General features: G+C 71.9%; 51 protein-coding genes and 2 pseudogenes. 33 read left to right on the forward strand and 20 right to left on the reverse strand.

Going from position 1 to position 49,243, the window contains the following annotated elements; all coding sequences use genetic code 11:
* Positions 1-130: 130 nt before the first annotated feature.
* On the reverse strand, positions 131-970 hold the full coding sequence (locus ABT078_RS33845; protein ID WP_351234638.1) for a PhzF family phenazine biosynthesis protein: 840 nt from the start codon (positions 968-970) through the stop codon (positions 131-133).
* 139 nt (positions 971-1,109) lie between these two features.
* On the opposite strand from ABT078_RS33845, the gene ABT078_RS33850 reads away from it, so the two are divergent.
* Entirely contained in the window at positions 1,110-1,697 is a 588-nt protein-coding gene (locus ABT078_RS33850) for a PadR family transcriptional regulator (RefSeq protein ID WP_351234640.1), read from the forward strand.
* A 227-nt stretch (positions 1,698-1,924) separates the two neighbouring features.
* Here ABT078_RS33850 and ABT078_RS33855 read toward each other — a convergent pair whose 3' ends face one another.
* Complete coding sequence (locus ABT078_RS33855; protein ID WP_351234642.1) at positions 1,925-2,353, reverse strand: type II toxin-antitoxin system Rv0910 family toxin; 429 nt, start codon at positions 2,351-2,353, stop codon at positions 1,925-1,927.
* 203 nt (positions 2,354-2,556) lie between these two features.
* Between ABT078_RS33855 and ABT078_RS33860 the strand changes: the two are divergent.
* The 3 genes and pseudogenes from ABT078_RS33860 to ABT078_RS33870 all read left to right on the forward strand — a co-directional run bounded on the left by ABT078_RS33860 (position 2,557) and on the right by ABT078_RS33870 (position 5,316).
* A pseudogene (locus ABT078_RS33860) lies at positions 2,557-3,085 on the forward strand (peptidase).
* Positions 3,086-3,125: 40 nt separating this feature from the next.
* Positions 3,126-4,181: an EamA family transporter gene (locus ABT078_RS33865; protein ID WP_351234644.1), complete on the forward strand. Its 1,056-nt coding sequence runs from the start codon at positions 3,126-3,128 to the stop codon at positions 4,179-4,181.
* A gap of 163 nt (positions 4,182-4,344) precedes the next feature.
* Positions 4,345-5,316 carry a DMT family transporter gene (locus tag ABT078_RS33870; RefSeq protein ID WP_351234646.1) on the forward strand — a complete coding sequence of 324 codons (972 nt, stop codon included), beginning with the start codon at positions 4,345-4,347 and terminating at the stop codon, positions 5,314-5,316.
* A gap of 94 nt (positions 5,317-5,410) precedes the next feature.
* On the opposite strand, the gene ABT078_RS33875 is transcribed toward ABT078_RS33870, so the two are convergent.
* Complete coding sequence (locus ABT078_RS33875; RefSeq protein WP_351234648.1) at positions 5,411-6,094, reverse strand: pyridoxamine 5'-phosphate oxidase family protein; 684 nt, start codon at positions 6,092-6,094, stop codon at positions 5,411-5,413.
* A gap of 23 nt (positions 6,095-6,117) precedes the next feature.
* Here ABT078_RS33875 and ABT078_RS33880 point away from each other — a divergent pair, with 23 nt between their 5' ends.
* Positions 6,118-7,449 carry an aminotransferase class I/II-fold pyridoxal phosphate-dependent enzyme gene (locus ABT078_RS33880; protein ID WP_351234650.1) on the forward strand — a complete coding sequence of 444 codons (1,332 nt, stop codon included), beginning with the start codon at positions 6,118-6,120 and terminating at the stop codon, positions 7,447-7,449.
* Positions 7,450-7,521: 72 nt separating this feature from the next.
* Here the strand turns inward: ABT078_RS33880 and ABT078_RS33885 are convergent, their stop codons facing one another.
* The gene (locus tag ABT078_RS33885; RefSeq protein WP_502981441.1) at positions 7,522-8,505 is read right to left on the reverse strand and encodes a DMT family transporter; all 984 of its coding nucleotides are present in this window, start codon (positions 8,503-8,505) and stop codon (positions 7,522-7,524) included.
* Between the two features lie 74 nt (positions 8,506-8,579).
* On the opposite strand from ABT078_RS33885, the gene ABT078_RS33890 reads away from it, so the two are divergent.
* On the forward strand, positions 8,580-9,479 hold the full coding sequence (locus ABT078_RS33890; RefSeq protein WP_351234654.1) for a LysR family transcriptional regulator: 900 nt from the start codon (positions 8,580-8,582) through the stop codon (positions 9,477-9,479).
* A gap of 134 nt (positions 9,480-9,613) precedes the next feature.
* Here ABT078_RS33890 and ABT078_RS33895 read toward each other — a convergent pair whose 3' ends face one another.
* A complete protein-coding gene (locus ABT078_RS33895; protein ID WP_351234656.1) occupies positions 9,614-10,081 on the reverse strand; it encodes a pyridoxamine 5'-phosphate oxidase family protein in 468 nt (155 codons plus the stop codon).
* Between the two features lie 139 nt (positions 10,082-10,220).
* Here ABT078_RS33895 and ABT078_RS33900 point away from each other — a divergent pair, with 139 nt between their 5' ends.
* Complete coding sequence (locus ABT078_RS33900; protein WP_351234658.1) at positions 10,221-10,877, forward strand: cysteine hydrolase family protein; 657 nt, start codon at positions 10,221-10,223, stop codon at positions 10,875-10,877.
* On the opposite strand, the gene ABT078_RS33905 is transcribed toward ABT078_RS33900, so the two are convergent.
* Positions 10,864-11,349: a Rieske (2Fe-2S) protein gene (locus tag ABT078_RS33905; RefSeq protein WP_351234660.1), complete on the reverse strand. Its 486-nt coding sequence runs from the start codon at positions 11,347-11,349 to the stop codon at positions 10,864-10,866. The genes ABT078_RS33900 and ABT078_RS33905 overlap by 14 nt on opposite strands.
* 442 nt (positions 11,350-11,791) lie before the next feature.
* Positions 11,792-12,391, reverse strand: coding sequence for a TetR/AcrR family transcriptional regulator (locus ABT078_RS33910; RefSeq protein WP_351234662.1), 600 nt, complete (start codon positions 12,389-12,391; stop codon positions 11,792-11,794).
* Positions 12,392-12,587: 196 nt separating this feature from the next.
* Here ABT078_RS33910 and ABT078_RS33915 point away from each other — a divergent pair, with 196 nt between their 5' ends.
* From ABT078_RS33915 to ABT078_RS33950, 8 genes are all read left to right on the forward strand, one after another.
* The gene (locus ABT078_RS33915; RefSeq protein WP_351234664.1) at positions 12,588-13,121 is read left to right on the forward strand and encodes an ATP-binding protein; all 534 of its coding nucleotides are present in this window, start codon (positions 12,588-12,590) and stop codon (positions 13,119-13,121) included.
* Positions 13,122-13,200: 79 nt separating this feature from the next.
* Positions 13,201-14,055 (forward strand): HipA family kinase, encoded by an 855-nt coding sequence (locus ABT078_RS33920; RefSeq protein WP_351234666.1) that lies wholly within the window; start codon positions 13,201-13,203, stop codon positions 14,053-14,055.
* Positions 14,052-14,435 (forward strand): DUF3037 domain-containing protein, encoded by a 384-nt coding sequence (locus tag ABT078_RS33925; RefSeq protein ID WP_351234668.1) that lies wholly within the window; start codon positions 14,052-14,054, stop codon positions 14,433-14,435. Before ABT078_RS33920 ends, ABT078_RS33925 begins: the two co-directional genes overlap by 4 nt.
* 184 nt (positions 14,436-14,619) lie before the next feature.
* Positions 14,620-15,381, forward strand: coding sequence for a 3-oxoacyl-ACP reductase FabG (gene fabG, locus ABT078_RS33930; protein WP_351234669.1), 762 nt, complete (start codon positions 14,620-14,622; stop codon positions 15,379-15,381).
* A 16-nt stretch (positions 15,382-15,397) separates the two neighbouring features.
* Positions 15,398-16,165, forward strand: a complete 768-nt coding sequence (locus ABT078_RS33935; protein WP_351234671.1) for an SDR family oxidoreductase — start codon at positions 15,398-15,400, stop codon at positions 16,163-16,165.
* A 118-nt stretch (positions 16,166-16,283) separates the two neighbouring features.
* Positions 16,284-17,861: an ABC transporter substrate-binding protein gene (locus ABT078_RS33940; protein WP_351234673.1), complete on the forward strand. Its 1,578-nt coding sequence runs from the start codon at positions 16,284-16,286 to the stop codon at positions 17,859-17,861.
* A 116-nt stretch (positions 17,862-17,977) separates the two neighbouring features.
* Positions 17,978-18,661: a uracil-DNA glycosylase gene (ung, locus tag ABT078_RS33945; protein WP_351234675.1), complete on the forward strand. Its 684-nt coding sequence runs from the start codon at positions 17,978-17,980 to the stop codon at positions 18,659-18,661.
* A gap of 154 nt (positions 18,662-18,815) precedes the next feature.
* Positions 18,816-19,253 carry a hypothetical protein gene (locus tag ABT078_RS33950; RefSeq protein ID WP_502981443.1) on the forward strand — a complete coding sequence of 146 codons (438 nt, stop codon included), beginning with the start codon at positions 18,816-18,818 and terminating at the stop codon, positions 19,251-19,253.
* A 23-nt stretch (positions 19,254-19,276) separates the two neighbouring features.
* Here ABT078_RS33950 and ABT078_RS33955 read toward each other — a convergent pair whose 3' ends face one another.
* Positions 19,277-19,801 carry a DinB family protein gene (locus ABT078_RS33955; protein WP_502981440.1) on the reverse strand — a complete coding sequence of 175 codons (525 nt, stop codon included), beginning with the start codon at positions 19,799-19,801 and terminating at the stop codon, positions 19,277-19,279.
* Between the two features lie 188 nt (positions 19,802-19,989).
* A pseudogene (locus ABT078_RS33960) lies at positions 19,990-20,574 on the reverse strand (TetR/AcrR family transcriptional regulator); the annotation flags it as partial.
* Positions 20,575-20,650: 76 nt separating this feature from the next.
* Between ABT078_RS33960 and ABT078_RS33965 the strand changes: the two are divergent.
* Entirely contained in the window at positions 20,651-21,868 is a 1,218-nt protein-coding gene (locus tag ABT078_RS33965; RefSeq protein WP_351234681.1) for an FAD-dependent monooxygenase, read from the forward strand.
* Between the two features lie 19 nt (positions 21,869-21,887).
* Complete coding sequence (locus tag ABT078_RS33970) at positions 21,888-22,793, forward strand: Gfo/Idh/MocA family protein (protein WP_351234683.1); 906 nt, start codon at positions 21,888-21,890, stop codon at positions 22,791-22,793.
* Here ABT078_RS33970 and lnt read toward each other — a convergent pair.
* From lnt to ABT078_RS33995, 5 genes are all read right to left on the reverse strand, one after another.
* Positions 22,717-24,372, reverse strand: coding sequence for an apolipoprotein N-acyltransferase (gene lnt / locus ABT078_RS33975; protein ID WP_351234685.1), 1,656 nt, complete (start codon positions 24,370-24,372; stop codon positions 22,717-22,719). The two genes, ABT078_RS33970 and lnt, sit on opposite strands and share 77 nt — an antisense overlap.
* Positions 24,373-24,604: 232 nt before the next feature.
* Entirely contained in the window at positions 24,605-25,066 is a 462-nt protein-coding gene (locus tag ABT078_RS33980) for a nuclear transport factor 2 family protein (RefSeq protein WP_351234687.1), read from the reverse strand.
* 56 nt (positions 25,067-25,122) lie between these two features.
* Positions 25,123-27,135, reverse strand: coding sequence for an APC family permease (locus tag ABT078_RS33985; protein WP_351234689.1), 2,013 nt, complete (start codon positions 27,133-27,135; stop codon positions 25,123-25,125).
* Positions 27,136-27,231: 96 nt separating this feature from the next.
* Positions 27,232-28,107: an undecaprenyl-diphosphate phosphatase gene (locus ABT078_RS33990; RefSeq protein WP_351234690.1), complete on the reverse strand. Its 876-nt coding sequence runs from the start codon at positions 28,105-28,107 to the stop codon at positions 27,232-27,234.
* Positions 28,108-28,415: 308 nt separating this feature from the next.
* Positions 28,416-28,871 carry a winged helix-turn-helix transcriptional regulator gene (locus ABT078_RS33995; RefSeq protein ID WP_351234692.1) on the reverse strand — a complete coding sequence of 152 codons (456 nt, stop codon included), beginning with the start codon at positions 28,869-28,871 and terminating at the stop codon, positions 28,416-28,418.
* Between the two features lie 138 nt (positions 28,872-29,009).
* Between ABT078_RS33995 and ABT078_RS34000 the strand changes: the two genes are divergently transcribed.
* Complete coding sequence (locus ABT078_RS34000) at positions 29,010-30,179, forward strand: thiolase family protein (RefSeq protein ID WP_351234694.1); 1,170 nt, start codon at positions 29,010-29,012, stop codon at positions 30,177-30,179.
* Positions 30,180-30,654: 475 nt separating this feature from the next.
* Here ABT078_RS34000 and ABT078_RS34005 read toward each other — a convergent pair whose 3' ends face one another.
* Positions 30,655-31,359, reverse strand: coding sequence for a TVP38/TMEM64 family protein (locus tag ABT078_RS34005; protein WP_351234696.1), 705 nt, complete (start codon positions 31,357-31,359; stop codon positions 30,655-30,657).
* A gap of 49 nt (positions 31,360-31,408) precedes the next feature.
* Between ABT078_RS34005 and ABT078_RS34010 the strand changes: the two genes are divergently transcribed.
* From ABT078_RS34010 to ABT078_RS34030, 5 genes are all read left to right on the forward strand, one after another.
* Positions 31,409-32,110, forward strand: coding sequence for a DNA alkylation repair protein (locus ABT078_RS34010; RefSeq protein ID WP_351234698.1), 702 nt, complete (start codon positions 31,409-31,411; stop codon positions 32,108-32,110).
* Positions 32,111-32,286: 176 nt separating this feature from the next.
* Positions 32,287-32,415: a hypothetical protein gene (locus tag ABT078_RS34015; protein WP_351234700.1), complete on the forward strand. Its 129-nt coding sequence runs from the start codon at positions 32,287-32,289 to the stop codon at positions 32,413-32,415.
* 110 nt (positions 32,416-32,525) lie between these two features.
* Positions 32,526-33,695, forward strand: coding sequence for an elongation factor Tu (gene tuf, locus ABT078_RS34020; RefSeq protein ID WP_351234702.1), 1,170 nt, complete (start codon positions 32,526-32,528; stop codon positions 33,693-33,695).
* A 76-nt stretch (positions 33,696-33,771) separates the two neighbouring features.
* Entirely contained in the window at positions 33,772-34,647 is an 876-nt protein-coding gene (locus tag ABT078_RS34025; RefSeq protein WP_351234704.1) for a patatin-like phospholipase family protein, read from the forward strand.
* Positions 34,648-34,835: 188 nt separating this feature from the next.
* The gene (locus ABT078_RS34030; RefSeq protein ID WP_351234706.1) at positions 34,836-35,681 is read left to right on the forward strand and encodes a spermidine synthase; all 846 of its coding nucleotides are present in this window, start codon (positions 34,836-34,838) and stop codon (positions 35,679-35,681) included.
* Here the strand turns inward: ABT078_RS34030 and ABT078_RS34035 are convergent.
* Positions 35,643-36,953, reverse strand: coding sequence for an MFS transporter (locus tag ABT078_RS34035; RefSeq protein WP_351234708.1), 1,311 nt, complete (start codon positions 36,951-36,953; stop codon positions 35,643-35,645). The genes ABT078_RS34030 and ABT078_RS34035 overlap by 39 nt on opposite strands.
* A 42-nt stretch (positions 36,954-36,995) precedes the next feature.
* Positions 36,996-38,042, reverse strand: coding sequence for a DUF8017 domain-containing protein (locus ABT078_RS34040; RefSeq protein WP_351234710.1), 1,047 nt, complete (start codon positions 38,040-38,042; stop codon positions 36,996-36,998).
* A 108-nt stretch (positions 38,043-38,150) separates the two neighbouring features.
* Here ABT078_RS34040 and ABT078_RS34045 point away from each other — a divergent pair, with 108 nt between their 5' ends.
* The 4 genes from ABT078_RS34045 to ABT078_RS34060 all read left to right on the forward strand — a co-directional run bounded on the left by ABT078_RS34045 (position 38,151) and on the right by ABT078_RS34060 (position 40,774).
* A complete protein-coding gene (locus ABT078_RS34045; RefSeq protein ID WP_351234733.1) occupies positions 38,151-38,588 on the forward strand; it encodes a DUF4442 domain-containing protein in 438 nt (145 codons plus the stop codon).
* Between the two features lie 353 nt (positions 38,589-38,941).
* Complete coding sequence (locus ABT078_RS34050) at positions 38,942-39,652, forward strand: DedA family protein (protein ID WP_351234712.1); 711 nt, start codon at positions 38,942-38,944, stop codon at positions 39,650-39,652.
* Between the two features lie 39 nt (positions 39,653-39,691).
* Complete coding sequence (locus ABT078_RS34055; RefSeq protein ID WP_351234714.1) at positions 39,692-40,228, forward strand: gamma carbonic anhydrase family protein; 537 nt, start codon at positions 39,692-39,694, stop codon at positions 40,226-40,228.
* 372 nt (positions 40,229-40,600) lie between these two features.
* On the forward strand, positions 40,601-40,774 hold the full coding sequence (locus ABT078_RS34060) for a CsbD family protein (RefSeq protein WP_351234716.1): 174 nt from the start codon (positions 40,601-40,603) through the stop codon (positions 40,772-40,774).
* Between the two features lie 99 nt (positions 40,775-40,873).
* On the opposite strand, the gene ABT078_RS34065 is transcribed toward ABT078_RS34060, so the two are convergent.
* The gene (locus tag ABT078_RS34065) at positions 40,874-42,100 is read right to left on the reverse strand and encodes an FUSC family protein (protein ID WP_351234718.1); all 1,227 of its coding nucleotides are present in this window, start codon (positions 42,098-42,100) and stop codon (positions 40,874-40,876) included.
* 105 nt (positions 42,101-42,205) lie between these two features.
* On the opposite strand from ABT078_RS34065, the gene ABT078_RS34070 reads away from it, so the two are divergent.
* Positions 42,206-42,949, forward strand: a complete 744-nt coding sequence (locus tag ABT078_RS34070) for an acyltransferase (protein ID WP_351234720.1) — start codon at positions 42,206-42,208, stop codon at positions 42,947-42,949.
* Between the two features lie 56 nt (positions 42,950-43,005).
* Here ABT078_RS34070 and ABT078_RS34075 read toward each other — a convergent pair whose 3' ends face one another.
* Entirely contained in the window at positions 43,006-43,878 is an 873-nt protein-coding gene (locus ABT078_RS34075) for an EamA family transporter (protein ID WP_351234735.1), read from the reverse strand.
* A 92-nt stretch (positions 43,879-43,970) separates the two neighbouring features.
* On the opposite strand from ABT078_RS34075, the gene ABT078_RS34080 reads away from it, so the two are divergent.
* Both ABT078_RS34080 and ABT078_RS34085 read left to right on the forward strand, forming a co-directional pair.
* Positions 43,971-44,543 (forward strand): helix-turn-helix domain-containing protein, encoded by a 573-nt coding sequence (locus tag ABT078_RS34080; RefSeq protein WP_351234722.1) that lies wholly within the window; start codon positions 43,971-43,973, stop codon positions 44,541-44,543.
* A 44-nt stretch (positions 44,544-44,587) separates the two neighbouring features.
* Positions 44,588-45,145 carry a YbaK/EbsC family protein gene (locus ABT078_RS34085; protein ID WP_351234724.1) on the forward strand — a complete coding sequence of 186 codons (558 nt, stop codon included), beginning with the start codon at positions 44,588-44,590 and terminating at the stop codon, positions 45,143-45,145.
* Between the two features lie 136 nt (positions 45,146-45,281).
* Here ABT078_RS34085 and ABT078_RS34090 read toward each other — a convergent pair whose 3' ends face one another.
* Positions 45,282-45,689, reverse strand: coding sequence for a CoA-binding protein (locus ABT078_RS34090; protein WP_351234725.1), 408 nt, complete (start codon positions 45,687-45,689; stop codon positions 45,282-45,284).
* Positions 45,690-45,747: 58 nt separating this feature from the next.
* Here ABT078_RS34090 and ABT078_RS34095 point away from each other — a divergent pair, with 58 nt between their 5' ends.
* The 3 genes from ABT078_RS34095 to ABT078_RS34105 all read left to right on the forward strand — a co-directional run.
* Positions 45,748-46,374 carry a YigZ family protein gene (locus ABT078_RS34095; protein ID WP_351234727.1) on the forward strand — a complete coding sequence of 209 codons (627 nt, stop codon included), beginning with the start codon at positions 45,748-45,750 and terminating at the stop codon, positions 46,372-46,374.
* A gap of 140 nt (positions 46,375-46,514) precedes the next feature.
* Positions 46,515-47,678 (forward strand): exonuclease SbcCD subunit D, encoded by a 1,164-nt coding sequence (locus ABT078_RS34100; RefSeq protein WP_351234729.1) that lies wholly within the window; start codon positions 46,515-46,517, stop codon positions 47,676-47,678.
* Positions 47,679-47,864: 186 nt separating this feature from the next.
* On the forward strand, positions 47,865-49,243 hold a 1,379-nt coding region (locus ABT078_RS34105; RefSeq protein WP_351234731.1), incomplete at its 3' end, for an AAA family ATPase.

Genomic DNA, 49,243 nt, shown 5'->3' on the forward strand with positions numbered 1-49,243 from the left:
CGAGGCCTTCCACCGCCAGCTCGAGCCCTTCATGGTTCATGACACGCTCGACCGACTGCCGGGCATCACAGCACCAACCCTTGTCCTGGCCGGCGCTGCCGCACACCCCTCACCCGTCATCGCCCGAAGTTCAGGGCCTGGCATTGAGCTCGCCGTCGATCACGGTCACCGCACGACCGGTGAGGAGAACACGGTCGCCACGCAGCGCCGTGCGCACGCGACCGGAGCGTGCCGAGCACTGGAGCCCCGTCAGCTCGGAGCGCCCCAACCGGGCCGACCAGAACGGGGCGAGCGCGGTGTGCGCACTGCCCGTGACCGGGTCCTCGTCGATACCGACGTTCGGGAAGAAACAGCGCGAGACGAAGTCGTGGCCGCCGGCCGGATCCGCGGCCGGAGCGGTGGCGATGATCCCGCGCTTCGAGTGGGCGGCCAGCGCCCGAAGGTCCGGGGCCAGGCCGAGCACCGTCGCCTCGTCCGCCAGCTCCACCAGCAGATCGCCGATGTGCTCACCGGTGTCGAGCACCGACAGGGGAACCGCCCCCAGCGCCTCGGCAACACCCTCCGGGACCTCGAGCGGGGTCAGCGGCGACACCGGGAAGTCCAGCGTGATCGTGCCGTCCTCGTGCGCCGTGGCGGAGAGGATCCCGCACCGTGCCGCAAAGCGCACCGTGCCGGTCGCCGCGCCCGTGGTGTGCAGGACATGGGCCGTGGCCAGCGTGGCATGGCCGCACATGTCCACTTCCGTGGCCGGGGTGAACCAGCGCAGCGCCCAGTCGGCCTCGCCGCCGGCGGGCAGCGGGTGGGCGAAGGCCGTCTCGGAGAGGTTGACCTCCCTCGCGACGTCCTGGAGCCAGCTGTCGTCGGGGAAGGCGTCGTAGCTGCCGGATGAGCCGGTGTCCAGGAGGAGTACCCCTGCGGGGTTGCCCGCGAAGGGCCGGTCGGTGAAGGCGTCCACGATTCGAATCCGCATGCCGCTGACCGTAGAGGTCCGGGAAAGCCGCAGGCCAAGGCCAATTCCAGGGAGCTGGACCGATCGGCGATTGTCAAGCGATGCATTCCGATATATCGTTGACGCATCGCGACAGATCAACGATGGAAGGAGCGTAGCGATGCGTTCACATGGACATGGGAACTGCGGGCCCGGCCATCAGGGTCGGGGCGACTTCGATGCGCGGCGTGCCGCCTTCGGTCCCTTCGGGCCGGGGTTCGGCGGGCCGCCGTGGGCCGGCGGACGTGGTCGGGGCGGCGGCCGGGGGAGGGCGCGGCGCGGTGACGTACGCGCTTCGATCCTGGTGCTGCTGAAGGACCGTGCGATGCACGGCTACGAGATGATCCAGGAGATCGACGAGCGCAGCGGCGGGGCATGGAAGCCCAGCCCCGGCTCGGTCTACCCGACGCTCCAACTGCTGGAGGACGAGGGGCTGATCGTCAGCGAGAGTGAGGGCGGCAAGAAGCTGTTCACGCTCACCGACGCCGGGCGCGCCGAGGCCGATTCGGTCCCGGACGCTCCGTGGGAGGAAGCGGGCCGTGGTGTCGACTGGGAGGCCATGAACGAGATCCGCCAGGCCGGGTTCGGGCTGATGGAGGCGTTCAGTCAGGTCTGGAAGACCGGCACCCATGAGCAGCGGCAGAAGGCGATCTCTGTGATCAACGAGGCACGCAAGAAGCTGTATCTGATCCTGGCCGACGAGCACTGACGGTTCAGCAGATGACAGATCATGAAATCTGTCATCTGTTAGTTGTTGGTCGTCATCTGTCCATCGCCGGCTGCCGTCGGTCAGCCGGCGGTCGGTCGATGCGGAATCGCTCTGGCGGCACGGCCAGGCGTCTCGGGCGGGCGGGCCGTATGCGGGGCCCCGCGACTATGCGGCGCGGGGCCGGGCCCCGCATACCGCCCGCCTGAGATCTGTGCCTGCCCGGCGCCTCAGGTCACGAGTCCGCCCAGCTTCCGCAGCGACTCGTTGAGCGCGGCGGTCGCCGAGTCCTTGAGCTTGCCCGCCATCAGTGACACCGCCGCGCCCGTGAACTCGCCGTCGATGCGTACCGTCGTGGCGTCGCCGTCCGGTGTGAGCGTGTAGCGGTTGCCGACGAGGACTCCCATGGGGCCCTTGCCCTTGATCGCGAAGACGCGTTCCGCTTCCAGTTCCTCGACCGTCCAGGTCACTTCGGCGGGGAAGCCCATCAGCTTCATGTTCTCGGCGAAGGTGACGCCTGCCTCGAGCATGTCGGGCCCGCCCTGGGGGAAGTTGGTGTGGGTGGCGTTCCACTCGCCGTACGAGGCGAAGTCCGTGAGCTGTGCCCAGACCTTCCCGGCGGGCGCCTCGATACGTGCCTCTGCACTGACTTCGGCCATGCGACCACCCCTTCTCGACGGGTACCGGTGTCGCGGAACGTAGCCGCGTGGCCTCGAACATTCAATACTGATGAACCGTCAGATCAAAGTGATTCTCCTCCGCAAGGAGGAGGGACGGGGCTGGTGTGCCCAACTTCGGTGGGATGCCCAAATGCTCCCGTGCGGGGATGTCCCAGGCCGGGGGAGGCTGATGAGGTGGGAGTGTGCAAGTCCCTGCCCCGCGGCTGCCGCAGCAGCCCCCACCCATGCGTGCCGAGACCCACGCCCGGCTCACCGTCGAGCTGGCGTCGGTCGTCGCGGGTGCGCGCAGGCGTGCGCTGCGGGACGGCGACCGGCAGGTCGACACCGCCCATCTGCTGCACTCCCTGATGGAAGCGGACGCCGAGGTGCGCGCGGCCTTCGACGGTGCGGGACAGGTTGCCCGCGTGCTCGGGTATCTCGTCCAGCGCAGCATCGGGTACGGGCTGCGCTGGCAGAGCTCGGTCGAGGATTCCGGCACGGTCGCGGCCGCACGGGACACCGGGGTCGCGGGCTGGTCCCCGTCGGCCTCCGCCGCCATGAACGGCGCCCTGGAGCGGGCCGCGCTGCGGCGAACCGCGTGCCACCGGCCTGGATCTGCTCGCCGCCGTCGCCGCCGACCAGGATTCCCGGGCCGTCGAGGTGCTGGTGCGCGCGGGGGTCGACCCGGCCCGGCTGGCGGGTCGCATCGGGGAGTTGTCTCAACAGGTGTGACCGATGTGACGCTCCTGACGCGGGCTGCCATGATGTGCCGATGCGTGCGTCTCAGGGAAGGAGCGCCGGCCTGGGACTCGCCCTGGCGTCGGCGTTCGCGTTCGGTGGTTCAGGAGTGGCGGCCAAGCCGCTCATCGAGGCGGGGCTCGACCCGCTGCATGTGGTGTGGCTGCGGGTGGCCGGCGCCGCCGTCGTCATGATGCCCGTCGCCTGGCGCCACCGTGACCTGCTGATACGCAAACCGGCGCTGCTCGCCGGCTTCGGCCTGCTCGCGGTGGCCGGTGTCCAGGCGTGCTACTTCGCCGCGATCTCCCGGATCCCCGTCGGCGTCGCGCTGTTGGTCGAGTACCTCGCACCCGCCCTCGTGCTCGCCTGGGTCCGCTTCGTCCAGCGCCGCCCGGTCACCCGGGCCGCGGCGCTCGGTGTGGTCCTCGCCGTCGGCGGGCTGGCGTGTGTCGTCGAGGTGTGGTCCGGGCTGAGCTTCGATGCGGTCGGGCTGCTGCTCGCCCTCGGCGCCGCATGCTGCCAGGTCGGCTACTTCGTGCTGTCCGACCATGGGGGCGAGGGCGAGGACGCCCCGGACCCGCTCGGCGTGATCGCGTACGGTCTGCTCATCGGTGCCCTCGTCCTGACCGTCGTCGCGCGCCCGTGGGGCATGGACTGGTCGGTGCTGGGCGGCAGCGCGAGCATGGGCGGCACGGCCGTGCCGGCGGTTCTGCTGCTCGGGTGGATCGTGCTGATCGCCACCGTCGTCGCGTACGTCACCGGCGTCATCTCGGTCCGCAGGCTCTCCCCGCAGGTCGCCGGTGTCGTCGCCTGCCTGGAGGCGGTCATCGCGACCGTGCTCGCGTGGGTGCTGCTGCGGGAGCATCTGTCCGCGCCCCAGATCTTCGGCGGAGCCGTGGTGCTCGTCGGGGCGTTCATCGCCCAGTCGTCCACGCCGAAGTCGCCTTCGGAACCCGTCGTCGGTGGCGGGCCGGGAGGTACTGCCGATGTGCCGGTCACCGAATCGGACGCCGAGTTGCCGGATGCAGGTGCCCCGGGGACGGAGTTGTCGGGCGCGGTTGTCGGCGGGGCCGGCCGTGACATAGGGTGACGAACGTGCATTCGACTGTTCTTCCGCCGCCCGCCGCGTAGCGCGGGCGGCCATCCGCTGACGAGGACCGGCCCGGGGTGTCGTGACCCCCGGGCGGTCCGTCGCTGCCCGTGCGTGGAGCCCAGCGGTCAACCGTCCAGTCTTCTGCACACGGAGCATCCACGTGTCGAATCCCTCCTCCATCGCTGCTTCCGGCCTGCCCGTCGGACGCAGCCTCTTCTACCTCGTCGTGGCCGGTGTCGCCTGGGGGACCGCCGGGGCGGCCGCCTCGCTGGTCTTCGTCGTCAGTGACCTCGGCCCCCTCGCCCTCTCGTTCTGGCGCTGCCTCGGCGGACTCGTCCTGCTCGCCGCCGTGCTCGCGCTGCGCCCGCGCAGGCCGGTCTCCGAGGCCGAGCCGCGCCGCCGCCGGTTGGTGCGCATCCTCGGTACGGGCACGGGTCTGACGGTCTTTCAGAGCGCCTACTTCGCCGCCGTCGAGCAGACCGGACTCGCGGTCGGGACGGTCGTCACGCTCGGCGCGGGGCCTGTCCTCATCGCCATCGGGGCGAAGCTGACGATGGGGGAGCGGCTCGGGCGCGGCGGTGTCGCCGCCGTCGCGGGCGCGCTCACCGGACTCGTGGTCCTCGTCCTGGGCGGCGAGGGCGGCACGGTGCGTCCGCTCGGGGTGGTGCTGGCCGTGGTGTCGGCCTCGGGCTATGCGGCGATCACCCTGCTGACCCGCTGGCTCGGGCGGGGTGGCAAGGGCGGCGACGCGCTCTCCACGACCACCTGGACGTTCGCGGTCGGTGCGGTCGGGCTCCTGCCGTTCGCGCTCGTCGAGGGGCTGCTGCCGCTCACCGCCGATCCCGTGCGGGTGGTCTGGCTGCTGGTGTACGTCGCCGCCGTGCCGACGGCGCTCGCGTACGCGCTCTACTTTGCGGGCGCCGCGGTCGTCAGGTCCGCCACGGTCTCCGTGATCATGCTGCTGGAGCCGGTGAGCGCGGCGGTCCTCGCGGTGACGGCGCTAGGCGAGAGGCTGACCGTTGCGACGGTGGCCGGGACGTCGTTGCTGCTGGTCGCGGTCGTCGGGCTGGCCTGGCAGGAAGCCCGGCCGGCGGCGCTCCGGCGGGATGCCGCCGGGGCCCTCGCCGGCTGACGCGCGAGGGCGAGGGCGAGGGGCGGGTTCCGCGCGACCGCCGGCCCGCGACCGCCGCCCCTCGCCCGTTCCTCCGTCGGGCCTGCGGGCGTTCCTACGGTGCGGACAGGTAGTCGGGCAGCGCGACGGCAGCGTCCAGGTCGTCCGCCGGGATCGGTGTGCCGTAGCCGTGAACCAGCGGAACGACGCCTGTCCAGTACGGCAGGGAGACGTCCTCGGGTTCGTCGCTCGGCCCGCCGGTGCGCACCTTGGCGGAGACCTCGTCGAGGTCGAGCCGGAGCACGGCGGTGGCGGCGAGCTCCTTGGCGTTCGCCGGGCGGGAGTCGTAGGAGCGGCCCGGGACGACCTGGTCGACCAGGGCGTCGAGTGCGGTGCGCTTCTCCTCCTCGTCGGCGACCTGGTGGGCGGTCCCGTGGACGACGACGGAGCGGTAGTTGATCGAGTGGTGGAAGGCCGAGCGCGCCAGGACCAGCCCGTCGACGTGGGTGACGGTCAGACAGACCTCGAGGCCCGGATCGGACTGCCCGGCCATGCGCAGCGGGCGGGAGCCGGTGGAGCCGTGGACGTACAGCGTCTCGCCGATCCGGCCGTAGAGCGTAGGCAGCACGACGGGCGCTCCGTCGCGGACGAAGCCCAGGTGGCAGACGTACGCCCCGTCGAGTATCGAGTGCACCAGCTGGCGGTCGTAGGAGGCGCGACTCCGCCCGCGGGTGGGGTGGGTGCGCTCGGTCGTCCGGTAGGCGGAGTCCGTCGGCAGCGAGGCCATTGCCATCCCCATTGCACTAGTGCATACTGTCTTTTGTGCTAGGAGACTATCGGATCGTGGGTCGTCGCGCATCGGAGATTGCCGCGAACGTGGAGCACGGTGTCGGCGCCGGGGACCTCGCTCCCGGGCAACTGCTGCCGGCCATGCGGGAGTTGGCGTCCCAGCTGGGGGTCAACCCGAACACCGTCGCGGCCGCGTATCGCACGCTGCGCGAGCGGGGTGTCATCGAGACCGCGGGGCGCAGGGGCAGCCGTGTGCGGTCGCGCCCTGCCACCACGGCGCGGGCCTCGCTGCGCGTGGACGCACCGCCCGGCGTGCGCCAGATCTCCGACGGCAATCCCGACGTCGCACTGCTGCCCCCGCTCCACGACGCCTTCGCGGCCGCCGCGCGCCGACAGGACGAGCGGCCGGTGCGGTACGGGGAGGCGTCCGTCGACCCCGAGCTGGCGAGACTCGCCCGGGCCGGGCTGGATGCCGACGGGGTACCGGACGGGCCGATCGCCGTCACCTCCGGCTCGCTCGACGCGATCGAGCGCGTGCTCGGCGCCCATCTGAGATCCGGGGACGCCGTCGCCGTCGAGGACCCCGGCTGGGGCAGTCTGCTGGACCTGATCCCCGCGCTGGGGCTGCGGCCGGTCCCGGTCGCCCTCGACGAGGACGGGCCCCGCCCCGACGAGGTGGAGCGTGCCCTGACCGCGGGAGCCCGGGCGCTCATCGTCACGTGCCGCGCCCAGAACCCCACCGGAGCCGTGATCACCGAGGCGCGCGCCAAGGAGTTGCGCGGAGTTCTTGCCCGCCATCCGCGGGTCCTGCTCATCGAGGACGACCACGGCCACGCCATTGTCGATCAGCCGCTGTACCCGCTCGCCGGGCCGACGGACCGCTGGGTGCTCGTGCGTTCGACGGCCAAGGCGTACGGGCCGGATCTGCGGCTCGCCGTACTGACCGGCGACGCCCTGACCGTCGACCGGGTCCTCGGACGGCAGCGGCTCGGCCCCGGCTGGGTCAGCCGGCTGGTGCAGCGCGCGGTCGTGGAACTGTGGACGGCGGGTGTCGTCGACCCGCTCGTGGTCGCCCGCGCGTACGGCGAACGGCGGGACGCGATGCTGAGCGCACTGGCCGAGCGCGGGCTCGAGGCGCACGGACGCAGCGGGATGAACGTGTGGGTGCCCGTGGCCGACGAGACCGGTGCCGTGGCGCGGCTGCTGCACGCCGGGTGGGCGGTGGCTCCGGGTGCCCGCTTCCGGCTGTCGGCACCGCCAGGGATCCGGCTCACGGTCTCCGGGCTGGCCATGGCCGACATCGAGGCACTGGCCGACGCGGTGGCCTCGGCCGCAGGGCCGCTGCCGGCGCGCAGTTACGGCTGAGGCCCTCAGGGTCGGGCTGCTGCCGACGCGGCTTTGCGGCCGACGCCGGCCGCCGGGCCGCCGCCGGCGAAGCTACCGCTGTCGCCTGCTCTGTGTCAGCGCCGCGCCCGCGAGCACGACGATCGCGCCGACCGGCGTGTTCCAGCCGAGCCGTTCGTTCAGCAGCAACACGCCGGCCGCCGTGGCGATGACGGGGATGAAGTACGTGACCATCGTCGCCGTCGTGGGGCCGACCTCGGCGACCAGCCCGTACTGCAGGAGCATCGCGAAGCCCGTCCCGAGTGCGCCCAGGGCGGCCACCGCGAGCAACGGCACCACCGGGAAGGACGTGGGAAGCGTGGTGAACAGCGGAGTCACCACCGCCAGTTGGAGTGTCGCGAGCAGGAGCTGTGCGCCCGTGAGCGAGAGATCGGAGTGGGCGGAGTCGGCGAGCGTACGCCGGACGTAGATCCAGCCGACCGGGTAGCTCAGCGAGGCGAGCAGCGCCATCGCGGTCCCGGTCACATCCAGCCCGGAGAATCCCTGCCACACGCCGAGGACGGTCAGGACGCCGAGGAACCCGATGCCGAGGCCGGCGACGCGGCGGCGGGTCGGCCGGTCCTCCGAGAGCGCCACGAGGGAGAGGGCCATGCCCCAGAGCGGCGACGTGGCGTTGCAGATACCGGCGAGCGTCGAAGGGATCGTCAGCTCCGCGTAGGCGAAGAGCGAGAACGGCAGTGCGTTGAGGAAGAATGCCGCGACCATGAGGTGGCCCCAGGTGCGCAGCCCTCGTGGGAGCCGCTCGCGCCTGACCGCCATGGTCACCGCGAGGACGGCGGTGCCGAACAGCAGCCGGCCGAAGGTGACCTGGAACGGTGCGTAGGCCTCCGTCCCGAGCTTGATCAGCAGGAAACTGAAGCCCCAGATCAGGGCGAGCACCGCGAACCTGATGCGCCAGTCGAGTGCCGGACGGCGCGCGATGGCGGAGGGAGCCGAGGGCGGCGGGGTGGAGGCCCGCGACGCGGCCTTCGAGGCGGCGGGGGCGGAGGTGCGCGACGTCGGCGCGGCGGTGCTCATGACGTCCAGCTTCGCCGTCCTGATCTCGTAGGACAAGCGAGACTTCTTTGAGAGCTTGGCTTAGCATTGCTTACATGTTGAACCTGGAGCGCCTACGGACCCTGGACGCGCTGGCCCGGCACGGCTCGGTGAGCGGCGCCGCCGACGGGCTGCATGTGACGACATCGGCCGTGTCGCAGCAGATGGCGAAGCTGGAGCGGGAGGTCGGGCAGCAGCTGCTCGCCAAGAACGGACGGGGTGTGCGGCTCACGGACGCCGGGCGGCTGCTCGCCGATCACGCCGCGCGGATCCTGTCCCAGGTGGAGATCGCGCAGGCCGACATCGAGGCGCAGCGCGGGCAGGTCGTCGGCGAGGTGCGTATTGGCGCCTTCCCGACGGCGGCGCGCGGGTTGTTCCCGGCCGCCGTCGGGACGCTGCGCACCGCCCATCCCGAACTGCGTGTGCGCACCAGCGAGCTGGAGCCCGAGGACGCGGTACGGCAGGTGATGCGCGGTGACCTCGACCTGGCCGTCGTGCTCGACTGGAGCAACAAGCGACTGCCGGTGCCGGGCGGGCTGGCCCGGGCGCAGCTGCTGGACGACGCGGCGGATGTCGCGATGCCGGCGGACCACCCGCTCGCGGGGCGTGCGGAGGTGGACCTGGAGGACTTCGCGGACGACGACTGGGTGTCCTGGCCGGAGGGTGAATTCTGTTACGAGTGGCTCGTCTTCACCCTCCGCGCCAAGGGCGTCGAGCCCCGGATCGCGCACATGGCGGGCGAGCACCACACCCAGCTGGCGCTGATCGCGGCGGGCCTCGGGGTGTGCGTGACGCCGAGACTGGGGCGAGGGTCGGTGCCGGAGGGGGTGCGGCTCGTGCCCGTACGGCAGAAGATGCTCCGGCACATCTACGCAACCTGGCGCTCCGACGCGGAGAGGCGGCCGTCGATCCGGGCGGTGGTGCAGGCGCTGCAGTCGGCCGGGGCGGCGGTCTGACCGCGGGGCCTGGTCCCTCCCCGGTTCGCCCTGGTGGCGGGCTCCGCAGCCGGTCGGTGCTGCCCGGGCGGCCCGGGTGGCCGTCCTCGGACGCCGGACGGACCGGGCGCGGCCGGCATCGGCGCGGCCCCGCGTCAGAGCCCGCCGATCTTGCGGAAGTCCCACGACGCGATGGCGTCCGGTGTCAGCCGTGCCCAGGCGTGGCGGCCGTCGTGCGGCATCGTGTCCAGGCCGAAGTTCTTGCGGGCGAAGAGGCGCTCGGGAGCCTCCAGTTCGGGGCAGGGCTCGCCGGTTCGCGGGGACTCGCCGACGAAGACGGCCGTGCCCGAGAGCTCCACGCCGCGCAGGTCGCCGTACTCCTCGCCGGAGTCCACGACCACGGCGATCCGGGGATCGCCGCGAAGGTCCGTCCAGCGGCGGCTGCGGGTGATCGAGTAGAGCCACAGGGATGTTCCGTCCCAGGCGAACCAGAGGGCGCTGACGTGCGGCCGCCCGTCGGCCGACACCGTTGCCACCCGGCAGGTGCGCTGTTCGGCGAGGAATGCGTCCAGCTCGGCCGGTGTCATCATGATCCGGCGGCCACGGCGCTGCGTCACGGCCATCCCAGGCCCCTCCCGATAGCTGACTCCCGAAAACTGACTAGGTGTCAGGAATCATGGACGCTCTTCCCTCATGGCGCAATGCCGGTTACCGTCGCGCGCCCGGCGAACCGCCGGACGCGTCGACGAGGAGGGCGCAGACATGCCGTCGTTCGAACAACTGCTGGAGCAGCTCGACCCGGCCGGGACGGTGCTGCTGACCGTCGAGTGCCAGAACGGTGTCGTCGGGAAGGACGGCGCCCTGCCCGAACTCGCCGCCGCGGCCCGTTCATCGGGCGCCCTGACCCAGGTCGCGCGGCTCGTCGCGGCCGCGCACGACGCCGGGGTGCAGGTCCTCCACGCGGTCGCGGAACGGCGTCCCGACGGGCGTGGTTCGAACCGCAACGCGCGCCTCTTCCGGGCCGCCGAGCGTCTGCCCGTACAGCAGCTGTCGGGCAGCAGAGCGGTCCGGATCGCCGAGCCGATCGAGGTCGCGGACGAGGACATCGTCGTCCGCAGGCTGCACGGGCTGTCCCCGATCGCCGGGACGGACGTCGACGCGCTGCTGCGCAACCTCGGCTGCCGCACCCTCGTCGTGACGGGCGTCTCGGCCAATGTGGCGATCCCGAACGCCGTCTTCGACGCCGTCAATCTCGGCTACACGGCGGTCGTCCCGGGGGACGCCATCGCGGGGGTGCCCCCCGAGTACACCCCCGCGATGATCCGCAACACCCTGTCGCTCGTCGCCACGGTCACCACCACCGACGACGTGCTCGCCTGCTGGAAGCGTCCCCGGCGTACGCCCGTCACGCGAGCTTGATCGAGTCCCCGTCGACCACGATCGACGCAGCCGGCAGGCCCGTGGTGGCGGGTCCGCTCTTCACGCTGCCGTCCTTCGCGTCGAACTTGCTGTTGTGACAGGGGCAGATGATCTCGCCGTCGGTGACGTCCTTCACCGCGCAGCCCTGGTGGGTGCACTTGGACGAGAAGGCCTTGAACTCGCCCGCCGTCGGCTGGGTCACCACGACATCGTCGACGACCACACCGCCGCCCTCCGGGATGTCCGCGGTCTTGGCCAGGACCTTGCCCCCGCCGCCACCCCCCGTCGAACCTCCCGTGCTGCCACCGGAATCGCCGGTCGTGCCGCCGCTGTCGGCGGGCTGCTCGCCCACGCTGCCCGAGTCGTTCGAGCCACCGCACGCCGTCAGCGCCGCGGCGAGCCCTGCTCCGCCGGCCGCTGCCACGACGGTGCGTCGTGCCACCTTCAGTGCCGGTCCCTGCGTTCCAGTCATGTGCCGGACTCCCCTTTCACGGTCGGCCCCCGGTTCGGGCCGCTCTTGATGTTGTACGGGACCAGGGGGCACCCCGTTCAACGGGCCACGCCGGAAAACCGTGCAGGAGTCGTGCGCAATGCTCTACGAAGACTCCTGAGACTCCCAAGTCACCGCGACCCGCGGTGTCACGCTACTGCGTGAGGGCGCTTCCCTCCCCGGCATTGTCGCCGCCGACGACTTCGGCACCTACGTCACGTACACCCCGGGGAGGGACGTCGACCTGGTCCGTGGGCCGGATCGGGTGCCGGTCCGCGGACCAGGACCGGCGCCGGCGTCGTCGTTCCCGCACGAGCGCGGTCGGGCGGTGATCGTGCGGTGATCGTGCGGGATCAGGCCGAGCGCCGAGCGCGGGCCGGGGATCAGCTGACGAAGAGGATGCCGGACTCCGCCCCCGGCGGTTTCACTCCGCTGTCCGCCAGCCGGGCTCGAGACGGTCGAGCAAGGTGCGGAAGGCCGCGTCCGCCCGGTCCCAGTCACCGCGAGCCAGCGGTGCGTGGAGCAGGCCGAAGGTGGCGTCGACCAGAAGGGTGGCCTCGTCGCGGGCTCGTTCGCCCGGGATGCCCAGGTCGACGAAGAGGCGAGTGAGCAGGTCCGTCCACTCGGTGAGGACGTCGCGCATGACCGGGCCGTACCGGTCGGGGTTGAGCAGGCTGGCGGTCATGACCTCGAAGGTGACGGGGAGCATGGCGAGGCGGTCCGGAGCGGTGAGCTGCTGCCACATCTGCTCCACGAAGCGCCGCATGCCCGCGGCGTCCTCGGGTGCGCCGAAGGTGTCGAGCGCATCGCCGAAGCGCAGCAGCGGACGCGTCTCGTCCATGGCCAGCGCCTGGGCGACCAGTCGCTCCTTGCTGCCGAAGTAGTAGAGGAGCATGCGGTCGCTGGTGCCCAGCGCTTGTGCCAGCGGTCGCAACGAGAGGTCCACCAGCCCATTGCGGGTCACGTACTCGCGGACCCGGCTCAGCAGATCTGCGCGTTTGTCCAGGTCAGCCGCTCGCGGCATGAAGACTCGCTCCGATCGGGAATGCCTGAAATCGCCTAGATGATTCCCCTCTTTACTGTAGCACCCGCTACATGTATATTTGATGATGTAGCGACTGCTACATGAATGCCGGGTTCAGGGGCATGCCCCGGCCCAACCCGGCCGGATCCTCGTCATGCCGAGGTGACCGGCCCTGCCCGGAAAGGGGACTGACAGCATGGCCGCCCACGATGCCCCGATGTCCTGGCTCGCCCGGCACCTGGCGCTCTGGTCGCGAACCGTGGGGCCCCTGCGGCCGCTGAGCGCGCCCGCCGCCTGCGCGCAGGGCTGGAATGCGTCCTGGCCCGTGGCTCGTGAACTGGCCTCGGTCGGCCGCACCCGGCGGATGGTGACCTCCCAACTGGGCGACTGGGGCATGGGCGACCTGGCCGACACCGCCGAACTGCTGGTCAGCGAGCTGGTGACCAATGCCCTGCGCCACACGCACGGCCCTGTGCGACTTCATCTGCGTACACGCGGGCTTCGTCTCCTGTGCGAAGTGGAGGATGCGGACTCCGCCGTCCCGGTGCGCCGCATCGCCGACGCCGACGCGGAAGGCGGGCGCGGTCTGGAACTCGTCGACATGCTCGCCGAGGACTGGGGCAGCTCCGGCACGGGCACGGGAAAGATCACGTGGTTCGAACTGCCGATGCCGAACCCCGCCCGCACCGACGCGCACACGGCCCGTCCGGCGGCAGATCCCCTCCGCTGACGGCCCCTGATCCCCTTCATGCCGGAGGCGGCCGGACCGCTCTGGATCACCGGTCCATCTCGGCGGATAGCCTGGGAAAATGCTTACCGAAGTCACAGCGACCCGCTACGTCACGCCCCTGCGTGAGGGCGGTTCGCTCCCGGGCATCGTCGAGGCCGACGATCTCGGTACGTACGTCATGAAGTTCACCGGAGCCGGACAAGGGCGCAAGACCCTGGTCGCCGAGGTCATCTGCGGACGGCTCGGGCGGCGGCTCGGACTGAGGGTCCCGGAGCTCGTGCAGATCCAGCTCGACCCGGTCATCGGCCTGTCCGAGCCGGACCAGGAGGTGCAGGAGCTGCTCAAGGCCAGCGGCGGCCTCAACCTCGGGATGGACTTCCTGCCGGGCTCGCTCGGCTTCGACCCGCTCGCGTACGAGGTGAGCGCCGAGGAGGCGGGCCGGGTCGTCTGGTTCGACGCGCTGATCAACAACGTCGACCGGTCCTGGCGCAACCCCAACATGCTCGTCTGGCACGGCGACCTGTGGCTCATCGACCACGGCGCCACCATGATCTGGCACCACAACTGGCCTGGCGCGCAGGCCTCCGCCGCCAAGCCGTACGACGCCTCCGACCACGCCCTCGCGCCCTTCGCGCCGGACATCGCGGCAGCGGCCGCCGAGCTGGCCCCGCGCGTCACCGAGGAGCTGCTGACCGAGGCGGCCGCGGACGTCCCCGACGAATGGCTGGTCGACGAGCCCGGCTTCGACTCCACCGACGCGCTGCGCCGCGCCTATGTGGAGGCCCTCCTGTCGCGGGCCGCGACCATCCATGAGCGGATCACCCTGAGCGCACCCTCCAAGCCCCGCCCCTCGCAGGCGCCCGGTTGGCTGACCGACCATCTCGCCGCATGGCCGCACACGAGCAACACGAGCAAGAAGGGCGGGGACAAGTGAGCGACCGCGATGTCTTCGAGTACGCGCTGCTGCGCGTCGTGCCGCGCGTCGAGCGGGGCGAGTGCTTCAACGCCGGCGTGGTGGTCTACTGCCGCGCGCGGTCCTATGTGGCTGCCCGTACGCACCTGGACGAGGCCAAGCTGAGGGTGCTGGACCCGCAGGCGGACGTCATGGGCGTACGGGCCGCGCTGCACGCCGTCGAGGGTGTCTGCACGGGGGGCGAGGACGCGGGTCAGGCGGCGCGGGACGACGCGGGCCGGCGCTTCCGCTGGCTGATCGCACCCCGCTCCACGGTCGTCCAGCCCGGACCCGTGCACACCGGCCTGACCGCCGACCCGGAGGCCGAGGTCGAGCGGCTGCTCGATGTACTGGTGCGCTGAACGGGCCCATCGGACGGGACGCGTGACCGGGGGCACCCGGTGTGCCGTTGACACCGGGTGCCAGGGCTTCTAGCGTCTCGTCTGCTGAAGGTACTAAGCGGTCGCTCACCCCTCGGGGGGTGATGCGACAGGCCGTGCCGGGCGAGCCGTATCCAAGGGATCCGAGGGCGAGGAGAACCAAACCATGTCCACCACCGAGCAGCGCGTCGCGATCGTGACGGGAGCGGCGCGCGGCATTGGCGCCGCCACCGCCGTGCGCCTGGCGGCCGAGGGCCGTGCCGTCGCCGTACTCGACCTCGACGAGGCGGCCTGCAAGGACACCGTCGAGAAGATCACCTCGGCCGGCGGGAAGGCCGTCGCCGTCGGCTGCGACGTCTCGGACTCCGCCCAGGTGGAGGCTGCCGTGGCCCGCGTGGCCGACGAGCTCGGCGCCCCGACGATCCTCGTCAACAACGCGGGTGTGCTGCGCGACAACCTGCTCTTCAAGATGAGCGAGTCCGACTGGGACATCGTGATGAACGTGCACCTCAAGGGCGCGTTCCTGATGGCCAAGGCCTGCCAGAAGCACATGGTGGACGCGGGCTTCGGCCGTGTTGTCTCGCTGTCGTCCAGCTCGGCGCTGGGCAACCGGGGCCAGGCCAACTACTCCGCCGTCAAGGCCGGTCTGCAGGGCTTCACCAAGACCCTCGCCAAGGAGCTCGGCAAGTTCGGCGTCACCGCCAACGCCGTCGCCCCCGGCTTCATCGTCACCGAGATGACGGCCCAGACGGCCGCGCGCGTCGGCATGGGCTTCGAGGAGTTCCAGGCCGCGGCGGCCACCCAGATCCCGGTGCAGCGGGTCGGCAGGCCGGAGGACGTTGCCAACGCGATCGCCTTCTTCACGGGCGACGACGCCGGGTTCGTCTCCGGCCAGGTCATGTACGTGGCCGGCGGCCCGCTCAACTGAACCGGAGATGACAGAGATGACCGCACAGGAACTTCCCCCGCTCTCCGGCAAGGTCGCCCTCGTCACGGGCGGCAGCCGGGGCATCGGCTACGGCGTCGCCGAGGCGTTCGTCGCCCGCGGTGACCGCGTCTGCATCACCGGCCGCGGCGAGGACGCCCTCAAGGAGGCCGTCGAGCAGCTCGGCGCCGACCGCGTGATCGCCGTCCCGGGCAAGGCCCACGACGAGGCGCACCAGGCGGCCGCCGTCGAGCGCGTGATGGAGGCCTTCGGCCGCGTCGACTTCCTCGTCAACAACGCCGGCACCAACCCCGTCTTCGGCCCGATGGCCGAACTCGACCTCGGGGTGGCCCGCAAGGTCTACGAGACCAATGTGATCTCGGCACTCGGCTTCGCCCAGCAGACCTGGAAGGCATGGCAGAAGGAGAACGGCGGTGCAATCGTGAACATTGCATCGGTCGCCGGGATCTCCGCGTCCCCGTTCATCGGGGCGTACGGCATGAGCAAGGCGGCGATGGTCAATCTGACCCTCCAGCTCGCGCATGAATTCGCCCCGGCCGTGCGGGTCAATGCGATCGCACCCGCCGTGATCAAGACAAAGTTCGCGGAAGCCCTTTACGAGGGCCGGGAGGCGGAGGCCGCCGCGGCCTATCCGCTGGGCCGGCTCGGCGTTCCCCAGGACATCGGCGGGGCCGCCGCGTTTCTCACCTCCGACCAGTCGGACTGGATCACGGGGCAGACTCTCGTGGTCGACGGGGGTATTTTCCTGAATGCCGGAGTCCACTGAACCGGTTTGTGCCTGAATGGCTCAGGATTCGCTCAAGTGCCCCGTCGGACCTCCCCGTTGATCCGGCGGGGCACTGCGGTATGGTTCGCCGACCCATGGCTGAACGAGGAGCGTGCACGTGTTCAACCGGACGATGCTGCGGGCGGCTGCAGCCCTTGCGTCCATATCCCTGATAACGGGATGCGGTCTGTTTTCGGACGAAGACGCCGATGGGGCCAAGCCAGTGGTGGTCGGCACGACGAGTGCGCCCAGCACACTCGATCCAGCCGCCGCGTGGGACGGCTCGTGGGAGCTCTACCGCAATGTGTTCCAGACACTCCTGAGTTTCCCGACCGGGAGCACGAGTCCGCAGCCCGACGCGGCTCAGAGCTGCAAATTCATCGATCCGACCAGTACGACGTACCAGTGCACGCTGCGCGAAAACCTTAAATTCTCCAACGGGCACACGCTGGACGCCGCCGCCGTCAAGCACTCCATCGATCGTATCCAGAAGATCAACGTCAACGGCGGTCCCAACGGACTGCTCGGATCCCTCGGAGAGGTGAAGGCCGAAGGGGACCGCACGATCACCTTCCGGCTCACCAAGGCGGACGCCACCTTCCCGTTCATCCTCGCCACACCCGCGATGTCCCTCGTCGACCCCGCCGAGTACCCGGCGGACAAGGTCCGCGAGGACGGCAAGCTCCTCGGCTCCGGCCCGTACAGCCTGGAGTCGTACACGGAGGGCTCCGAGGCCCGGCTGAAGAAGAACCCCCACTACAACGGGTTCGCCGACCGCAAGAACGATGCCGTCACCATTCGCTACTTCAAGGACTCCGAGGCGATGGTGACCGCGCTGAAGAACAAGGAGATCGACGTCACCAACCGAGGCCTCACCGCGGAGGAGGTCATCGCCCTGCAGGAGAAGAAGCCGCAGAACGAGGGCCTCCAGGTCGTCGAGGCCGTCGGCGCCGACATCCGCTACCTGGTCTTCAACCCCAAGGACCCGGCCTCGGCCAAGCTCCCGGTGCGCCGCGCGATCGCCCAGATCGTCGACCGTGAGGCGCTCGTCGCCGAGGTCTACCAGGGCACGGCCGAGCCGCTGTACTCCATGGTTCCCAAGGGCATCGCCGGGCACACCACCAGCTTCTTCGACACGTTCGGCGACCCGGACGTCGACAAGGCGAAGGAGATCCTCCAGGAGGCCGGGATCGACGAACGGGTCGAGCTGACCTTCTGGTTCACCACGGACCGCTACGGCTCGTCGACCGCTCCCGAGTTCGCCGAGCTCAAGCGGCAGCTGGACGCGTCGGGACTGTTCAAGATCACGCTGAAGAGCAAGCCCTGGAAGGAGTTCCAGGCGGGCTACAAGAACGGCGAGTACCCGGTGTTCGGCCGAGGCTGGTTCCCGGACTTCCCGGACCCGGACAACTTCGTCGCGCCGTTCGTCGGCAGGAACAACGCGCTCGGCACCCCGTACGACAGCCCGGAGATCGCCCAGCAGCTCACGCTGTCCCGCAAGGAGAGCGACCGCGGGGCCGTGTCCAAGCAGTTCGAACGGGCGCAGGCCATCCTCGTGGACGACGTCCGGCTGCTTCCGCTCTGGCAGGGCAAGCTGCACATCGCCGCCAGCGAGGAGATCGCGGGCTGTGAGCGCGCCATGGACCCGCAGACGATCATGCAGGTGTGGGAGCTGCACCGGAAGACCAGCTGGTAGCAGGCCGCGGCCGGGCCCTGTGCCCGGCCGCCGTCGGCGATTGTCAGTGGCCGCGGGTAGGTTCTGTGATCAGAGAACCGGATCAGAGAACTGATCGCATACCGGAGGTTGTTGACGTGACCGACACCGCCATGCTGCCCGAGTCCTGGCGCGGCATCCTCGGCGAGGAGCTCCAGAAGCCGTACTTCAAGGAGCTCGTCGACTTCGTCGAGGACGAGCGCGCCAAGGGGCCGGTGTACCCGCCGCGCGAGGAGGTCTTCGCCGCGCTGGACGCCACGCCCTTCGACCGGGTCAAGGTGCTGATCCTCGGCCAGGACCCGTATCACGGGGAGGGCCAGGGCCACGGACTGTGCTTCTCGGTGCGCCCGGGCGTCAAGACGCCGCCCTCCCTGCGGAACATCTACAAGGAGATGCAGGAGGAGCTGGGGCACCCCGTGCCCGACAACGGCTATCTGATGCCGTGGGCCCAGCAGGGCGTCCTCCTGCTCAACGCGGTGCTGACGGTGCGGGCCGGCGAGGCCAACTCCCACAAGGGCAAGGGCTGGGAGAAGTTCACGGACGCGGTGATCGGCGCCGTGGCCTCGCGGCCCGATCCAGCGGTCTTCGTCCTCTGGGGCAACTACGCCCAGAAGAAGCTGCCGCTGATCGACGAGCAGCGCCATGTGGTGGTGAAGGGCGCCCACCCGTCGCCGCTGTCGGCGAAGAAGTTCTTCGGCTCCCGCCCGTTCACGCAGATCAACGAGGCCGTCGCGGCCCAGGGGCACGAGCCCGTCGACTGGCGCATCCCCGACCTCGGCTGACGGTTCGCGCACCTGGCTGACAGGCTCGGGCCCCGCTCCGAGCCTGTGCCGGAAAGCCGGTGGTGGCCGCTAGCGTCTGGAGACGCATGTTCGTGCGATCAAGGCGCTGGAGGCCGCGGTGAGGGAGCAGCACGAGACGTCGGAAGACGCCGTCATGACCAGGATCGGGCAGGCGGTCATACTGCTGCACGCGGGGGACCGCGAGGAGGCGCGGAACCGCTTCGGCGAGCTTTGGACGCAGATCGGTGAGGCCGGCGACCCACTGCACCGCTGCACCCTCGCGCACTACATGGCGGACACGCAGGACGATCCCGGGGACGAGCTGGCCTGGGATCTGCGGGCGCTGTCCGCCGCGGAGGGGCTGACCGGCGAGCGCCTGGCGTGGCACGACTCGGCGGTCGCGGTGCGCGGTATGTACCCCTCGCTGTATCTGAATCTCGCCGCGGACTATGTGAAGCTGCAGCGCCCGGAGGCCGCGCGCGCCCATCTCGACCGCGCTCGTGCGGCGTCGGACGCCCTGGGCGACGACGGGTACGGGGACGGCGTGCGGGCGGCGATCGCGCGGCTGTACCGGCAGTTGGCCGGTGGCTGACCGGTCGCGCCGCCCGGTCCCGGTTACTCGCCCGTCGCGCCGTCTATCTGCTCGCGGATGAGATCGGCGTGCCCGTTGTGGCGGGCGTACTCCTCGATCATGTGGGTGTAGATCCAGCGGAGGCTGAACGGCTCACCTGCCTGCCCCTTACGCGTCGAGACGTCGTCGAGCGTGCGGGACGCGGCCGCCTCGCGGGCCTTGGCGATCTCGGCCCGCCACGTGGCATGCGCCTCGTCCCAGGTGTCCTGCTCCCCGACATGGAACTCGCCGTCGGGGTCCGCCTCCGAGTAGTAGAGAGGCGGGGCCTGCTCATCGGCCAGCACCCGCCGGAACCAGTGGCGTTCGACGTCCGCCAGATGCCGTACGAGGCCGAGGAGCGAGAGCTCGGAGGGCGAGAGGGGGGCCCGGCGCAGCTGCGCGTCGTCGAGCCCCGCGCACTTCATGGCCAGCGTCTCGCGGTGGTAGTCGAGAAAGCCCTCCAGCATCGCGCGCTCGCCGGCGACCGTGGAGGGTTCGGTACGAAGATCGGTAGTCGTCATGGCGGGCATCCTCGCGGATCGGTCCGAGCCATGGCCAGGCATTAACCGGCGGGCGTGCCGTGATCCCGGTCCGTGCCGTGATCCGCCTTTGTGCGCCCACCCTCCTTCGTGTGTCGGTCCCCGTCCGTGCCGCGAATCCCGCTGGCGCTCCCGTCCGCGTCCCCGATCCCGTCCGTGCGCCTGTCCGCGTCCCCGTCCCCGAGCATGCCGCGGAGCAGTTCCCGGAAGCCCTTCCTGAGCTCGGCCCTGCCGGGCACCTGCGCGTGGTAGGACCCGGCCGCGCACGAGAACATCAGCCCTTCGCACCACGCCACCAGCGACAGGGCGTGCCGCTCCGGCTCGGCGGAGCCGGCTCCCGTCATCAACGCCACCAGCGGCTCGCGGAACGCCGCGCCCGTGCGGTCGTAGTACGCGCGCAACTCGGGTCTGCGGGTGGCCTCCAGGGCCAGTTCGTAGCGGGCCACCAGCAGCGCCGGGTGATCGGTGAGATAGCGGTGGAGGGCGAGGGCCAGCGCGTCGGTCAGGTCCTGCGCGCCGCCCCGGGGGACCGGCATCTCGTCAGGGGCGAGCACCCGCGCCTCGCGCTCCGCAAGGCGGCGCACGGCGGCCTCCAGGAGAGCCTGCCGGGTGCGGGCGAGGTTGGACGTCGAGCCCTGCGGCAGCCCGGCCACCTCGTCCACCGCCCGGTGGGTGAGCCCGCGCATGCCCCGCTCGGCGAGGAGGGTCAGCGCGGCGTCGGCGATGAGTTCGGGGCGGGCGGCGGCGGACGTGCGTGCGGTCATGGGGGCAACCTATCTCGGGCACTACATCTGTAGTACGATGACGAGGGCACTACAGGTGTAGTTCCGAGGAGGAGTCATGGACCGGACCCGCGCTCCCCGCGCCGTCGTCGTCGGAGGCGGCATCGGCGGACTCACCGCCGCCGTCGCCCTGCACCAGCAGGGCTGGGAGATCACCGTTCTGGAGCGCGCCGCCGCCCTCACCCCCGTCGGCGCCGGAATCGGCCTCGCGCCCAACGCCCAGCGAGCCCTCGACGTCATCGGCCTCGGCGAGCAGGTCAGGTCCCTCTCCGCCTGGCAGGGCGACGGCGGCCTGCGCACCCCCCGGGGCCGCTGGCTGAACCGCACCGACAGCGCTGTCACCACCGAGCGCTTCGGCGGCCCGCTCGTCCTGCTGCACCGCTCGACCCTCGTGGACATCCTGACCTCCGCACTGCCCGGCGGAGCCGTACGGACCGGAGCGGCCGCCACCCTCACGGACGCGGGCGACGAAGGGCGCCCGGCCGTCGTCACCACCCCAGGTGGCGACCTGGAGGCCGACCTCGTCGTCGCCGCGGACGGCATCAACTCCGCCGTGCGCCGCGCGCTGTTCCCGGCCCACCCCGGGCCGCGGTACTCCGGCTTCACCACCTGGCGCCTCGTCGTCCCCGCGCCCGTCCGGCCCTTCGCCCCGCACGAGACCTGGGGACGCGGCCGCATCTGGGGCACCCAGCCGCTGAAGGACGGACGCATCTACGCCTACGCCGCCGCCGTGACACCCGCCGGCGGGCGCGCCCCGGACAGCGAGAAGGCCGAGCTGCTCCGCCGCTTCGGCGGCTGGCACGAGCCGATTCCCGGCATCGTCGAGGCCGCCGGGACCGACGGAGTGCTGCGCCACGACGTGCACCACATGGCCGAGGCGCTGCCCGCCTATCACCACGGCCGGGTCGCGCTCGTCGGCGACGCGGCCCATGCCATGCAGCCCACCCTCGGCCAGGGCGGCAACCAGGCCATCGAGGACGCGATCGTGCTCGCGCACCACGCGGGCCGCGGCCCGGACGCCGTCCGCGGCCTGCCCGCGTACACCCGGGACCGGCTGCCGCGCACCATGGGGATCGTGCGGCAGGCCACGAGGACCGGCCGTACGGCCATGCTGAGCAGCCCCGCCGCCGTCGCCGTGCGCGACACACTCGTCGCGGCCGTCTCCCGCTTCGGCCCCGGCCTCGTCCTGCGCAGCTTCGACGGCATCGCCGACTGGCGGCCGCCGCAGCACACGTATGCTGCCGGAACGGCGGGGACGCACACGGCAACGCGATGACGCGAGAGGGAGGCCAACGGTGAAGGTCGGCTGTATCGGGCTGGGAGACATCGCGCAGAAGGCGTACCTGCCGGTGCTCACCACCCGCGCGGATGTCGAACTGCATCTGCACACCCGCACCCCGGCCACCCTCGACCGGATCGCGGCGGCCCACCACATCCCCGGGGCGCGCTGCCACACCACCCTGGACTCGCTCCTCGCCCAGGACCTCGACGCCGCGTTCGTGCACGCCCCCACGCCCGTCCATCCCGAGCTCGTGGCGCGGCTGCTGGAGGCCGGCGTACCGACGTACGTCGACAAGCCGCTCGCCTACGAACTCGCCGACTCCCAGCGTCTGGTGGAGCTCTCCGAGCGGACCGGCACGAGCCTCGCCGTCGGCTTCAACCGCCGCTTCGCCCCCGGCTACGCCCAGTGCCTCGAGCACCCGCGCGAGATCGTCCTCATGCGCAAGAACCGCATCGGCCTCCCCGAGGACCCGCGCACCCTCGTCCTCGACGACTTCATCCATGTCGTCGACACCCTCCGCTTCCTCCTCCCAGGCCCGGTCGAGCACACCGACGTGCGGGCGCGGATCCGCGACGGACTCATGCACCACGTGGTCCTGCAGCTCTCCGGCGACGGTTTCACCGCGATCGGCATGATGAACCGGCTGAACGGCTCCACCGAGGAGATCCTCGAAGTCGCGGGCCAGGACACCAAGCGGGAGGTCGTGAACCTCGCGGACGTCATCGACCACAAGGGCCAGCCCACCGTGCGGCGGCGCGGCGACTGGGTGCCGGTGGCACGCCAGCGCGGCATCGAGCAGTGTGTGTCCGCCTTCCTCGACGCCGTCCGCGCGGACAAGTTCCTCAGTGCCCAGGACGCACTGCTGACCCATGAGCTGTGCGAGCGGGTGGTACGGCAGTCTCTGGAGCAGGCTTCCTGAGAGCGCGCAGGCCCTCGCTCGCGCACAGCGCCGCCAGCACCGCCAGCGCGCCGTACACCGGCCAGTCGCCGAACCGGACGTACGGCGTCGTGCCCCGGGCGAGCGGCACCTCGTACACGGCGGCGGTACGGGCATCCGTGCCCAGCCGCTCACCCAGCGGTTCACCCTCCGGCCCGTACACGGCGCTGATGCCCGTGAGCGTGGCGTGCACCATCGGCCTGCCGGTCTCCGCGGCCCGCAGAGCCGCGAGCGAGGCATGCTGCGCGGGCGCCCAGCTGTCCTGGAAGGTCGACGTCGCGGACTGCGCGACCAGCAGCTGGGTACCGCTCCTGACCAGCCGGCGGCTCATGTCGGGGAACGCCGACTCGAAGCAGACCAGCGGCCCCACGCGCAGCCCGGCGCGGTTCTCGCCGTCCTGCAGCACCATCACGGACTGCCGGCTGCCGCGCATGCGGTCCTCGCCCGCGGCCTTGCCCACCGACGTGGCCCAGCCCAGCAGCGCACGGGCCGGGACGTACTCACCGAAGGGGACCAGCCGCATCTTGTCGTAGCGGTCCCCGGTCGGCCCGTCCGGGCCCACGAGCACCGTGGTCTTGAAGATTCTCCCGCTCGCTCCGCCGGGGGGACCCCCGGGCCGTTCGTCCGAGCGCCGCGCGTCCACATTGACCAGCACGTCGGCGCCCACCTCACGGGACACCGCGGCGAGCCGCGCCGCGTAATCGGGCCGCGCCGCCAGATCCACACCGACGCTGCTCTCGCCCCACACCACGAGATCCACGTCGCGGCCCGCCAGCTCCCGGGTGAGCTGTTCGCCTCGGGCGAAGCGCCGGTCGGCTCCGCCGACCCCGTTGACGACCCCCGGCTGGACGACGGCGACCCGGACGACGTCACCGCTCCGCTCGGGCCGCGGCGACCACAGCCACACCGCCCCGACGGCCAGCGCGCACGCGCAGGCGCCCGCCACCGCGGGGACGCGCGCCGTCGGGACGGCCAGGAGCACCGCCACCGCCGTGTTCACCGCCACCACCAGCAAGCTCACCAGCCATACCCCGCCCACCGAGGCGAGCCGCAGCGCGGGCGGCACCTCCCACTGACTGGCCCCGAGCAGGCCCCACGGGCCGCCCAACCCCTCCCAGGACCTGACCAGTTCGACCATCAGCCAGCCCGACGGCAGGACGGCGATCGCGGCGGCGGCCCGGCTCGCCGACGGCGCTCCGCCCGCCCTGCCCGCCGCGCCCAGCATCGAGCGGACCAGCCACCCCCAGGGCGCCCACAGCAGCCCGAGCAGCGCCGCGATCAGCAGGATGAACACATGGAGGTTCGGCATGAGCCAGTGGTGCATCGCCAGCATGAAACCGGTGCCGCCGAGCCAGCCGTCCAGCATCGCGCGACGGCCGGTCGCGGCCGTACGGGTCAGCAGCAGCCACGGCACGAGCGCGACATACGCGAACCACCACAGCCCCGGTGCCGGAAAGGCGAGCGCGGGCAGCGCGCCCGCCACGAACACGGCCGCGCCACGCCACCACGGGGACGACAGCAGCCTCGTCAGCTGCTCCCGCCGGCCGACCGGAACCCGCATACCGCGCCTCCTCGCCCCAGACCCGGGGGCCCGGAGCCCCGGGAGCAGTGTGTGCCTCCAGTGTGAAGGAGCGGCGCGCACCCCGACAGTGCCCGGGTGCTCGGCCGGGCCGGCCGGCGGCCGCGGATCGGTGGGTGGCACCGGAACAGTCGGTGGCCGTGGATCCGGCGGCTCCGGGTCGGGCGGCGGCCCCGGACCCGCCGGTGGACTCGGATCAGTCCGTGGACGGGGATCAGTCGGTGGCGGCGGCCAGGAAGGCGGCGTGCCGCCACTTCTCGTGCACGGTCACCGAACGGAGCCGCCATCCACCGTCCGTACGCACGAGACCGAACGCGTACCGCCCGCCAGAGACGAAGTCGTCCCCCGACTCCAGCCGCATCGGATTGACATAGTCGGCCTGGACGTCCGCCCCGTCGCCCGGATAGCCGCCGAGATCCTGGATCCGCACCCGCCGGTTGACGATCAGATGCTGCCGTACGGGAAACAGCTGCATCGTCTCCGCCAGCCAGTCCGCGACCTCCGCCGCAGCGCCCTCTATACCGCCGGAGCCGCGGTAGTCGGCACGGCCGTCCGGGGTGAACAGGGCCCGGTAGCCGGTCCAGTCGGAGTCGTCCACGGCCACCGCGTAGCCGGTGATCACGTCGTCGATCGCCAGCCGGTCCATCACCGTCGCGAGATTCACGCGCTGCGTCATCGGCCAAGTGTGGGTCAGCGGACGCCTCACGCCAAGAGGCCATGCAGGATCCGCGATCACTTCCGGTGACGGCCGACGGGCTCGCCGCGGCGGACCGCTCCGGGGGCACGGGCGGCCGGGTGGTCGGCACGGGCGGAGGAGCTCAGCTGCCAGGGCACGCTCGTGACCATGACCCCGGGGGTGAAGAGGAGCCGGCTCTTCAGCCACAGCGCGGACTGGTTGTGCAGCAGGTTCTCCCACCAGTGCCCGACGACGTACTCCGGGATGAAGACGGCGATGACGTCCCGGGGGCTCTCGCGCCTGATGGAGCGGACGTACACCAGCACCGAACTGGTGATCTCCCGGTACGGGGAGTCGAGGATCTTGAGCGGCACCTCGATGCCGTACTCCTCCCACTGCCGCTGCAGGCCCGCCGACGCATCCCGGTCGACGGCGACGGTCAGCGCCTCCAGCCGGTCCGGACGGAGGGCACGGGCGTAGGCGAGCGCCCGCAGGGTGGGCTTGTGCAGGGTGGAGACCAGCACGATCGCCAGCACCCGGGAGGGCGGGCGCAGTTCGGCGCGCGGGTCGGTGACCGCGAGCTCGGCCGCCGTGTGGTCGTAGTGGCGGCGGATGCCCCGCATCGTCACCCACAGCACGATCCCGGCGAGCACCGCGAGCCAGGCGCCCTGGGTGAACTTGGTGGCGAGCACGATGGCCAGCACCAGGCAGGTGACGACCGCGCCGGTCGCGTTGATGATCCGGGTGAGGTGGTGGCGCCGGCGCACGGCGGGGTCGGTCTCCGTGCGCAGCTCCCGGTTCCAGTGCCGGACCATGCCGGTCTGCGAGAGCGTGAAGGAGGTGAACACGCCGAGGATGTACAGGTGGATGAGGCTGGTGACATTCGCCTTGTACGTCCACAGGAGCAGTCCCGCCACGATCGCGAGTGCCAGGATGCCGTTGGAGAAGGCCAGTCGGTCCCCGCGGTTGTGCAACTGCCGCGGCAGGTAGCGGTGCTGGGCGAGGATCGAGGAGAGCAGCGGGAAGCCGTTGAAGGCGGTGTTCGCCGCGAGGATCAGCACGAGCGCGGTGGCGGCCTGGACGTAGTAGAAGCCGAAGCTGCTCTCGCCGCCGAAGACCGAGGCCGCCAGCTGGGCGATCACCGTGCGCTGGGTGTAGTTCTCGCAGTCGGGCAGGCCCGTCAGGCTGCAGCTGTCCTCGGCGATGTGCACCTTGGCGACGATCGCGAGCGTCGTGACACCGACGAACATCGTGATGGCGATGAGGCCCATGGCGGCCATGGTGGTGGCCGCGTTCTTCGGCTTGGGCTTGCGGAAGGCCGGCACCCCGTTGGAGATCGCCTCGACCCCGGTCAGGGCCGTGCAGCCGCTGGAGAACGCGCGCAGGACCAGCATGACCAGCGCCAGACCCATCAGGTTCGCGTCGGCCGGATCCGGTTCGATGCCGTACGCGGCGGTCGGGGCGACGGGAGCGTCGCCGAGCAGGTAGCGGAGCAGGCCCGTCCCGCACATGATCAGCATGCCGGCGATGAACAGGTAGGTCGGGGCGGCGAACGCGCGGCCCGACTCCCGCACCCCGCGCAGATTCATCGCGGTGAGGAGGGCGACGAAGACGAGCGCCATCAGCACCCGGTACTCGGCCAGTTCCGGAATGGCCGAGATGATGTTGTCGACACCGGAGGCCACGGACACGGCGACGGTCATCACGTAGTCGACGAGCAGCGAGGCGGCGACCACGAGACCCGCGGACGGGCCCAGATTGGTGGAGGCCACCTCGTAGGAGCCGCCGCCGCTCGGATACGCGTGGACCACCTGGCGGTACGAGAGGACGACGACCGTCATCAGCGCCACGACCGCGGCCGCGATCCAGGGCGTGAAGTGCAGATAGGCCAGGCCGCCGAGCGTGAGCACGAGCAGGATCTCCTGGGTGGCGTACGCGACCGAGGAGAGCGGGTCCGAGGCGAAGATCGGCAGCGCGAGCCGCTTCGGCAGCAGCGTCTCGCCCAGCTCCTCGCTGCGCAGCGCGCGCCCGATGACCAGCCGTTTCAGGATCGCCGTGACGTTGAACACGGCGTGAGCGTATGCGTCGCACCCTCGCTCGCCGCGACCCGCCGCGCCGGACTCACGCGGGCGACAGCCACCGGACGGGCGCGGGGGCCCTCGGGCTCAGCCCGCCGATTCGCCTGCGTGGGGGCTGAGCGTGTCCGTGCCTACGAGGATGAAGAGAAGGATGCCGAGCAGGATCCGGTAGATGACGAAGGGCATGAAGCTCTTGGTGGTGATGAACTTCATGAACCAGGCAATCACCGCGTATCCGACGCCGAAGGCGATGACCGTCGCGAAAATGGTCGGGCCCCAGGACACATGCCCGCCCTCGCCGGCGTCCTTGAGCTCGAACAGGCCGGATGCGAGCACCGCCGGGACGGCGAGCAGAAACGAGTAGCGGGCCGCGGCCTCGCGGGTGTAACCCATCAGCAGACCGCCACTGATCGTGGCGCCTGAGCGGGAGACCCCCGGAATCAGGGCCATCGCCTGGCAGATGCCGTAGATCAGACCGTCCTTGACGGTCAGCTCCTCCAGGGACTTCCGGTGCTTGATCGCGCGGTGCTTGCCGCCCGTCTCGTCGCGGGCCGCCAGGCGGTCGGCGATGCCGAGCACGATGCCCATCACGATGAGCGTGGTGGCGATCAGCCGCAGATCCCGGAAGGGGCCCTCGATCTGGTCCTTGAGTGTGACGCCGAGCACTCCGATCGGGATCGAGCCGACGATCACGAGCCAGCCCATCTTCGCGTCGTGATCACGGCGCATGGCCTTGTTCGTCAGGGAGCGGAACCAGGCGGAGACGATGCGGGCGATGTCCTTGCGGAAGTAGATCAGGACGGCCGCCTCCGTACCGATCTGGGTGATCGCGGTGAACGCCGCACCCGGGTCGTGCCAGCCCGCGAACGCCGCCGTCAGGCGCAGATGCGCGCTGGACGAGATGGGCAGGAACTCGGTCAGCCCCTGGACGAGCCCGAGGATGAGTGATTCGAACCACGACATGAAAGCTAAGCCGTCCAAGTGCTGGTCAGGTCGGAATGTACGGTGCGGACCGCGATCATGCATCCGGCCCGTGGCAGCGTAGCGTCATCGGATTTCCGGCCTGCGGGCGGGCTGTCGCACAGGGCCCCGCGCAAGATCGCCCCCGGCCGCCCTTCCCGGGCGGGCAGTTGCACACCGGCCCGCTCCGCGGATCGGGGCGGCGCTCCCTGACGAGGCGGCGGTGCTCCGCGGTCCGCGGCGCCGACTCGGCTTTCCGGGCGAGGGGATGCCGCGGTGGGGCGCGGGCCCTGCCGTCCGGTGGGCGGGCCTCAGTCGTCCGTGGGGCCCGTCACCGTCCAGCCCGGCGCGCGGACGTGCGCAGTGAGGGTGTCCGGGGTCGCCTCGTCGCCGCAGGACGCGCAGACGACGACCGGGGTGAGCTGCTCGCCGCAGGAGTGCTCCAGGGTCATCGGGGGGTGTTTCGCGAGGTGCCGGTCGCCCCAGGCCATCAAGGTCAGCAGGACGGACTGCAGTTCGCGGCCGGCGTCCGTCGGAACGTACTCGAAGCGCTGCGGGCGCTCGCTGTACGGGACCTTCGTCAGTACCCCGGCCTCGACGAGGCGGCGCAGCCGGGCTGTGAGGACGTCGCGAGGGGCACCGGTGTTGCGGGCGATCCGGTCGAAGCGGCGGACGCCGAGGAAGACCTCGCGCAGAACGAGCAGGGCGTACTTCTCGCCGACGAGAGCGAGCGTGTCGGCGATGGAACAGGGTCGCGGGGCCTTCATGGGACCACCTTAGAGGGATGGGTTGGAATTCCCTACCTACTTGGCTACCGTTGAGTAGCCAGTGAGTCCAGTTTTCCAACTCACGCACGCTCCGCACGCCGCGGTGTCGTGCCGTGCCCTGAGCGAGGAGCGCGCTCCATGCGTGATGCCGTCATCGTCGAAGCAGTCCGTACGCCGATCGGGAAGGGCAAGCCGAACGGCGCGCTCGCACAGATTCACCCGGTCGCGCTGCTCACCCACACCCTCACGGCCCTCGTCGAGCGCAGCGGAATCGATCCGGCCCTCGTCGACGACGTGATCGGCGGCACCGTCGACCAGGTCGGCGAGCAGGCCATGAACACCACTCGGAACGCGTGGCTGGGCGCCGGGTTCCCCGAGTCCGTGCCCGCCACGACGGTCGACCGCCAGTGCGGCTCGTCCCAGCAGGCCGTCCACTTCGCGGCGCAGGGCGTCATGGCCGGGGCGTACGACGTCGTCATCGCCTGCGGGGTCGAGTCGATGAGCCGCGTACCGATGTGGTCCAACGTGCCGCCCGGCGCCGACCCCTTCGGACCAGGGGTCGCCAAGCGGTATCCGGAGGGGCTGGTGCCGCAGGGGATCAGCGCCGAACTCATCGCCGCGAAGTGGTCCATCGGACGTGAGGCGATGGACGCGTACGCGGTGACCTCGCACGAGCGGGCGGCCGCGGCCTGGGCGGACGGGCTCTTCGACGCCGAGGTCGCGCCGGTCGCCGGGCTGACCGGGGACGAGAGCGTGCGGCCGGGAACGACGGCCGAGGTCCTGGCCGGGCTGCGGCCCGCCTTCGAGGACCCGGCCTTCGCCGAGCGCTTCCCGCAGATCGAGTGGTCGGTCACGGCGGGCAACAGCAGCCCCGTGAACGACGGGGCCTCGGCGGTCCTCATCGTGTCGGGCGAGACCGCCGAGCGTCTCGGTCTGCGGCCGCTCGCCCGGCTGCACAGCTTTGCCGTGACCGGCTCCGATCCGCTGCTGATGCTGACCGGAGTGCTCCCGGCCACGGAGAGGGTGCTGAAGCGGGCCGGGCTCGCCCTCGACGACATCGACCTCTTCGAGGTCAACGAGGCCTTCGCGAGCGTCGTCCTCGCGTGGCTGCAGGAGACGGGCGCGGATCCGTCGCGGCTCAACGTCCACGGCGGGGCGCTGGCGCTCGGGCATCCGCTCGGTGCGAGTGGTACCCGCCTGATGACCACGCTCGTCCATGCGATGCGGGCGCGTGGCGCGCGCTACGCGCTCCAGACGATGTGCGAGGCGGGCGGGCTCGCGAACGCGACGATCCTGGAGGCGGTGTAGGTGCTGTACGTCCTGTAGGTCCCGCACGCGCGGGGGGCGCCGTCGGCGGGTTTTGTCCCCGCCCCGCTCCTTCCCGAATCGGGGTTGCGCCCCCGAACCCCGGGGGCGTTCCCGGTGCCCGGCCCGGGTGCCCGTCCTCGAGCACCGGACGGGCTGGATATGTGTGCCCCGTACGGGGTGGTCAGCCCTGGTGCCCGTCCTCGAGCGCCGGACGGGCTCGATTGGTGTGAGTCCGGTACCGGTGGGTCGGACGGGCGTGACAGGCGCCGGGCCCTACAGGGAGGCGGGATCCGTCCTCGAGCGCCGGACGGGCTGCACGGGAGCCCAGCGCCTCCACGCCCGCGAGGGCGTGGGGGCGGGGCCGCGCCGGAGCCCCACGCGGTGGAGCCGTACAGCGACACTGCGGGAGGGGCGGGCGCGGGGAGGGAGCCCGCCGCAGCGTCCGGTTCGACGGGTCCGACGGGATCCGACGAGGTCAGGAGGCGCGCAGGCGGTGGCGTTTGCGCCAGGCCAGGAGCGCGCCGGCCGCGGCCGAGACCGCGATGAAGCCCGTCGCCGCGAGGAAGGCCGGCGAGGTCGGCGAGGCCGCGCGGCTGCCCGCCACGACGTAGGCCGCCGTGTTGGGGATCGAGCCGAGTGCCGTCGCCAGGAGGAAGGGCACGTAGCCCATGCGGGACACCGCGGCGCAGTAGTTGGCAGCCGCGAAGGGAATGCCGGGGAAGAGCCGCAGGGCCAGCATGGAGCGGAAACCGTGCCGGCTGAGCTGGCCGTCCGCCGCGGTCAGCCAGCGGCCGCGCAGCAGGGGCCGGAGCGCGTCCTGCCCCAGCACGCGGCCCAGGGTGAACGCGATGCCCGCGCCGATGACCGTTCCGGCGAGCGCGGCGGCAAGGCCCGCCTGGGCGCCGAAGAGCGCGCCCGCGGCCAGGTTCAGCAGGGGCCGCGGCACGAACGCCGCCGTGCACAGTCCGTACGCCGCCCCGAAGAGGACCACCGCCGCGCCGCCGCTCATCTGGAACGGCCGCCCCGCGGCGAGCAGCCGCTGCGGCTCGTACAGCACCATCACGGAGGCCGCGCACGCCAGCAGCAGCACGAGCAGCGCCAGCCGGGCCCAAGGGGAGACGAGGGCCCGGCTGCAGCGGAGAGCGAGGCCGTCGCGCGGCCCGGGGACGGGGTCGAGCATCCGGGGAGAGTAACCGACACACCGCGCTGATCGCCGTAACCTGTGCCGCATGACGCCCCCGGCCACCCCGCGCAGCGCTCTCGCCGACACCGTGCTGGAGCGGCTCACCACCACGTACGCCGCCGCGGCCGACCCGGCCAGGGCCGTGGAGGCCGCCGCGTACATGAAGGACGTCGCGCCGTTCCTCGGCATCCGCACACCCGAGCGGCGCGCCCTGTCCCGGACCGTCCTCGACGGCACCCCGCGACCGACCGAGGCCGACTGCACGGCCGTCGCGCTGCGCTGCTGGGCGCTGCCCGAGCGCGAGTACCACTACTTCGCCGTCGACTATCTGCGCCGCCACGTCGGACGCTGCTCCTCCGGGTTCCTGCCGGTCGTCCGCCACCTCGTCACCACCGTCTCGTGGTGGGACACCGTCGACGCACTCGCCTCGCACGTCGTCGGCGGGCTCGTCGCCGCCGATCCGCGGCTGGTGCCCGTCATGGACGAGTGGATCGAGGACGACGACCTCTGGATCGCCCGCACCGCCCTGCTCCACCAGCTCCGCTACAAGGGCGCCACCGACGCGGAACGGCTCTTCCGGTACTGCCTCCGTCAGTCCGGCCACAGCGACTTCTTCATTCGCAAGGCGATCGGCTGGAGCCTGCGCGAGTACGCCAAGACCGACCCGGACGCGGTGCGCGACTTCGTCGCCGGCGCCCGCGACCGGCTCGCGCCGCTCGCCGTGCGGGAAGCGCTGAAGAACCTGTAGTCGGGTAGCGCCCACGGCACCCGGCGATCCAGCCGGCGGCACCGGGATACCGGCCGGCGGCACCCGGCGATCCAGCCGGCGGCACCGGGATACCGGCCGGCGGCACCCGGCGATCCAGCCGGCGGCACCGGGAAAACCATTCGACGCGGGCCGTCCGTGGCGGCGATCATCGACGCATGTTCCGGCTCGCCTTCACCACAGCGCCGTCCGCAGTCGCGGACGCGCCGAAGGCTGCCGCTTTCTCCGCGGGCGTGGCCGCAGCCGCAGCCGCTGCCGCAGCGCCCCTCGACGGCGCCCGAAGCTGACCCTTCCCGGACTGTCCGGCGGACCCCGTAGGGGGAGGGTCGGTACGGCCCAGGGGTCCCCCTCCACGTGGAGTCCACTCTTCGAGTTCCGGGAAGGAACTGCGTCAGCCATGCCCAAGACGGCATACGTGCGGACCAAGCCGCACCTCAACATCGGCACCATGGGCCACGTCGACCACGGCAAGACCACCCTCACCGCAGCCATCACCAAGGTCCTCAGCGAGCGCGGCACCGGCACGTTCGTGCCGTTCGACCGGATCGACCGGGCCCCGGAGGAGGCCGCCCGCGGCATCACCATCAACATCTCGCACGTCGAGTACGAGACCGACACCCGGCACTACGCACACGTCGACATGCCCGGTCACGCCGACTACGTCAAGAACATGGTCACCGGCGCCGCGCAGCTCGACGGGGCGATCCTCGTCGTCTCCGCGCTCGACGGGATCATGCCGCAGACCGCCGAGCACGTCCTGCTGGCCCGTCAGGTCGGCGTCGACCACATCGTCGTCGCACTCAACAAGGCCGACGCCGGCGACCCCGAGCTGACCGACCTCGTCGAGCTGGAGGTCCGCGAGCTGCTCACCGCGCACGGGTACGGCGGCGACGCGGTGCCCGTCGTCCGGGTCTCCGGGCTGGGGGCCCTGGAGGGCGACCCACGCTGGACGGGGGCGATCGAGGCGCTGCTGGACGCGGTGGACACGTACGTGCCGATGCCCGTGCGGTACACGGACGCGCCGTTCCTGCTGCCGGTGGAGAACGTGCTCACCATCACCGGGCGCGGCACCGTCGTCACCGGCGCCGTCGAGCGCGGCACGGTGCGCGTCGGCGACCAGGTGGAGGTGCTCGGTGCGGAGGTCGCCACCGTCGTCACCGGCCTGGAGACCTTCGGCAAGCCGATGGAGTCCGCCGAGGCGGGCGACAACGTGGCGCTGCTGCTGCGCGGAGTGCCGCGCGACGCGGTGCGCCGCGGGCATGTGGTCGCGGCGCCGGGCAGCGTCACACCGAGCCGCCGCTTCATCGCGCAGGTGTACGTCCTGTCCGGTCGCGAGGGCGGCCGGACGACCCCGATCGGCACCGGCTACCGGCCGCAGTTCTACATCCGGACCGCGGACGTCGTCGGGGACGTCGACCTCGGCGAGACGGCGGTCGCGCGCCCCGGCGACACGGTCACGATGACCGTCGAGCTCGGCCGCGACATCCCGCTGGAGCCCGGACTCGGCTTCGCGATCCGCGAAGGCGGGCGCACGGTCGGCGCCGGCACGGTGACCGGGCTGGTCTGAGCCACTCGGCTCCGCAGGGTCCGCCTCCCGCCACATGCGGGGGGCGGACCCACCCCGCAGGCGCCACACTGCTGCCATGGCGGAGAAGGACGACGACGCGAAGAAGAACGGAAACCGGGCGCTGGTGCTCGGTGGCGGCGGGCTCGCCGGCATCGGCTGGGAGATCGGCGTCCTGCACGGCCTCGCCAGTGCCGGCGCCGACCCGACCGGCGCCGATCTGATCGTCGGCACGTCGGCGGGTTCGGTCGTCGGCGCGCAGCTCACCTCGGGCCGGCTCACCCTGCCGGAGCTGTACGAGCGTCAGCTGAGCGACCCCGGGGGGGAGGTGCCCGCGGGCATGGGCCCGGCCGTGCTCGCCCGCTATCTCTGGGGTGTCCTGCGGTCACGCGACACCGAGGCGTACGGGGCCCACATGGGCCGTCTCGCGCTGTCGACCCGCACCGAACCGGAGGAGGTGCGGCGCGCCGTCTTCACCGAGCGCCTGCTCGCGCACGAGTGGCCGCGGGCACGCAGGCTGGTCGTCACGGCCGTGGACGCGGTGACCGGCGAGTTCCGGGCGTTCGACCGGGAGAGCGGGGTGGGTCTCATCGACGCGGTAGGCGCGAGCTGCGCCGTTCCCGGCGTCTGGCCGCCCGTCACGATCGACGGGCGGCGCTTCATTGACGGCGGAGTCCGTTCCTCGACCAACGCAGACCTGGCCCTCGGCTACGACACGGTGGTCATCGTCGCCCCCATCGCCGTCGGCGGCGGGCCGGTCATCTCCGCCCGGACACAGGCCGCCCTGCTCGCCGCCGCGGGGGCGCGCGTGGTCCTGATCACTCCGGACCGGGCCGCCCGCAAGGCGTTCGGGCGCAATGTCCTGGACCCTGCGCGCCGGGCACCCTCCGCCCGCGCCGGCCTGGCCCAGGCGACGGCCCACGCGGACGAGGTCCGCCGTCTCTGGCCCGGGTGACGGGTTCGGGCAGCCGGCCGCCCGAGTGCACCGAGCCGGTGCGACCGTCCTCGATCGCGGGACGGGCTCGATGTGTGTCCGGTACCGGGCGGTGGGCGCGGGCGTCCGTCCTCGAGCGCCGCGCGGGCCGGATGGGCGAGCCGTATCCCCTGCGACGAGGCGGCGTCCGTCGGGCGGACAATGGGCGGGTGAACGAGTCCATACCCGTCGTCCGCGCCGTCGACCACGGCACCGCCAAGCTCATGCCGGACGTGGACCGGGAGCGGGCCTGGCTGCTGACCGTGGACGGCGCGCCGCAGTCGTACGTCGATCTTGACGAGCCCACGCACCTCGAGTTCGAGTACGCGCGCAGGCTGGCCCATGTCGTCGACTGCGTCGCCGACGCGGGTGTGCCCCTGGACGTCCTGCACCTCGGCGGCGGGGCCCTGACGCTTCCCCGCTGCATCGCGGTGACCAGGCCAGGCTCGCGGCAGGACGTCGTGGAGGCGGACCGGGGCCTGCTCGCGCTCGTCGCCGAGCACCTGCCGCTGCCGCCCGGCGCGGGGATCGCCGTGCACGGCGCCGACGCCCGCGAGTGGCTCGAGCGGGCCCCGGCGGATTCGGCCGACGTCCTGATCGCCGATGTGTTCGGCGGATCGCGGGTGCCCGCGCACCTCACATCGGGCGAGTACGCACGGACCGCGGAGCGCGTGCTGCGCCCCGGAGGGGTCTACGCCGCCAACCTCGCCGACGGTGCTCCTTTCGGCTTCCTCCGCTCCCAGCTGGCCACCTTCGCCGCGGAGTTCGAGGAACTGGCGCTCATCGCCGAGCCCGCGATGCTGCGCGGCCGCAGGTTCGGCAACGCCGTACTGCTCGCGTCGCACCGCGCGATCGACACGGCGGCACTCGCCCGTCGCACCGCGTCCGACGCCTTCCCGGCCCGCGTCGAGCACGGCGAGGCCCTTCGGCGCCTCATCGGGGATGCGCGTGCGGTGCGGGACGAGGACGCCGTCGCGTCACCCGAGCCGCCCGACGGGGCTTTCGGCATCGGCTGAGAGCGTCGTCGCCTCCCGCCCGGTCACGTGCCGCGTACGCCTCGTCAGATTCCGGACGTCGGGGACCAGCAGCACCAGCGCCGTCACCACCACGATCAGCGCCGCGCACCCCCACAGTGCCTGCTCCCGGCCGAACAGGCCCTCCGCGGGCCCCGCCAGCGCCGTGGACAGGGGCAGCATCGCCGTCGAGCCGAACCAGTCGTACGCGGAGACCCGCGACAGCTTCTCCTCCGGGATCTCCTGGTGCAGCGTGGTCATCCACGCGACGCCGAACACCTCGATCGCGACGCCACTGACGAACATCACCACGGCCAGCGGACCGAACGACAGCGGAACGGCGAGCGCGGCCGAGGGCAGCGCCAGCGGAAAGACGCACAGGGTGCCCACGAGCAGCATCCGCCGCGGCTTCCACCGCATCATCAGCAGCGCGCCGCCCAGCGTGCCCAGTCCGAACGCCGCCAGAGCCAGGCCCCACGGCCGCGCGCCGCCCAGTGACTCCGCGGCGACCAGCGGCCCGTAGACCGAATCGGCCGCGCCGACGACGGCGACCACCACCGAGAACTGGGCCACGATCGACCACAGCCAGGGCCTGCCGATGAATTCCTTCCAGCCGTCGCGCAGATCGGCGAGCAGTCCGCCGCCGGGGGCACGGTCCGGGATGTGGCTCACGTCGAGGAATGCGCGGAGGGCGCCCGCCACTGCGAAGGCCGCGGCGTCGATCGCGAGCACCCAGCCCGGGCCGACCGCGGCGATCATCGCGCCCCCGAGCGCCGCACCGCCGATGCCGGCACCGTGCATCGCCATCCGGAAGAGCGCGAAGGCCCGGCTCGCCTGCTCGCCGTCGACGCTGGACATCAGCATGCCCTCGGCGGCCGGGTTGAAGAAGGCCTGCCCCGTGCCGCAGAGCGCGGTGAGGAGCATCATCTGCCACAGCTGCGGCTCGCCGGCCAGCACCAGAGCGGCGAAGGCGGCCTGCGAGACGCAGTTGAGGGCGTTGGCGGCCACCATCACCCGGTGCCGTGGCACCCGGTCGGCGATCGCCCCGCCGATCAGCAGGAAGAGCACGAGCGGCAGGGTCCTGGCCGCCGCCACGAGCCCGACGTCGCCGCCGTCGCCGCCGGACTCCAGCACTGCGAACGCCGCCGCGATCAGGGCACCGTGGGTGCCCAGGTTGGTGACGATCGCGGCTGCGGTCAGCAGCGAGTAGTTGCGCCCGGCCCACTCGGGGCGGCGCTTTCGGCGGTTGGGGAGGGATGCGGCGGGATTGTTCACCCGTGGACTATCGCCGCCGCCGGCCCTCCTTGCCAAACCGGATTACGCCGCGGGTTCGTCGGCCAGTCGTACGGTGCCGAGGATCTGCTGGATCGTCGCGTCCGGGATCTCCTCCGGGACGCCCACGTTGGCGTAGAGGACCCAGGTGGCGAAGTCACCCTTGGCGTTCTTGAAGGAGAAGGCGATCGACTTGCCGTCGGTGTCGCACTTGTCGTCCTTCTTCACCCCGAGCGCGGTGGCCGTCGCGACATGCCCGCTCAGGCCGGACTTCGTCGTGTACGGCCGCGCCTTGGTGATCTTGACGAGGCTCTTCTGCTTCTGGGCATAGGCGGCGAACACCCAGGTGCCCGCCTCCTGATAGGCCGCGTCCGCGGTGTCCTTCGCGCCCTGGCCGCCCTTGGTTCCGGTGCCGCCCAGACCGGAGTCCTCCGTCTTCCCGTCCTTGTCGGAGTCCACGGAGCACCACTTGCTCTTGTAGAACGCCGGCGCCGACATCATGACGAGGGGCGAGCCGTCGCCCTTCTCGGAGTCCTCGAACCCGCTGCCGACGCCGCTGCCCGACACCTCCCAGGTCGCCGGGACGTCGAAGCGCGTTCCGTGCTTGGGGTTGGTGACGACCTTCCAGCCCGCGATCGTTGGCTCGGCCGCGCCGGAGCCGTCCCGCGGGTTGGCCGTGGGGGAGGAGTTCCGCTCCGACGGCGTCACCGACGCGGCGGGCTTGCTGCCGTCCGCCTGCGGACCCTTCGCGTCGTCGTCGTTCAGCACCACGACGCCGGTGATGGCAGCGGCGGCGACGACGGCCGTGGCGGCGACGACCGCGACGATCGCCGTCTTCTTCTTCTCGGACGGGCCGGGCCCACCGGGCTGCGGCGGACCGGGCACGGAGTACTGCGGCACGGTCGGCTGCTGGTAAGGGCTCGGCGGCTGCTGGTACCCGGGCTGCTGGGGGTAACCAGGCTGCTGGTACCCGGGCTGCTGCGGGTATCCCGGCTGCGCGTACGGATTCGGCTGCTGGTAACCCGGTTGCGCGTACGGGTTCTGGTCCTGCGGGTTCTGCTCGCCCCCGGGCGGCTGCTGTCCTGGCCACATGGCCGATAACCATAGAGGTGACGGGCGTCCCACTGCCACGTCACCCCCAGGGGGATGGTCAAGCGCGCCTACTCATGGGTAACATCGGTTCGCATGAGCGCAGATCAGATGACCGTGGGCGAGATGCTCGCCGCCACGGTGCCCATGGCCAGGACCCTCAACCTGGAGTTCGTGGAGACCACCGCGGAGCGTGCCGTGGTCCGTATGCCGGACCAGCCCGACTACCACAACCACGTCGGCGGTCCGCACGCCGGAGCGATGTTCACGCTCGCCGAGTCGGCGAGCGGAGCGATCGTGCTCGCCGCCTTCGGCGACCAGCTGAACCGCGCGGTGCCGCTCGCCGTCAAGGCCGAGATCGGCTACAAGAAGCTCGCCATGGGGGTCGTCACGGCCACCGCCACCCTCGGCCGGCCCGCCGCCGAGGTCGTCGCGGAACTGGACGAGGGCCGCCGCCCCGAGTTCCCCGTCGACATTGCGATCACGCGCGCAGACGGCGCCGTCACGGGCGAGATGACCGTCGTCTGGACGCTTCGGCCCAACGCCTGAGCCCTCCGTCGGTCCGAGCGTCCCGACTGCCCGGGCCGCCGAAAGGCCCGAGCGTCCCGACTGCCCGGGCTGGAAGGGCCCGAGCGTGCCGGCGGCGTGACCGTCCCGGTCGCCCGAGCGGTGCGCTGCCACGGCCGGGACGTGCTCCCGTCGCCCGCTGCGCGCCCCCGCCCCGTCCCGTGCCCGCCCTGCGTCCTGGCCTGCGATCTCCCTCGGGCCGGATGCGCGGCGGACCGGGTGGTGCGACCAGGTAGGCTGCCCGGCGTACGCCACTCGTGGCGCACGCCGGGCAGCTGGGCTCGACCACGACCATGACCACGGGCCGGCGCCGAGGACAACGGGAGGAAGCGGCGTTGCACGTCCAGGAGTGGCTCGAGACCGTCCCCGCGGTCAGCATCTACGTCCTGGTGGGCGTGGTCATCGGCCTCGAGAGCCTCGGCATCCCGCTACCGGGCGAGATCGTCCTCGTCAGTTCCGCGCTTCTCGCCTCCCAGCACGGCGACATCGACCCCTGGGTGCTCGGCGCGTGCGCCACGGCCGGCGCGATCATCGGCGACTCGATCGGCTACGCCATCGGGCGCAAGGGCGGCCGCCCCCTGCTGACGCGGCTCGGCGGGAAGTTCCCCAAGCACTTCAGCGAGGCCAACATCGCCGTGGCCGAGCGGTCCTTCGAGAAGTGGGGCATGTGGGCCGTCTTCTTCGGCCGCTTCGTCGCGCTGCTGCGGATCTTCGCCGGACCGCTCGCCGGTGTGCTGCGCATGCCGTACTGGAAGTTCCTCATCGCCAATGTCTTCGGCGGAATCCTCTGGGCCGGCGGCACGACCGCCGTCATCTACTCCGTCGGCGTCGTCGCCGAGGCCTGGCTCAAGCGCTTCTCCTGGCTGGGCCTCGTCCTCGCCGTACTGATCGGCGTCACCTCGATGCTCGTCCTCAAGAGCCGCGCGAAGAAGGCGGCCGCACGCATGGAGAGCGCAGTGGACCGCGCCCCCGCCGAGGCTGCCGAGGAGACGTCGCCTACGGTGCACGCGGGCGCGACGCAGAATGACGTCGTGACGACGCGATGACGTGACGCGATGACGCGATGACGTGGTGAGGAGACGGCGATGGCAGAGCGCGAGCGGGCACTGATCTCTGGAGTGGGCGGGAAGGAGCCGCAGATCGCTCCCGACGCGTTCACGGCGCCCACGTCCGTCGTGATCGGCGACGTCACGATGGCGGCCGGTGCGAGCGTCTGGTATCACACCGTGCTGCGCGCCGACTGCGGTCCGATCGTCCTCGGCGCCGACAGCAACATCCAGGACAACTGCACCGTGCACGTCGACCCGGGCTTCCCGGTGACCGTCGGCGAGCGCGTGTCGGTCGGGCACAACGCCGTACTGCACGGCTGCACGGTCGAGGACGACGTCCTCGTGGGCATGGGGGCCACCGTCCTCAACGGCGCGCACATCGGCGCCGGTTCGCTCGTTGCCGCGCAGGCACTCGTCCCGCAGGGCATGCGGATCCCGCCGGGCTCCCTCGTCGCGGGCGTGCCCGCCAAGGTCAGGCGCGAGCTGACCGAGGAGGAGCGGGAGGGCATCAAGCTCAACGCGGCCATGTACCTGGAGCTGGTGAAGGGGCACCGGGCGGCGCTCGACGGCTGAGCGGCCTGCTGCTGCCGCCGGTCCGCTGATTGGGGCCGCGGGGCACGGGGTAGTCGCAGCGGGCGGGGGATGAAGGTGCGAACCTGAAAGGCTCTGCCATGACCACCCCGAAGGAACCGCCCCCCGACGGCCCGGCGCCCGTGCCGAGCGGTCCCGATCCCGTGCCGCGGGACCCGCAGCCGCCCGAACCGGCCCCGGAGCCGGACCACGCGCCGCCTCCGGACCCGGAACCCGGCACCCGGCCGCTGCCTGAGCCGCCCGACTGACAGGACCCCGTCCGACCATGCGCTCAGTGTCACCGATTGCGGACACTGGGTGATGGGCGCAAGGTGGATACGCCAGTCCACCTCCCACAGTGAAGGGACCACCCTCATGGGCAAGGCAAAGGCCAAGGCGAAGCAGGCCAAGGGTCAGATGAAGGAAACCGCAGGCAAGGCCATGGGCGACAAGCGCATGCAGGCTGAGGGCCGCGGCGAGCAGGCGATGGGCAAGACCCAGGAGTCCCTGGAGAACGAGGCCGAGCGGGTGAAGAAGTCCGGCCGGTAAGCCTCCCGGTCCCGCCTGCATGACCCGAGGCGGCCGCGCCCGCACACCACGGGTACGGCCGCCTCGGCGCGTCCGGACGTACGTCCCGGGCCTGGCTGCTCAGCCGGGCTCGCCGCCGCCGCGCCGAAAGCTTCCGCGCACCCTGCGTGTGACGTTGTCGAACCACTCGCGGCCCGCAGGAAGTGCACTGGAGTGCCGGTCGAGCTCCTCGATCAGTCGCTCGGAGCGCTTCTCCACGTCCAGCTCGTCCAGGATACGGTCCGCCTCCGCGAGCAGTGCTCCGTGCAGCTGCCAGTGCTCTGCGTCCTCGCGGACACCGTCCAGCAGGAGCCGGGCGACCCGGTCCCGGCACTCGCGGCCCGCGGCCAGCTCCGTGGCCAGCCGGGACTCGGCCTCCTCGGCGTTCGCCGACACCTGCGTGGTGATCAGTTCGGCGAAGCTCCCGATCGCGTTGGCCAGATGACCGAACAGCTCCTGGAGCTCGGAGGTCACGGGCGGCGGAAAGAACGTTCCGGCACTTCGGGTCTTGGCGAGATCGGTGAGCGTTCGGGCGGACACCCGAAGGATCACCGCACAGATCTCCAACGCGTCGAGGCCCGTGCGCAGCACGAGCCGGGAGAGCACCGGCTCCTTGACCCTCGGATTGAGCCGCAGGCTGTCCTCCGCCTGCCGCAGGGCCGCGTCCACCTGCACGATGTCGTGGTCGAGGCGGCGTGCCTCGTGGAGCCGGGCCGCGGCCTGCTCGACGGGCGTGTGCTCGCCGAGCTGTCGGGAGATGTGCGCGAGCAGCTTCTGCATCCGCCCGGCGAGGCCGGTGATCGCCTCGCTCGCGTCACTCACCCACACGGGCGGTACGAACAGGAAGTTGAACAGAAGCCCGACGACCGCGCCGATCAGTGTCTCCACGACCCGGTCCCACGCCGTCGCGGTCACCTGGGTCACGCCCAGCACGAGCATCGCGCTGATCGCCACCTCGGGCACGTACTCGCCGACCCTGACGAAGCGGCCGATCACCAGCGACGCCAGGATCACCAGGCCGAGGCTCCACCAGCTGAGGCCCACCAGTGCGCTGAAGCCGATCGCGATGAGCACACCCGCGACGACCGAGTTCACCCGGCGAATGCCGTTGGTGAGGGTCGAGTAGAGCGTGACCTGAACGACGAGGAGGGCCGTCAGGGGTGCGGTGAGCGGCGCGGGCTCGCTGCTGAGCTGGAGAGCGACGACGTAGGAGATGACCGCGGCGGCGGTGGAGCGCACGGTCTGGACGACGGCCGGTTCCCGGTGACGCCGTACGAGGTCGCGCAGTGGTTCGGTGGCTTCGGGCACCCTCTTCCCCTTCCCCGTCGCGACCGCGTGCGAAGCCCCGCCGTAGGGCGAACATCACAGCTCACCTCTCTGACCTGCGATGCCCCCGCCCACTACCGTGTCCGGGTGCCGAACAACAGAAACACGTTCTCCTCACTGTCCGCGTGGCGGCGCCGCGTCGTCGCCCGGGCCGTGCACCGCGGTTGGCGCTGGGTGCAGGAGGCGGGCGCGGTCACCGCGGAGGCGCCGGGAGCGCTGCGCTTCCGCAGGATCGGCACCGGCACCCGGCTCGCCTTTCCGCAGGGCACTGTGTTCGGCGAGGCCTGGATCGAGCTCGGTGACCACTGCATCATCGGCGAACAGGTGACCCTGACCGCGGGCATGATGCCCGATCTGGATCTCGGGCCCGATCCGATCCTGACCCTGGGCGACGGCGTCGTCCTCGGGCGGGGCAGCCACGTGATCGCCGACACGACGGTGACCATCGGCTCGGACACGTTCTGCGGCCCGTACGTCTACATCACCTCGACCAATCACAGTTACGACGATCCGCACCAGCCGGTGGGCAGGCAGTGGCCCCGGGCCGAGCCGGTCGAGATCGGCCCCGGTTGCTGGCTGGGCACGGGAGCGGTGGTCCTGCCCGGCGCGCGCATCGGCCGCAATGTGGTCGTCGCGGCCGGCTCCGTCGTACGCGGTGAGGTGCCCGACCACGCGGTGGTGGCCGGGGCGCCGGCCAAGGTAGTACGCCGCTGGGACGCCGAGCAGGGCTGGCGGCCGCCGCTGCGCACGCCCGCGCCGGTGCCGATTCCGGAGGGCGTCACTCCGGAGGATCTGAGGGCGCTCGCAGCGCTGGAGCCGGACGAGGGCTGACCGGGCACGGAAGCACGGCCGCTCACCCGGGGCCCGGGCGGGTGGTCCGCAGCTGGTCAGCCGCTCGCCAGCAGCACCGCGCCGACCAGCGCCAGCCCGGCACCGGCCGCCTGCACGGCCCGCAGCCGCTCCTTCAGGACGCCCCGCGCGGCCAGCGCCGTCACCACCGGATAGAGCGAGGCGAGCACGGCGGCGACGGTCACCGGACCGTGCTGGGCGGCGATCGAGTACGTACCGTTCGCGGCGACGTCGGCCAGGCCCACGAACGCCAGGGCCGGCAGCGAGCGCAGGACGAGCCGCGGCCCGCCCTCCTCGGCCGGCGGCAGGGCCCGGCCGCCCCGCTTCACCGAGGCGTACAGGGCGGCACCGCCCACCGCGACATTGGTGACCCGCTGCACGAACAGCGCCAGGAAGAGCCCGGTGAGCGTGGTCGACGCCTCGGCGATCAGCGCCATCACGGACCCGAAGCCGAATGCCGCGAGCAGGGTCAGCAGGACCGCCTGTCGCTGCACGGGCGCCCCGCGCAGCTCCGGTCCGCCGGCCAGCAGGACGCCGACCACGGCCACGCCGATGCCCGCGAACTGCAGCAGCCCGGGCCGGTCGCCCAGCAGCAGCCCCACCGAGACCGGTACGACGACCCCCAGCGAGCCGAGCGGCGACACCACGCCCATCGGGCCGAGCGCCAGCGCCTTGTAGAAGCTGAGCATGGCGACGGGGCCGACCACACCGGCCGCCACCGCGTACCAGAGCTGCGGACCCGCCTCGGTGAAAGCGCCGGTCGCGACCACGATCGCGCCGAGCACGACGACCGCGATCGACTGGGACACGACGACCACGGTCAGCGCGGGCGTACGACGCGTGAGGAGCCCGCCGCCGAAGTCGGCCAGCCCCCAGAGGAGACTGGTGGCCAGGGCGAACAGGGCGGTCATGGCGGCCTCGCAGTACAGTTCGGTGAACGATCCGGTGCACCACACCGTAGTGCAGTCTATTGAACTCTAACATCCAGAATATTGGACGGAACGTGTCGGACCTGGACCAGCTCACGCAGTCGCTCGCCCGCAATGTCAAGCACTGGCGCAGCGAGCGGGGCTTCACGCTCGACGCCCTCGCCGCCCGCTCCGGCGTCAGTCGGGGCATGATCATCCAGATCGAGCAGGCCCGCACGAACCCCAGCGTCGGCACGACCGTGAAGCTCGCCGACGCACTGGGCGTCAGCATCACCACGCTCCTCGACTACGAGCAGGGCCCGCAGGTCCAGCTCGTGCCGAAGGAACAGGCCGTGCGCATGTGGTCCACGCCCGCCGGGAGCTCCACCACACTGCTCGTCGGCACCGAGGCCCGCGGTCCGTTCGAGCTGTGGGGATGGACGCTCATGCCCGGGGACGAGAGCGCGTCCGATCCGCACCCCGACGGCACCGTCGAGCTCATCCACGTCACCGAGGGTGAGCTCACACTCGTCGTCGAGGGAGAGTCCCACGGCGTTCCCGCCGGGACGTCGGCGACCTTCGAGGCGAACCTGCCGCACGTCTACCGCAACAGCGGCACGGAGAAGGTCGAGATGACCATGGCGATCTCCGTGCCGCCCGCTCGCTGAGACGCCCAATCGTGGCGTGGCCGAGGGCTGTTAGCGTGACGGGTATGCGCGCACCCATCGGAGACTTCGACGACGCCAGGCCCGCCCCGGACTGCCTCGACGCGCTCACGCCGCCCGTCGCCGACGCGGTGCGCGGCTGGAGCGGGGACGTCCCGGCCGAGCAGTTGCTGTACGTGGACACCGACCCGCGGATCGCCGACACGTCGGCCTTCGTCGAGCACCATGGCGCCGACCTCCTCGACACCTCCGCGAACTGTGTCGTCGTGGCCGGCAAGCGTGGCGGCGAGTCGACGCTCGCCGCCTGCCTGGTCCTGTCGAAGACCCGGGTCGACGTCAACGGCGTCGTACGCAAGCAACTCGGCGCCCGCAATGCCTCGTTCGCCTCCATGGACACCGCCACCGGTGAGACCGGCATGGAATACGGCGGCATCACGCCGATCGGGCTCCCGGCCGGCTGGCCGCTGCTCGTCGACTCCGCCGTCGTCGACACCGAGTGGGTGCTGATCGGCAGCGGGCTCCGTCGGGGCAAGCTCATCGTGCCCGGGAAGGTCTTCGCGGGGCTGCCGGGCTCGGTGGTCCTGGAGGGCCTCGGCGTCGCCTGAGTCCCCGGTCCGCGCACGTCCTTGGTCCGCTCGCGACCCTGGTCCGTCGCGGCCAGGGTCCGCCCGGGCTCCAGGTTCGCGGCCCGTCGCCCGCTGCTCGTCCCCGCTGCGCGGCCCGGAGCCGTCGGCCCGTGCCTCAGCCGAGCTGCGGGATCTCGATCGCCGGACAGCGGTCCATGACCATGTCGAGCCCGGCTCCGCGGGTCCTGCCGTACGCCTCTTCGTCGATCACGCCGAGCTGGAACCAGACCGCCTTGGCGCCCTTGGCCACCGCGTTGTCCGCGACGGACCCGGCGAGGTCACTGTTGACGAACACATCCACGACGTCCACGGGGAAAGGGATCTCGTCGAGCGTGGCGTACCCCTGCTCGCCGTGGACCGTCTCCGCCTTCGGGTGCACCGGCACGATGCGCTTGCCGAAGCGCTGGAGGACCCTCGCGACCCCGTGGGCGGCGCGGGACTCGTTGTTCGACAGCCCGACCACGGCCCAGGTGTCGCCCGTCTCGGTGAGGATCTTCCGGATCGTCTCTGCGTCTGCGTACATGCCCGCTCAACGGAAGGCCCGCGCGGACCATTCCCGTCCGCCCGCATAGGGTGGCGGAATGCAGGAGCAGTACCGGACGGTGGCCCGTGAGGGCGTGCACGAGACCGAGATCAACCGATCGCGCTTCATCTGCGCCCTCGCGCCCGCCGCGACCGAGCAGGAGGCGCAGGACTTCGTCGCACGCATCCGCAAGGAGCACCCGACCGCGACCCACAACTGCTTCGCGTACGTCATCGGTGCCGACGCCGCGGTCCAGAAGGCGAGCGACGACGGGGAGCCGGGTGGCACGGCCGGGGTGCCGATGCTGCAGATGCTGATGCGCCGTGAGGTCCGCTACGTCGTGGCCGTCGTCACGCGCTACTTCGGCGGCGTCAAGCTCGGCGCGGGCGGTCTCATCCGCGCGTACGGGGGCGCGGTCGGCGAGGCGCTCGACGCGCTCGGTACCGTCGCGCGCCGGCGCTTCCGGCTGGCCACCGTGACCGTGGACCACCAGCGCGCCGGCAAGCTGGAGAACGATCTGCGCGCGACCGGGCGGTCGGTGCGGGACGTGCGGTACGGCGAGGCCGTGACGATCGAGATCGGGCTGCCGGACGCCGATGTCGAGGCCTTCCGCGCGTGGCTCGCCGACGCGACGGCCGGGACGGCGGCGCTGGAGCTCGGCGGCGAGGCGTACGGGGACGCCTGAGGCGTACCGGGACGCTGTGCCGGTTCCGGGCAGAGCGCGGGCAGAGCGCAGGGCGGGGCAGGCGGGATGAATCGGGCGAAAACAGGGGGAACTTCGGTACCTGCCTGGGATGTCAGACCCCACCGTTAGTCTCGGGGATCATGAGATTCCTGCATACGTCGGACTGGCACCTGGGACGGTCGTTCCACCGGGTGAGCCTGCTCGACGCCCAGGCCGCGTTCCTCGACCATCTGGTGGCGACGGTGCGCGAGCGCGACGTGGACGCGGTGCTGGTGGCAGGGGACGTGTACGACAGGGCGGTGCCGCCGCTGTCCGCCGTGGAGCTGTTCGACGACGCTCTGCACCGGCTGGCCGGTGTGGGCGTGCCGACGGTGATGATCTCCGGGAACCACGACTCGGCCCGCCGCCTCGGCGTCGGCGCCGGACTCATCGACCGCGCCGGAATCCATCTGCGGACCGACCCGGCGGGCTGCGGTGAGCCCGTGGTGCTCACCGACGCCCACGGGGACATCGCCCTGTACGGACTGCCGTATCTGGAGCCCGCCCTGGTGCGGGACGAGTTCCGTACGGCGACGGCCGGACACGAGTCGGTGCTCGGAGCCGCGATGGAGCGGGTACGGGCCGATCTCGCGGGGCGCGCGCCCGGCACCCGGTCCGTCGTTCTCGCGCACGCGTTCGTGGTCGGCGGGGAGCCCAGCGACAGCGAGCGGGACATCACGGTGGGCGGCGTCGCAGCCGTCCCCGCGGGGGTCTTCGCCGGTGTCGACTATGTGGCACTCGGTCATCTGCACGGCTGCCAGAGCATCAACGAGCGTGTGCGTTACGCGGGTTCGCCCCTGGCCTACTCCTTCTCCGAGGCCGGCCACCGCAAGAGCATGTGGCTCGTCGACCTCGGACCGGACGGGGAGATCGAGGCGGAGCGGGTGGACTGCCCGGTGCCGCGGAGGCTCGCCCGCATCCAGGGGCGGCTCGACGACCTCCTGGAGGACCCCGCTCTGGAGCGTCACGAGCAGTCCTGGGTCGAGGCGACGCTCACCGACCCCGTGCGCCCCGACGAGCCGATGGTCCGGCTCACCGAGCGCTTCCCGCACACCCTGAGCCTGGTCTTCGCCCCCGAGCGGTGCGAGGACGACCCGCTCGCCACGTACGCGGAGCGGCTGCGCGACCGTGACGACCACCAGGTCGCCGAGGACTTCGTGGCCCATGTGCGGGGCGGGGCCGGCCCCGACGAGCGGGAGCGCGCCGTGCTGCGCGGCGCCTTCGACGACGTCCGGGTGGACGCGGCGGTGCGCGGTGCCGAGTGAACCGAAGGGGCGCGCGACGCCCGCGGCCGGTGCGTGCCGGTCGAGCACCGCGCACGGGAGTGGGGGTCCCCAGGGCTTCGATCGATATGCGGCCATCGCCGCGTGCGTGGCCGAGCACGGCCGACCGTCGACACCGGCTTCAGCGCGCCCCGGAGGCGCCCCGAGCCGCAGAGGAGAGGTGACGGGGTGAGACTCCACCGACTGGGCATGACCGCCTTCGGGCCCTTCGGCGGGCGGCAGGACGTCGACTTCGACGCGCTCTCGGCCGCCGGGCTCTTCCTGCTGCACGGTCCGACCGGCGCCGGCAAGACGTCGGTCCTCGACGCCGTCTGCTACGCGCTGTACGGGGCGGTGCCGGGTGCCCGGCAGAACCCGGGCGCGTCACTGCGCAGCGACCACGCCCCGGCCGGTACGCACACCGAAGTCCGCCTCGAACTCACCGTGGGCGGACGGCGGCTGGAGATCACCCGGCGGCCCGCGCAGCCGCGCCCCAAGAAGAAGGGCACGGGCTTCACGACCGAGAAGGCACAGAGCCTGCTGCGGGAGTACGACCCCGCGCGAGGCGAGTGGAAGGCGCTCAGCCGCTCGCACCAGGAGATCGGCGAGGAGGTCACCCAGCTCGTCGGGATGAGCAGGGAGCAGTTCTGCCAGGTGGTGATGTTGCCGCAGGGCGACTTCGCCCGGTTCCTGCGGGCCGACGCCGAGGCGCGCGGCCGGCTGCTCGGCCGGCTCTTCGACACCCGGCGCTTCGCCGCGGTCGAGGAGCGGCTCGCCGAGCTGCGGCGTGGCGCCGAGCAGCAGGTCCGTGAGGGTGACGAACGGCTGCTGGCCGTCACCCACCGGATGGTCCAGGCTGCGGGCGACGCGGCCGACGGCCTGCCCGCCCCCGATGCCCGGCCCGGGGACCCCGGACTGGCCGGCTCCGTCCTGGAGTGGGCGGCCGTGGCCCGCGCGGGCGCGCGCGAAGCCCTCGACATCACCGGATGCGCGCTGTCCGCGGCGGAGAGCAGGCAGGCGGCTGCCCGGCGGGCCCTGGACGACGAGCGCGAGTTGGCCGCGCTGCAGCAGCGCCACGCGGAGGCGCGCCGGCGCTCGGACGAGTTGGAGGCCCGTCGGCCCGAGCGGGACAGGATCCAGGGTCTGCTGGAATTCGGCCGCAAGGCCGAACTCGTCGGCCCCGCACTGCGGATGCGCGAGGACGCGGAGCGGGACCACCGGGCGGCGAGCCTGGCCTGGGAGCGGGCGCGGGCGTTGCTGCCCACGAGCCTGGTGGACGCGGGCGGCGAGCAGCTCTCCGCGCTGGAACGCGAGCTCGGCCAGGAGCTCGGCGGTCTCGGTGCGGCGCGCCGCGCCGAGCAGCGCAGTGCGGAACTCGCCCGCGAGCGCGCCGACCTGGACCGCCAGGTCCGCGCCGACGAGGAGGTCCTCCAGGACGCGGACGTCTGGCTGGCGGGCTGGGAGACCGCACGCAGCGGCCTTCAGGAACGCATCGAGGCCGCCGCGGACGCCGCGACCCGCGCCGAGCATCTGACCGGCCGCCTCGATCCGGCGCGCCGCCGCGTGGC

Source organism: Streptomyces sp. NPDC002133 (assembly GCF_040296405.1).
GTDB lineage: Bacteria > Actinomycetota > Actinomycetes > Streptomycetales > Streptomycetaceae > Streptomyces.

Coding starts and splice junctions, on each gene's coding strand:
- ABT078_RS33845 (WP_351234638.1), bottom strand. CDS start 970: ATGCGGATTCGAATCGTGGACGCCTTCACCGACCGGCCCTTCGCGGGC.
- ABT078_RS33850 (WP_351234640.1), top strand. CDS start 1,110: ATGCGTTCACATGGACATGGGAACTGCGGGCCCGGCCATCAGGGTCGG.
- ABT078_RS33855 (WP_351234642.1), bottom strand. CDS start 2,353: ATGGCCGAAGTCAGTGCAGAGGCACGTATCGAGGCGCCCGCCGGGAAG.
- ABT078_RS33865 (WP_351234644.1), top strand. CDS start 3,126: ATGCGTGCGTCTCAGGGAAGGAGCGCCGGCCTGGGACTCGCCCTGGCG.
- ABT078_RS33875 (WP_351234648.1), bottom strand. CDS start 6,094: ATGGGGATGGCAATGGCCTCGCTGCCGACGGACTCCGCCTACCGGACG.
- ABT078_RS33885 (WP_502981441.1), bottom strand. CDS start 8,505: ATGAGCACCGCCGCGCCGACGTCGCGCACCTCCGCCCCCGCCGCCTCG.
- ABT078_RS33890 (WP_351234654.1), top strand. CDS start 8,580: ATGTTGAACCTGGAGCGCCTACGGACCCTGGACGCGCTGGCCCGGCAC.
- ABT078_RS33895 (WP_351234656.1), bottom strand. CDS start 10,081: ATGGCCGTGACGCAGCGCCGTGGCCGCCGGATCATGATGACACCGGCC.
- ABT078_RS33900 (WP_351234658.1), top strand. CDS start 10,221: ATGCCGTCGTTCGAACAACTGCTGGAGCAGCTCGACCCGGCCGGGACG.
- ABT078_RS33905 (WP_351234660.1), bottom strand. CDS start 11,349: ATGACTGGAACGCAGGGACCGGCACTGAAGGTGGCACGACGCACCGTC.
- ABT078_RS33910 (WP_351234662.1), bottom strand. CDS start 12,391: ATGCCGCGAGCGGCTGACCTGGACAAACGCGCAGATCTGCTGAGCCGG.
- ABT078_RS33915 (WP_351234664.1), top strand. CDS start 12,588: ATGGCCGCCCACGATGCCCCGATGTCCTGGCTCGCCCGGCACCTGGCG.
- ABT078_RS33920 (WP_351234666.1), top strand. CDS start 13,201: ATGCTTACCGAAGTCACAGCGACCCGCTACGTCACGCCCCTGCGTGAG.
- fabG (WP_351234669.1), top strand. CDS start 14,620: ATGTCCACCACCGAGCAGCGCGTCGCGATCGTGACGGGAGCGGCGCGC.
- ABT078_RS33935 (WP_351234671.1), top strand. CDS start 15,398: ATGACCGCACAGGAACTTCCCCCGCTCTCCGGCAAGGTCGCCCTCGTC.
- ABT078_RS33950 (WP_502981443.1), top strand. CDS start 18,816: ATGACCAGGATCGGGCAGGCGGTCATACTGCTGCACGCGGGGGACCGC.
- ABT078_RS33955 (WP_502981440.1), bottom strand. CDS start 19,801: ATGCCCGCCATGACGACTACCGATCTTCGTACCGAACCCTCCACGGTC.
- ABT078_RS33965 (WP_351234681.1), top strand. CDS start 20,651: ATGGACCGGACCCGCGCTCCCCGCGCCGTCGTCGTCGGAGGCGGCATC.
- lnt (WP_351234685.1), bottom strand. CDS start 24,372: ATGCGGGTTCCGGTCGGCCGGCGGGAGCAGCTGACGAGGCTGCTGTCG.
- ABT078_RS33980 (WP_351234687.1), bottom strand. CDS start 25,066: ATGACGCAGCGCGTGAATCTCGCGACGGTGATGGACCGGCTGGCGATC.
- ABT078_RS33990 (WP_351234690.1), bottom strand. CDS start 28,107: ATGTCGTGGTTCGAATCACTCATCCTCGGGCTCGTCCAGGGGCTGACC.
- ABT078_RS33995 (WP_351234692.1), bottom strand. CDS start 28,871: ATGAAGGCCCCGCGACCCTGTTCCATCGCCGACACGCTCGCTCTCGTC.
- ABT078_RS34000 (WP_351234694.1), top strand. CDS start 29,010: ATGCGTGATGCCGTCATCGTCGAAGCAGTCCGTACGCCGATCGGGAAG.
- ABT078_RS34005 (WP_351234696.1), bottom strand. CDS start 31,359: ATGCTCGACCCCGTCCCCGGGCCGCGCGACGGCCTCGCTCTCCGCTGC.
- ABT078_RS34010 (WP_351234698.1), top strand. CDS start 31,409: ATGACGCCCCCGGCCACCCCGCGCAGCGCTCTCGCCGACACCGTGCTG.
- ABT078_RS34015 (WP_351234700.1), top strand. CDS start 32,287: ATGTTCCGGCTCGCCTTCACCACAGCGCCGTCCGCAGTCGCGGACGCG.
- tuf (WP_351234702.1), top strand. CDS start 32,526: ATGCCCAAGACGGCATACGTGCGGACCAAGCCGCACCTCAACATCGGC.
- ABT078_RS34025 (WP_351234704.1), top strand. CDS start 33,772: ATGGCGGAGAAGGACGACGACGCGAAGAAGAACGGAAACCGGGCGCTG.
- ABT078_RS34040 (WP_351234710.1), bottom strand. CDS start 38,042: ATGTGGCCAGGACAGCAGCCGCCCGGGGGCGAGCAGAACCCGCAGGAC.
- ABT078_RS34045 (WP_351234733.1), top strand. CDS start 38,151: ATGACCGTGGGCGAGATGCTCGCCGCCACGGTGCCCATGGCCAGGACC.
- ABT078_RS34055 (WP_351234714.1), top strand. CDS start 39,692: ATGGCAGAGCGCGAGCGGGCACTGATCTCTGGAGTGGGCGGGAAGGAG.
- ABT078_RS34060 (WP_351234716.1), top strand. CDS start 40,601: ATGGGCAAGGCAAAGGCCAAGGCGAAGCAGGCCAAGGGTCAGATGAAG.
- ABT078_RS34075 (WP_351234735.1), bottom strand. CDS start 43,878: ATGACCGCCCTGTTCGCCCTGGCCACCAGTCTCCTCTGGGGGCTGGCC.
- ABT078_RS34085 (WP_351234724.1), top strand. CDS start 44,588: ATGCGCGCACCCATCGGAGACTTCGACGACGCCAGGCCCGCCCCGGAC.
- ABT078_RS34090 (WP_351234725.1), bottom strand. CDS start 45,689: ATGTACGCAGACGCAGAGACGATCCGGAAGATCCTCACCGAGACGGGC.
- ABT078_RS34095 (WP_351234727.1), top strand. CDS start 45,748: ATGCAGGAGCAGTACCGGACGGTGGCCCGTGAGGGCGTGCACGAGACC.
- ABT078_RS34100 (WP_351234729.1), top strand. CDS start 46,515: ATGAGATTCCTGCATACGTCGGACTGGCACCTGGGACGGTCGTTCCAC.